This window comes from Pseudoalteromonas sp. NZS71 (assembly GCF_015864715.1).
Lineage (GTDB): Bacteria > Pseudomonadota > Gammaproteobacteria > Enterobacterales > Alteromonadaceae > Pseudoalteromonas > Pseudoalteromonas arctica.
In genome coordinates this window covers 1-57671 of record NZ_JADYWS010000019.1, presented here as the reverse complement: position 1 = coordinate 57671, position 57671 = coordinate 1, and the positions used below count along the sequence as shown (strand labels likewise).

General features: G+C 39.7%; 53 protein-coding genes and 3 rRNA genes (1 of these 56 running past the window's edge). 19 read left to right on the top strand and 37 right to left on the bottom strand.

Going from position 1 to position 57671, the window contains the following annotated elements; all coding sequences use genetic code 11:
• From I6E85_RS13580 to tkt, 4 genes are all read right to left on the bottom strand, one after another.
• On the bottom strand, positions 1-1054 hold the 5' portion of the coding sequence (locus I6E85_RS13580) for an NRAMP family divalent metal transporter (protein ID WP_197237027.1). It extends 116 nt beyond the left edge of the window; 1054 of the gene's 1170 nt are visible here — the first part of the coding sequence; the start codon lies at positions 1052-1054; its stop codon lies beyond the left edge, outside the window.
• Positions 1055-1522: 468 nt separating this feature from the next.
• Positions 1523-1879, bottom strand: coding sequence for a ribosome-associated translation inhibitor RaiA (gene raiA / locus I6E85_RS13575; RefSeq protein ID WP_007584763.1), 357 nt, complete (start codon positions 1877-1879; stop codon positions 1523-1525).
• A gap of 177 nt (positions 1880-2056) precedes the next feature.
• Positions 2057-2371, bottom strand: coding sequence for a pyrimidine/purine nucleoside phosphorylase (locus I6E85_RS13570; RefSeq protein ID WP_002958974.1), 315 nt, complete (start codon positions 2369-2371; stop codon positions 2057-2059).
• 184 nt (positions 2372-2555) lie between these two features.
• Positions 2556-4547: a transketolase gene (gene tkt / locus I6E85_RS13565; RefSeq protein WP_197237014.1), complete on the bottom strand. Its 1992-nt coding sequence runs from the start codon at positions 4545-4547 to the stop codon at positions 2556-2558.
• A 304-nt stretch (positions 4548-4851) separates the two neighbouring features.
• On the opposite strand from tkt, the gene metK reads away from it, so the two are divergent.
• From metK to serA, 5 genes are all read left to right on the top strand, one after another.
• Positions 4852-6003 (top strand): methionine adenosyltransferase, encoded by a 1152-nt coding sequence (gene metK, locus I6E85_RS13560; protein WP_101164183.1) that lies wholly within the window; start codon positions 4852-4854, stop codon positions 6001-6003.
• Between the two features lie 175 nt (positions 6004-6178).
• Positions 6179-6727: a hypothetical protein gene (locus I6E85_RS13555; protein WP_197237013.1), complete on the top strand. Its 549-nt coding sequence runs from the start codon at positions 6179-6181 to the stop codon at positions 6725-6727.
• An 18-nt stretch (positions 6728-6745) separates the two neighbouring features.
• The gene (locus I6E85_RS13550; protein ID WP_197237012.1) at positions 6746-7342 is read left to right on the top strand and encodes a 5-formyltetrahydrofolate cyclo-ligase; all 597 of its coding nucleotides are present in this window, start codon (positions 6746-6748) and stop codon (positions 7340-7342) included.
• 53 nt (positions 7343-7395) lie between these two features.
• A complete protein-coding gene (gene rpiA / locus I6E85_RS13545; protein ID WP_007584757.1) occupies positions 7396-8049 on the top strand; it encodes a ribose-5-phosphate isomerase RpiA in 654 nt (217 codons plus the stop codon).
• 9 nt (positions 8050-8058) lie between these two features.
• Positions 8059-9288, top strand: coding sequence for a phosphoglycerate dehydrogenase (gene serA / locus I6E85_RS13540; RefSeq protein WP_024594074.1), 1230 nt, complete (start codon positions 8059-8061; stop codon positions 9286-9288).
• A 53-nt stretch (positions 9289-9341) separates the two neighbouring features.
• Here the strand turns inward: serA and panP are convergent, their stop codons facing one another.
• A complete protein-coding gene (panP, locus tag I6E85_RS13535; protein ID WP_024594075.1) occupies positions 9342-10967 on the bottom strand; it encodes a pyridoxal-dependent aspartate 1-decarboxylase PanP in 1626 nt (541 codons plus the stop codon).
• Between the two features lie 264 nt (positions 10968-11231).
• Between panP and I6E85_RS13530 the strand changes: the two genes are divergently transcribed.
• On the top strand, positions 11232-13115 hold the full coding sequence (locus tag I6E85_RS13530; protein WP_197237011.1) for a GGDEF domain-containing protein: 1884 nt from the start codon (positions 11232-11234) through the stop codon (positions 13113-13115).
• 6 nt (positions 13116-13121) lie between these two features.
• Here the strand turns inward: I6E85_RS13530 and I6E85_RS13525 are convergent, their stop codons facing one another.
• From I6E85_RS13525 to mpl, 5 genes are read right to left on the bottom strand one after another with little or no spacing between them, the layout of a single operon-like run.
• Positions 13122-13793 carry a tRNA (guanosine(46)-N(7))-methyltransferase TrmB gene (locus tag I6E85_RS13525; RefSeq protein WP_007584750.1) on the bottom strand — a complete coding sequence of 224 codons (672 nt, stop codon included), beginning with the start codon at positions 13791-13793 and terminating at the stop codon, positions 13122-13124.
• Positions 13793-14560: an ABC transporter permease gene (locus I6E85_RS13520; RefSeq protein ID WP_007584748.1), complete on the bottom strand. Its 768-nt coding sequence runs from the start codon at positions 14558-14560 to the stop codon at positions 13793-13795. Before I6E85_RS13520 ends, I6E85_RS13525 begins: the two co-directional genes overlap by 1 nt.
• Positions 14561-15490: an ABC transporter ATP-binding protein gene (locus tag I6E85_RS13515; protein ID WP_007584747.1), complete on the bottom strand. Its 930-nt coding sequence runs from the start codon at positions 15488-15490 to the stop codon at positions 14561-14563.
• The gene (locus tag I6E85_RS13510) at positions 15490-16110 is read right to left on the bottom strand and encodes a flavin prenyltransferase UbiX (protein WP_007584746.1); all 621 of its coding nucleotides are present in this window, start codon (positions 16108-16110) and stop codon (positions 15490-15492) included. Before I6E85_RS13510 ends, I6E85_RS13515 begins: the two co-directional genes overlap by 1 nt.
• Position 16111: 1 nt before the next feature.
• A complete protein-coding gene (gene mpl, locus I6E85_RS13505) occupies positions 16112-17467 on the bottom strand; it encodes a UDP-N-acetylmuramate:L-alanyl-gamma-D-glutamyl-meso-diaminopimelate ligase (RefSeq protein WP_165722913.1) in 1356 nt (451 codons plus the stop codon).
• A gap of 251 nt (positions 17468-17718) precedes the next feature.
• On the opposite strand from mpl, the gene I6E85_RS13500 reads away from it, so the two are divergent.
• The gene (locus I6E85_RS13500; protein ID WP_007584744.1) at positions 17719-18507 is read left to right on the top strand and encodes a hypothetical protein; all 789 of its coding nucleotides are present in this window, start codon (positions 17719-17721) and stop codon (positions 18505-18507) included.
• Between the two features lie 64 nt (positions 18508-18571).
• On the opposite strand, the gene I6E85_RS13495 is transcribed toward I6E85_RS13500, so the two are convergent.
• From I6E85_RS13495 to folB, 3 genes are read right to left on the bottom strand one after another with little or no spacing between them, the layout of a single operon-like run.
• Positions 18572-19372, bottom strand: a complete 801-nt coding sequence (locus tag I6E85_RS13495) for an undecaprenyl-diphosphate phosphatase (protein WP_007584742.1) — start codon at positions 19370-19372, stop codon at positions 18572-18574.
• Complete coding sequence (folK, locus tag I6E85_RS13490; protein ID WP_101217705.1) at positions 19369-19857, bottom strand: 2-amino-4-hydroxy-6-hydroxymethyldihydropteridine diphosphokinase; 489 nt, start codon at positions 19855-19857, stop codon at positions 19369-19371. The genes I6E85_RS13495 and folK overlap by 4 nt, the downstream gene beginning before the upstream one ends.
• On the bottom strand, positions 19858-20217 hold the full coding sequence (gene folB, locus I6E85_RS13485) for a dihydroneopterin aldolase (RefSeq protein WP_007584738.1): 360 nt from the start codon (positions 20215-20217) through the stop codon (positions 19858-19860).
• Between the two features lie 230 nt (positions 20218-20447).
• Here folB and plsY point away from each other — a divergent pair, with 230 nt between their 5' ends.
• Positions 20448-21059, top strand: coding sequence for a glycerol-3-phosphate 1-O-acyltransferase PlsY (gene plsY / locus I6E85_RS13480; protein ID WP_007584736.1), 612 nt, complete (start codon positions 20448-20450; stop codon positions 21057-21059).
• A gap of 11 nt (positions 21060-21070) precedes the next feature.
• On the opposite strand, the gene tsaD is transcribed toward plsY, so the two are convergent.
• From tsaD to I6E85_RS13465, 3 genes are read right to left on the bottom strand one after another with little or no spacing between them, the layout of a single operon-like run.
• Positions 21071-22084: a tRNA (adenosine(37)-N6)-threonylcarbamoyltransferase complex transferase subunit TsaD gene (tsaD, locus tag I6E85_RS13475; RefSeq protein WP_007584734.1), complete on the bottom strand. Its 1014-nt coding sequence runs from the start codon at positions 22082-22084 to the stop codon at positions 21071-21073.
• A gap of 38 nt (positions 22085-22122) precedes the next feature.
• Positions 22123-22713: a YjaG family protein gene (locus I6E85_RS13470; protein WP_007584732.1), complete on the bottom strand. Its 591-nt coding sequence runs from the start codon at positions 22711-22713 to the stop codon at positions 22123-22125.
• Positions 22706-23059, bottom strand: coding sequence for a DUF2007 domain-containing protein (locus I6E85_RS13465; protein ID WP_007584731.1), 354 nt, complete (start codon positions 23057-23059; stop codon positions 22706-22708). The genes I6E85_RS13470 and I6E85_RS13465 overlap by 8 nt, the downstream gene beginning before the upstream one ends.
• Positions 23060-23134: 75 nt before the next feature.
• Here I6E85_RS13465 and I6E85_RS13460 point away from each other — a divergent pair, with 75 nt between their 5' ends.
• The 3 genes from I6E85_RS13460 to I6E85_RS13450 all read left to right on the top strand — a co-directional run bounded on the left by I6E85_RS13460 (position 23135) and on the right by I6E85_RS13450 (position 25532).
• Positions 23135-23557 (top strand): DUF2721 domain-containing protein, encoded by a 423-nt coding sequence (locus tag I6E85_RS13460; RefSeq protein WP_007584730.1) that lies wholly within the window; start codon positions 23135-23137, stop codon positions 23555-23557.
• A gap of 377 nt (positions 23558-23934) precedes the next feature.
• Positions 23935-24819, top strand: a complete 885-nt coding sequence (locus I6E85_RS13455; RefSeq protein ID WP_007584725.1) for a LysR substrate-binding domain-containing protein — start codon at positions 23935-23937, stop codon at positions 24817-24819.
• A 92-nt stretch (positions 24820-24911) separates the two neighbouring features.
• On the top strand, positions 24912-25532 hold the full coding sequence (locus I6E85_RS13450) for a 2OG-Fe(II) oxygenase (RefSeq protein WP_007584723.1): 621 nt from the start codon (positions 24912-24914) through the stop codon (positions 25530-25532).
• A gap of 37 nt (positions 25533-25569) precedes the next feature.
• On the opposite strand, the gene ubiA is transcribed toward I6E85_RS13450, so the two are convergent.
• Together ubiA and I6E85_RS13440 are read right to left on the bottom strand one after the other, a co-directional pair.
• Positions 25570-26448, bottom strand: coding sequence for a 4-hydroxybenzoate octaprenyltransferase (ubiA, locus tag I6E85_RS13445; RefSeq protein ID WP_007584721.1), 879 nt, complete (start codon positions 26446-26448; stop codon positions 25570-25572).
• Positions 26445-26984 carry a chorismate lyase gene (locus I6E85_RS13440; protein WP_101164177.1) on the bottom strand — a complete coding sequence of 180 codons (540 nt, stop codon included), beginning with the start codon at positions 26982-26984 and terminating at the stop codon, positions 26445-26447. Before I6E85_RS13440 ends, ubiA begins: the two co-directional genes overlap by 4 nt.
• A gap of 154 nt (positions 26985-27138) precedes the next feature.
• Here I6E85_RS13440 and I6E85_RS13435 point away from each other — a divergent pair, with 154 nt between their 5' ends.
• Positions 27139-27537: a flagellar basal body-associated protein FliL gene (locus I6E85_RS13435; protein ID WP_007584719.1), complete on the top strand. Its 399-nt coding sequence runs from the start codon at positions 27139-27141 to the stop codon at positions 27535-27537.
• Positions 27538-27540: 3 nt separating this feature from the next.
• On the opposite strand, the gene glpG is transcribed toward I6E85_RS13435, so the two are convergent.
• The 6 genes from glpG to I6E85_RS13405 form a co-directional block, all read right to left on the bottom strand.
• Positions 27541-28359 carry a rhomboid family intramembrane serine protease GlpG gene (glpG, locus tag I6E85_RS13430; RefSeq protein ID WP_024591461.1) on the bottom strand — a complete coding sequence of 273 codons (819 nt, stop codon included), beginning with the start codon at positions 28357-28359 and terminating at the stop codon, positions 27541-27543.
• Positions 28356-28673: a thiosulfate sulfurtransferase GlpE gene (gene glpE / locus I6E85_RS13425; RefSeq protein ID WP_007584717.1), complete on the bottom strand. Its 318-nt coding sequence runs from the start codon at positions 28671-28673 to the stop codon at positions 28356-28358. The genes glpG and glpE overlap by 4 nt, the downstream gene beginning before the upstream one ends.
• 68 nt (positions 28674-28741) lie before the next feature.
• Positions 28742-29767 (bottom strand): L-threonine 3-dehydrogenase, encoded by a 1026-nt coding sequence (gene tdh, locus I6E85_RS13420; RefSeq protein ID WP_007584716.1) that lies wholly within the window; start codon positions 29765-29767, stop codon positions 28742-28744.
• Positions 29768-29817: 50 nt separating this feature from the next.
• Positions 29818-31011, bottom strand: coding sequence for a glycine C-acetyltransferase (locus I6E85_RS13415; RefSeq protein ID WP_010554396.1), 1194 nt, complete (start codon positions 31009-31011; stop codon positions 29818-29820).
• Positions 31012-31180: 169 nt separating this feature from the next.
• Entirely contained in the window at positions 31181-31744 is a 564-nt protein-coding gene (gene gmhB / locus I6E85_RS13410; RefSeq protein ID WP_007584714.1) for a D-glycero-beta-D-manno-heptose 1,7-bisphosphate 7-phosphatase, read from the bottom strand.
• Positions 31744-32802, bottom strand: a complete 1059-nt coding sequence (locus I6E85_RS13405; RefSeq protein ID WP_007584713.1) for a glycosyltransferase family 9 protein — start codon at positions 32800-32802, stop codon at positions 31744-31746. Before I6E85_RS13405 ends, gmhB begins: the two co-directional genes overlap by 1 nt.
• A gap of 122 nt (positions 32803-32924) precedes the next feature.
• On the opposite strand from I6E85_RS13405, the gene I6E85_RS13400 reads away from it, so the two are divergent.
• Entirely contained in the window at positions 32925-33647 is a 723-nt protein-coding gene (locus tag I6E85_RS13400; RefSeq protein WP_197237010.1) for a 3-deoxy-D-manno-octulosonic acid kinase, read from the top strand.
• 21 nt (positions 33648-33668) lie between these two features.
• Here the strand turns inward: I6E85_RS13400 and I6E85_RS13395 are convergent, their stop codons facing one another.
• Both I6E85_RS13395 and I6E85_RS13390 read right to left on the bottom strand, forming a co-directional pair.
• Positions 33669-34754 (bottom strand): glycosyltransferase, encoded by a 1086-nt coding sequence (locus I6E85_RS13395; RefSeq protein ID WP_197237009.1) that lies wholly within the window; start codon positions 34752-34754, stop codon positions 33669-33671.
• Entirely contained in the window at positions 34754-35824 is a 1071-nt protein-coding gene (locus I6E85_RS13390; RefSeq protein WP_101217698.1) for a hypothetical protein, read from the bottom strand. Before I6E85_RS13390 ends, I6E85_RS13395 begins: the two co-directional genes overlap by 1 nt.
• 211 nt (positions 35825-36035) lie before the next feature.
• Here I6E85_RS13390 and I6E85_RS13385 point away from each other — a divergent pair, with 211 nt between their 5' ends.
• Positions 36036-37541, top strand: coding sequence for a capsule assembly Wzi family protein (locus tag I6E85_RS13385; RefSeq protein WP_197237026.1), 1506 nt, complete (start codon positions 36036-36038; stop codon positions 37539-37541).
• Positions 37542-37639: 98 nt separating this feature from the next.
• Here I6E85_RS13385 and hldE read toward each other — a convergent pair whose 3' ends face one another.
• Together hldE and I6E85_RS13375 are read right to left on the bottom strand one after the other, a co-directional pair.
• Positions 37640-39079, bottom strand: a complete 1440-nt coding sequence (gene hldE, locus I6E85_RS13380) for a bifunctional D-glycero-beta-D-manno-heptose-7-phosphate kinase/D-glycero-beta-D-manno-heptose 1-phosphate adenylyltransferase HldE (RefSeq protein WP_197237008.1) — start codon at positions 39077-39079, stop codon at positions 37640-37642.
• A complete protein-coding gene (locus tag I6E85_RS13375) occupies positions 39079-39669 on the bottom strand; it encodes an SIS domain-containing protein (RefSeq protein ID WP_002961065.1) in 591 nt (196 codons plus the stop codon). The genes hldE and I6E85_RS13375 overlap by 1 nt, the downstream gene beginning before the upstream one ends.
• Positions 39670-39851: 182 nt before the next feature.
• Here I6E85_RS13375 and waaA point away from each other — a divergent pair, with 182 nt between their 5' ends.
• Entirely contained in the window at positions 39852-41135 is a 1284-nt protein-coding gene (gene waaA / locus I6E85_RS13370; RefSeq protein ID WP_197237007.1) for a lipid IV(A) 3-deoxy-D-manno-octulosonic acid transferase, read from the top strand.
• A complete protein-coding gene (locus tag I6E85_RS13365) occupies positions 41132-41680 on the top strand; it encodes a DUF1415 domain-containing protein (RefSeq protein WP_002961067.1) in 549 nt (182 codons plus the stop codon). The genes waaA and I6E85_RS13365 overlap by 4 nt, the downstream gene beginning before the upstream one ends.
• Before the next feature lie 83 nt (positions 41681-41763).
• Here the strand turns inward: I6E85_RS13365 and I6E85_RS13360 are convergent, their stop codons facing one another.
• The 4 genes from I6E85_RS13360 to purL form a co-directional block, all read right to left on the bottom strand.
• Complete coding sequence (locus I6E85_RS13360; protein WP_007584701.1) at positions 41764-42093, bottom strand: YdbL family protein; 330 nt, start codon at positions 42091-42093, stop codon at positions 41764-41766.
• 11 nt (positions 42094-42104) lie between these two features.
• Positions 42105-42302 carry a YnbE family lipoprotein gene (locus tag I6E85_RS13355; protein ID WP_138584429.1) on the bottom strand — a complete coding sequence of 66 codons (198 nt, stop codon included), beginning with the start codon at positions 42300-42302 and terminating at the stop codon, positions 42105-42107.
• 2 nt (positions 42303-42304) lie between these two features.
• Positions 42305-44755: a YdbH domain-containing protein gene (locus I6E85_RS13350; protein ID WP_197237006.1), complete on the bottom strand. Its 2451-nt coding sequence runs from the start codon at positions 44753-44755 to the stop codon at positions 42305-42307.
• Between the two features lie 121 nt (positions 44756-44876).
• Positions 44877-48767, bottom strand: coding sequence for a phosphoribosylformylglycinamidine synthase (gene purL, locus I6E85_RS13345; protein ID WP_197237005.1), 3891 nt, complete (start codon positions 48765-48767; stop codon positions 44877-44879).
• 211 nt (positions 48768-48978) lie between these two features.
• On the opposite strand from purL, the gene mltF reads away from it, so the two are divergent.
• Positions 48979-50487: a membrane-bound lytic murein transglycosylase MltF gene (gene mltF / locus I6E85_RS13340; RefSeq protein ID WP_197237004.1), complete on the top strand. Its 1509-nt coding sequence runs from the start codon at positions 48979-48981 to the stop codon at positions 50485-50487.
• A gap of 163 nt (positions 50488-50650) precedes the next feature.
• On the top strand, positions 50651-50818 hold the full coding sequence (locus I6E85_RS13335; RefSeq protein ID WP_007584688.1) for a hypothetical protein: 168 nt from the start codon (positions 50651-50653) through the stop codon (positions 50816-50818).
• A 2-nt stretch (positions 50819-50820) separates the two neighbouring features.
• Here I6E85_RS13335 and tadA read toward each other — a convergent pair whose 3' ends face one another.
• Positions 50821-51336, bottom strand: coding sequence for a tRNA adenosine(34) deaminase TadA (gene tadA / locus I6E85_RS13330; RefSeq protein WP_033026952.1), 516 nt, complete (start codon positions 51334-51336; stop codon positions 50821-50823).
• Between the two features lie 178 nt (positions 51337-51514).
• Between tadA and I6E85_RS13325 the strand changes: the two genes are divergently transcribed.
• The gene (locus I6E85_RS13325; protein ID WP_010554383.1) at positions 51515-52819 is read left to right on the top strand and encodes an inosine/guanosine kinase; all 1305 of its coding nucleotides are present in this window, start codon (positions 51515-51517) and stop codon (positions 52817-52819) included.
• Positions 52820-52856: 37 nt separating this feature from the next.
• On the opposite strand, the gene glsB is transcribed toward I6E85_RS13325, so the two are convergent.
• From glsB to I6E85_RS13305, 4 genes are all read right to left on the bottom strand, one after another.
• Positions 52857-53780, bottom strand: a complete 924-nt coding sequence (gene glsB, locus I6E85_RS13320) for a glutaminase B (protein ID WP_101162826.1) — start codon at positions 53778-53780, stop codon at positions 52857-52859.
• Positions 53781-54319: 539 nt separating this feature from the next.
• A 5S ribosomal RNA gene (rrf, locus tag I6E85_RS13315) occupies positions 54320-54434 on the bottom strand.
• A 63-nt stretch (positions 54435-54497) separates the two neighbouring features.
• Positions 54498-54612: ribosomal RNA gene (gene rrf / locus I6E85_RS13310) — 5S ribosomal RNA — on the bottom strand.
• A gap of 147 nt (positions 54613-54759) precedes the next feature.
• Positions 54760-57650, bottom strand: a 23S ribosomal RNA gene (locus I6E85_RS13305).
• Positions 57651-57671: the final 21 nt, after the last annotated feature.

Sequence of the window (57671 nt, the reverse complement as noted above, 5' to 3'; positions counted from 1 at the left end):
CAAGGCTAAAGTTGAGCCATGCAAATACAGGCGTTGTAACAAATGAAAGTGTCATAGCAAACGTAAGCATGGGGCCAAGGGCTGATTTAAAAAATAAAATAACCGCCATACCGGCAAGTGCTTGTAGTATTAACCAAATATTTAGACTGTGTTTTGATTGCTTAAAGCCAAGTAGTTTATGAGATTCGTTAAGCGTACGGGCGTAGCCATCTAGCACGGTGAGTGTAGTGCCAAACATACATAAAAAGGCGATTGCTGATACAAGCGGCCTTGCCCACTCGCCTATTGTTAATGCGTACATATCAATAAGCTGCTTGGCAAACGCGACACCGCCAAGTTCTATACTACTGGTTTGCCCGTACTGCACTAATACACCTAAGCTAAAAAATACTAATGCTAAGCCAGCTGTAAGCCAGTAACCTACGTTAAAATCGAACAAGCCTTGGCTTTTAGTCACTGTTTGCTGCGCTTGTTTTTCTTTTAGCCATAAAGAACTTAATGCAGATATTTCGATAGGGGCTGGCATCCAGCCCATTAAAGCCACCATAAAGCTAAGCATGGCAAGTTCATACGGTGAAGGTCCCACATAATCAGCAGGTGCCATTGGGCCGTTATTAAATGCAATGGCAATCAAAGTAGCGAGCGTAAGCAGCCCCATAATGCCTTTGGCAACGTTATCTAGCGCTTTAAAGTGTCCAAGTAGCAATATAACTAAACATACACCCAGCAGCATCCAACAAAGCAAGGTTACTTCAATAACCACGGGTAAGGCGTAATGCAGTAAGCTTGCGGTAAGCAGTAATACGCCGGCGGTATTAACAACAGCGGCAACAATGTTTAAGCCAATAAAACTATAGAAGTAAAACGGACCTTTGCTTTTATAGCCCTCCACTAGGCTATTTTTAGTGGCGAGTGTGTATTCCATACCAAAGCGAAAAAACGGGTACTTTAAAACATTAACAACGAGGATAAGCCAAAATAATTGCCAGCCAAATATTGCTCCAGCTTGCGTAGACGCAACTAAGTGAGAACCGCCAATAGCGGCTGTTGCCATGAGTATTCCAGGTCCAAGCGCACCTAGTCGAGACTTCCATACTGCTTTTGTTGTGTGCATTAATTTCTCAAAATATGTGTGTTTTGTGTTCTTTTTATCAGGGTCTGTTGACCTTTCAGGATTGAAATTTATTCAACCTAGGGGCGATTTAATCGCAGCGCGAGGTTTGTAACCTAGTGGGCTAAGTAAAAATCGAGCAATAAAGAGTTAATCGTCCCTAGGCAGAACCCTTTGGGCAGCGTATGTTGGGCTTTTATGCTGCGTTATCGCCTATTTATGGGGAAGAACCACACTACATAGGCTCTGCCTTGCCTAAAAGCCCAACATACAGCTGTAAATTCAACCTCGAAAGATAAACAGACCCTAACCTTTATAATTAATAAACTGCAAGAACGCATAACTTACCTAAATTACAGGCAATAAAAAAGAGCCATACGGCTCTTTTTTACAATACTTTGTGACTGAGTTTTATTTAAGATCCATCTCTTGGATGATCTCGTGTGCGATTTCAGGTGTAGTGCTAACAGGCTTTTCGTGTAAGTTTGCTTTTATCTGCCCTTTTCGATGTTTTAGTGCTGCATCGAGTTTTTTAGCTGCACTTGCAATGGCAGGGTACATAACTTCGTTTTCCCCTTTTACCGATATGCGCGTGCCTTCATAATTAGTGCTAATTTCAGCTTGGATTTTATGATGTTCTTTAGACAAAATAATTTCGAGTGCAATAAGCGATGGGAAATGGCTCTCGATTTTTGAAAATTTTTCGTTGATGTGCTCTCTAATAGAGTCAGTAACTTCAACATGGTGACCAGAAAGATTAATTTTCATAGGGTATCCTTTTATTTGTTACCTCATAAATAGTATTGGGGGCTATTTAGATTAACACAAGGAAAAAAGAGAGATATTTGAGGTTTATTTGCAGTTTTTGGTGATTTAAATCATGCGTTGCGCAAAGTTTATGCAAAGCCCATAGTGCATGGGCTTTCAGACGTCTAGCTGTACTGATTAATCTGTGTACGAACAACAGTAGTCAGCAAAATCAGATACTTTTACTTTAAAGCTTACATTTGCATCAACATTAAACGATTCACCCGCGTTAAATGTTTTCCACTCACTTGCACCTGGTAATAAAATATCCCATTGGCCAGCTAAAAGCTCCATGCACTCTTTTTGGTTTGTATCAAAAACAAACTCACCTGGTTGCATAAAGCCTAACGTTTTCGCTTCGCCATCACCTAAAATAACGGTACGGCTCGACACTTTTCCGTCAAAATATACATTGGCTTTTTTTACTACACTCACGTTATCGAACTTTGGCATTTTTAGCTCCTGCTATTAATTTAAGATTTTTATTTATAAATTTTATCGCACTACCTTGCCTGATAGCTTACTTTCTTGCAAGGAAAGCTGCATTGATCAAGGTGAAGTTGCTTCATGTAAGGGCATAAAAAAACCCGCAACATGTGCGGGTTTTTCAATTACTTACTTTATTTAATCAAAGCGATTAAAAAAGCTCGTTTGCTTTGCTTACAATGTTTGCCACTGTAAAACCAAAGTGCTCAAACAGCTCGCCTGCAGGTGCTGACTCACCAAAGGTAGTCATACCTACTACTGCGCCGTTTAGGCCTACGTACTTGTACCAGTAGTCAGCAATACCTGCTTCTACTGCTACGCGGCGTGAAACAGATGCCGGTAATACGCTTTCTTTGTATGCTGCGCTTTGATCTTCAAAGGCATCAGTACATGGCATAGATACAACACGTACCTTTTTACCTTGGCTGCGTAGCTCAGTTGCTGAATCTTGTGCTAGTTGCACTTCAGAGCCCGTCGCAATAAAGATAATCTCTGGATTGCCGTCACAGCTAAGGATGTAACCACCCTTTTTAACGTCTGCTAATTGCTGTGCGTCACGTGCTTGTTGCTCAAGACCTTGGCGAGTAAAGATAAGCGATGTAGGGCCGTCTTTACGCTCAATAGCTTGTTGCCATGCAATTGCCGACTCAACTTGGTCACATGGACGCCAGTTGTATAAGTTAGGCGTTAAACGCATGCTTGCAATTTGCTCTACTGGTTGGTGAGTTGGGCCATCTTCACCTAGGCCGATTGAATCGTGCGTGTATACAAAAATGCTTGGTTGCTTCATTAATGCAGCCATACGTACAGCATTTTTTGCATATTCAACAAACATTAAGAACGTTGCACCGTAAGGAATAAAGCCTTTATGAAGCGCAATACCATTCATAATTGCCGACATACCAAACTCACGCACACCGTAATAAATGTAGTTACCGCTTGCATCATCGCGTGTTAAACCTTTAGAGCCATCCCAAATAGTTAAGTTTGAGCCAGCTAAATCGGCTGAGCCACCCATAAATTCTGGTAATAACGGACCAAACGCATTTAATGCATTTTGTGATGCTTTACGAGACGCTGGGTTTGCAGGGTTTGCTTGTAATTGCTCAATGTACGCTTGTGATTTTGCAGCCCAATCGCCAGGCAGTTCGTTATTAATACGACGCTTATATTCAGCTGCAAGCTCTGGGTATGCTTTTGCGTATGCTGCAAATTTTTCGTCCCAGCTTGATTCAAGCTGCTTGCCTTTTTCTTTGCCATCCCATTGCGCGTAAATATCATCAGGAATTTCGAACGCATCGCCAGTCCAACCTAAAAATTCGCGAGATGCTTTAATTTCGTCATCACCTAGTGGAGCACCGTGACAATCATGGCTACCTGATTTATTAGGTGAGCCGTAACCAATAATTGTTTTACAACAAATTAGTGAAGGTTTATCGGTAACGCTTTTTGCTTCTGCTATTGCAGCACTTACAGCATCACTGTCGTGGCCATCAACACCACTAATTACATGCCAACCGTATGCTTTAAAGCGAGCCGGTGTATCATCTGTAAACCAACCTTCTACTTCGCCATCGATTGAGATGCCGTTGTCATCCCAAAATGCAACAAGTTTACCCAGACCTAATGTGCCTGCAAGTGAACCTGCTTCATGAGAAATACCTTCCATAAGGCAGCCATCGCCCATAAATGCATAGGTAAAGTGATCAACAATATCGTGACCTTCACGGTTAAACTGTGCAGCAAGTGCTTTTTCAGCAATTGCCATACCTACGGCATTTGTGATCCCTTGACCTAATGGACCCGTAGTAGTTTCGATTCCTGGTGCATAGCCATATTCAGGGTGACCTGGTGTTTTAGAATGCATTTGACGGAAGTTTTTAATTTCGTCCAGTGGTAAGTCGTAACCACTTAGGTGCAATAGAGAATAGATAAGCATTGAACCGTGGCCGTTTGAAAGAATAAATCTGTCACGGTCAGCCCACTCTGGATTCGTTGGGTTATGTTTTAGATAATCGCGCCATAATACTTCTGCGATATCAGCCATGCCCATAGGGGCTCCAGGGTGACCAGATTTGGCCTTTTGTACTGCGTCCATTGACAAGACGCGAATAGCATTTGCAAGTTCTTTGCGAGATGGCATGAATTCTCCTACCTTTATGTGTATTTGCGCGGGTATTTATGTGTTTGTTTATGCACCCAAGTAACTTGGGTTCGTTTATACCGACCATTCTTACTTATTGTGGGGGCTGTGTGCAATTAAAAACCCTATAAAAGTGAGGCATTATGAATATTTTTTAAGACCAAAAAGTTATTAGTAATTTTATTTAGACGTCTAGGCGTAAAAACACTATGCAAGGTGTTTTGTTTTCGATAAAATACGCCCCTTAATTTTTTAGCGCTAATACCGACGTTTGTGAAGCGCAATATTTGTGAGCAGAATTACAATGGCAAAACATTTATTTACTTCTGAATCAGTTTCTGAAGGTCATCCGGATAAAATCGCCGATCAAATCTCTGATGCGGTACTTGATGCTATCCTAGAGCAAGACTCTCATGCCCGTGTTGCATGCGAAACTTACGTAAAAACCGGTATGGTTATGGTTGGTGGTGAAATCACTACTAGCGCATGGGTTGATATCGAAGAAATTACACGTAAAACAATTCGTGATATTGGCTACACAAATTCAGACATGGGCTTTGATGCCGATTCATGTGCAATTTTGAACACTATTGGTAAACAGTCTCCTGACATTAACCAAGGTGTTGACCGTACTAGCCCAGAAGAGCAAGGCGCTGGCGACCAAGGCTTAATGTTTGGTTACGCATGTAACGAAACAGAAGTACTAATGCCTGCTCCAATTACTTACTCACACCGTTTAGTACAGCGCCAAGCTGAGGTTCGTAAAAGCGGCGAGCTTAACTGGTTACGTCCAGATGCAAAATCTCAAGTTACTTTTGCATACGAAAATGGCAAACCTGTAGGTATTGATGCTGTAGTGCTTTCTACTCAGCACAGCGAAGACATTTCGCAAAAAGATTTAGTAGAAGCGGTGATGGAAACAATCATCAAGCCGGTACTTCCTGCAGAACTTATCACAAGTGCGACTAAGTTTTTCATTAACCCAACAGGTCGCTTTGTTATTGGCGGACCAATGGGTGACTGTGGTTTAACTGGTCGTAAAATCATTGTAGATACATACGGTGGTATGGCTCGTCACGGTGGTGGTGCTTTCTCTGGTAAAGATCCATCAAAAGTTGACCGTTCAGCAGCATACGCTGCACGTTACGTTGCTAAAAACATTGTTGCTGCTGGTCTTGCTGACAAGTGTGAGCTACAAGTTTCTTACGCAATTGGTGTTGCAGAGCCTACTTCTATCAGCGTTGAAACGTTTGGTACAAGCAAGCTAGAAGAAAGCCGTTTAATCGAGCTTATTCGTGAACATTTTGACCTGCGCCCTTACGGCTTAATTCAAATGCTTGATTTAGAGCGCCCTATCTACCTTCCTACAGCGGCTTACGGCCACTTTGGTCGTGACGAATTCCCTTGGGAACGTACAGATAAAGCAGACGCACTTCGCGCAGCTGCTGGCCTTTAAGCCAAAAGTGTTGTAGTAAATTAAAAACGGCCCTTTTAAGGGCCGTTTTTGCATCTAAAACTTATTCGCTATATTGTTTGTAGAGCGTCTACAAAATAACTATTAAATCGACCTCGAATTCTTTTGTACTTTAGGTATATACTCATTTCATTATAAAAGCTTTAGGGACAGTTAAATGGCCGATAACTTTCGCGTTATATTTGCAGGACTTGCCGATAACGTTGACATAAAAACAGCATGTACAAATTTAGCTGCAAAATTAAAAACGTCAGATGAAAAAGTAGCTCTTTTTTTTAAAGGTAAGCCACTGTTTGCACCAAGCGATAAAGACAAAGCGTTAAAACAGGCTAAGTTACTAGCAGGCTTAGGCATTAAAAGTAAGCTTCAAGCTGTTTCAAACATCATTCAAAATGACTCAAACCCTGCTGCAAATAACAACCAACGTGACGAACGTATTTTTGATGCACTCGATTACATCACTAGCAGCTTAATTCGCCTTGAAGAAAAGTTAGACGAGTTAGAGCAACGCCTTCCTGAAGCTCAATTAAAAGCGCCAGACGAAAGTATTGACGAATGGCAAGGTGACGATCTAATGCTAGATGATGATTTAGCGCCTCCTAAAAAACGCAGTAACTTACTTTTATATTCATTGATTGCAACTGCCACCATTTTGCTAGTCGTACTGGCTGTTTTTTTAATTTTTCCCGATTTATTCTCTTTTTAAGAATGGTTAATTAATTTAATGAGCAATAAACGCGCAAAAATAAGAGCAGAAATTCGTAACACTCGTAAAAACTTGTCAAATAATCAGCAAATAATTGCTGCGCAATCGCTAAAAATGAATTTTATTCAACATTTAATAAGCGAAAAAACAACGAATTCAAAGCATATTGCCATTTACTTAAGTAACGATGGGGAGCTAGACACTTCATTGTTAATTAAAGAATTATGGAGTTTAAACCATACCGTTTACCTACCTATAATACACCCATTCAATGGCGCTAATTTACTATTTCAGCGCTATGAGAAAAACTCACCCATGAGAGCAAATCGCTATGGTATCTTGGAGCCTAAGCTGAACTGCTCTCAAATATGCCCATTACCAGTGCTTGATTACCTCCTTATGCCATTAGTTGCATTTGATAAACAAGGTAATCGCCTAGGAATGGGAGGTGGGTTTTACGACCGGACATTGGCGCGTTTACACGAACAAAATTGGCAAAAACCACAACTAATTGGCCTTGCACATGAATGCCAAAAAGTTGAGGCCCTACCAATCGAGTCGTGGGACGTACCACTTAAAACCATTATCACCCCAGATAAAACATACTGTTGGTAACAATTAAATTTGATTACTAACCGCATACTTCTGACATACATGAGCACAAAGCAATGACACAAGACGAATTAAAAAAAGCAGCTGCTTGGGCAGCACTCGAGTTTGTAAAAGAAAACACTATTGTAGGTGTGGGTACAGGCTCTACTGTTAATCACTTTATTGATGCCCTTGGCTCAGTAAAGGACACTATTGTAGGCGCTGTATCAAGCTCAGAAGCCTCAACCGCGCGCCTACAAGCGTTAGGTATTGAAGTATTTGAGCTTAATAACGTTGCTGCTTTAGATGTATACGTTGACGGTGCTGACGAAATAAATGCTCAAAACGAAATGATTAAAGGTGGCGGTGCAGCCCTCACTCGCGAAAAAATAGTAGCCGCTGTAGCTAAACAATTTGTGTGCATTGTAGATGACACCAAATTAGTAAAAACATTAGGCGACTTCCCGCTTCCGGTAGAAGTTATTCCAATGGCGCGCAGCTACGTTGCACGAGAATTATTAAAGCTTGGTGGTGACCCTGTTTATCGCCAAGGCGTAGTTACCGATAACGGTAACGTTATATTAGATGTATTTAACTTAAAAATTACCAATGCTAAACAACTTGAAGCACAAATAAATTCAATTGTTGGCGTAGTTACCAACGGCCTATTTGCGATGCGTGGTGCTGATAAAGTGATTATCGGTACTAAAAATGGGCCACAAATTAAATAGGATGAGGTTATGAGTAAGGTATCGTTAGCAAAAGACAAAATTAAAATTCTCTTGCTTGAAGGTGTTCACCAAAGCGCTGTTGAAACGCTAAAACGTAACGGTTACAGCAATATCGACTACGTTAAAACATCCTTACCTGAGGACGAGTTAAAAGAGCGCATTAAAGATGTTCACTTTGTAGGACTTCGTTCTCGTACTCATATTAACCAAGCCGTATTAGACTCAGCTGACAAGCTAGTTGCTGTTGGGTGTTTTTGTATTGGTACAAACCAAGTTGATTTAGATGCAGCACGCGAACGCGGTATTGCTGTATTTAACGCACCATTTTCTAATACTCGTTCAGTTGCTGAACTTGTACTTGGTGAAATCCTACTTTTATTACGCGGTATTCCAGAGCGTAATGCAGCGGCTCATCGTGGTGGCTGGTTAAAAACAGCAAATGGTTCGTTTGAAGCACGTGGTAAAACATTAGGTATTATTGGCTACGGTCACATTGGTACTCAGCTAGGCATTATGGCTGAAAACATCGGTATGAACGTTGAATATTACGATATCGAAGATAAGTTATCACTCGGTAATGCAAAACAAGTTCACAACCTAACTCAGCTGTTACAACGCTCTGATATTATTAGCTTACACGTACCAGAAACACCGCAAACTAAAAATCTTATTGGTAGCGCAGAACTTGCTGTTATGAAGCAGGGATCTATTTTGATCAACGCTTCACGCGGAACTGTTGTTGATATTGATGCACTTGCAGAAGCACTAACAGAGAAAAAACTAAGTGGTGCAGCAATCGATGTGTTCCCTACTGAGCCAAAATCTAACGATGAAGAATTTGTATCGCCACTGCGCCAATTCGACAATGTTATTTTAACGCCGCACATTGGTGGTTCTACACAAGAAGCGCAAGAAAACATTGGTATTGAAGTAGCGGGTAAACTGGCTAAATACTCAGATAATGGCTCAACTATTACTGCCGTTAACTTCCCTGAAGTATCGCTGCCTGAGCTTGCTAATCGTAGCCGTTTATTACACGTGCACCACAACCGCCCTGGTGTACTAACGCAAATTAACCAAGCGTTTGCACAGCACGGTATTAACATTGCTGCGCAATACCTACAAACAGACGCATCTATTGGTTATGTAGTTATTGATGTAGATACAGATCAATCTGAAGTAGCACTTAAAGAACTAAGCGCTGTTGAGGGTACAATTAGAGCACGTATTTTACATTAATAAGTACTTTTGATATTAAGAAGGGTCCTTATGGACCCTTTTTTGTATTTAGATTACATATACTTTCTTAAGTATTTTTTGAATACAGGATCTGTTGCAGCCAACTCTTTTTGCTCAGCCAATATCTCTTTTAAAATAGCGCCTGATGTAAGCGGGTTTGCAAGTACCACTCTAAATACAACTGTAGGTTGATTGTCGTATTTAGAAGGCGTTAAACGAGTACGTGATACAAATGAGCGACCAGACTCTCGCTGACGTTTTTGCATACTGGCAGTAAAACGGTTCAGTGAAGCAAAAATATCTAACCGAGTTGCTGCATCAGCATCGGCTATTGCTTGTTTAATTTGCTTAGGTACATAACGATACGTTAATAAGCACAACTCAGGCTCCGAAATAAGCTCAAAGTCTTCATCAGCCTTAATTAAATCAGCAAAGTAATGTGCTTTTTTGATGCTTCGATCAATCAGCATTTCGTAACCTTTGCGACCAATAACACGTAAGCAAGCGTGTACTAACATTGCCATACCAGGTCGGCTGCCTTCAAGCGTGTGGCTACCTAAGTCTTTTGAACCTTTACGTAATATGTACTCAGCGTGATGCTCTATTGCATCAGTTGCAGCGGGATCTTTAAATAAAACTAAGCCCGCTCCCATTGGTACATACATTTGTTTATGTGCATCGATGGTAATTGAATCTGCTCGCTCAATCCCTTTTAATAAAGGGCGATGCGTGTTCGATAAAAGGGTTGCTCCTCCCCATGCAGCATCTACATGAAAATGGCAGTTAATGTCTTGTGCTAAGTCGGCCATTTCATCAAGTGGGTCAATATTACCGGTTTCGGTTGTACCCGCTACCCCAATAATCGCCATTACTTTAATGCCTTGCGATTCAAGCTCACGTGCTTTTTCGCGCATAGCTCCTACATCAACTTTATTATTTTCGCAGGTTTTAATACCAATTAAGTTATCGCGACCAATACCGAGTAAATCAACCGATTTACCTAGTGAGTAATGTCCGCGTTCTGATATTAATACTGCTAAACCTTTATAGCCGTAATGCAGCATACCGGCAATTAGGCCTTGTGCGCCGATACCTCTAAAATCGCCATCGGGTTTTAATAAGCGGTTTCGAGCAATCCAAAGCGCAGTAATATTAGCAACCGTTCCACCAGAGCAAAATGCACCTAGTGAGGTTTTAGCACTGTGCATCCATTTAGAATAAAATGAATCTTCTTGCCCATAAGCTAAATGATGCATCATTCCAAGCACTTGACGTTCAAGAGGCGTAAACGCTTTAGACGTTTCTATTTTTACTAGATTTTGATTTAGCCCTACCATCAATTTTGACAGCGGTAATAAAAAATGCGGCAAGGCAGAGGTCATGTGACCAATAAAGCTAGGCGCAGCTGTATGCACAGAATGTGCAACAAGTTGCTCCATTATGTCTTGGGCATAAGCAGATACAAACGTTGGATCCTCTGGGATCACTGCCGACTGAAAATCTTTTTCGATTTCATGTAATGGTTTTTCAATTGCCGCTATATTTTCGTTTAGAAAACCTGCTAAATTACTCGAAATTTCAAGCTCGATTTTGCTTAAAGTTGAGTCTGGCGCTTCAGGTACAGTAAATATACGCTTAAGGCTTTCTTTAGAGGCGACGGCACAACGCTTTTGATCCATCTCAATACCTAGTGTGTGTAGCTAAAACACGCGCTTACCCATCAAAAACACCTACTTATTAGGACATTTAGAGCAATCGTGTTTCTTTAAAAATTGCGCTAACTTTACTGCAATATAACTAAAATGTCTCGTTTAAACCTATAAAAGCAATCAAAGCGATGACAAAAAAATGATAATTTAATTAAAACTCTACCAAACCTAATTATTTATTGGGCATTTACTTATTTTGGGTATAATAAATTTGATAACAAAAAAGGGACACATATGCCAGAAGGAAGAGTCAAAGTTAGTTGGATAGTGGCAGGCTTTAGCTTGTTTTTAATAAGCTTGCTTACCTATGTTTACTACACATACCAAACCACGCGTGCTGAAATAATGCAGTCGGTTGATAATCGCTTACTTAATGCCGCCACCAGCGTTAAACATATTCTAGGTGAAAATTACTTAAGTGCGGTTAATCAAGGCGACAACATAAGTTTTTCTTACTATCAAAATAAGAGTAAACAGCTCTCTGAGTTTGCTCAAGCACTTGATATTGCTTATGTATATTCAATGATTTTAAAAGACGGAAAGGTTCTTTTTAGCTCATCAAGCTACACGCAAGACGATCAGAATAATGGCAAAGTAACTCAATTTTTAGATCTCTACCCTGAAGCTACCGATGCAAATATAAGTGCTTTTTACTCAACCGAGCCTGTATTTGAAATATCGAGCGATCAGTGGGGCCACTTTAAAACTATTTTTATTCCTTACGTTGACCCTATTAACGGCAATACCTATTTAACGGGTGCCGATATAACTATTTACAATTTAAACGAGAAACTTAAAGAAAGCGTATCGAAAGCTGCTGCAATGGCTAGCTTCTTCTTTTTTATCGCGATACTTGTTGCCGCCATATATATTTATTTACTAAAGCGCTCTTTAGCAACTGACTCAAGTACTGGTTTTTCAAATCATATTGCTCTTGAGTACTTTATTAAAAAAAGTAATGCTCATCACATGCAGTTAGCCGTTATTTGGGTTAATGAAATAGAAGATATAAACAGTTTCTACGGCACTGAAGTGGGTGATAAAGTAATGAAAAACTTACTTATTCACTTTAAACTCAGAAGCTCTGCGCATTGCCATATATACAGACTAGCAACCAACAAAATAGTATTACTCGCGCCTAAAGAAATGAGCAATGACGAATTTACCGATCTCGTAAAAACGTATAACTTTAATACCCCAGTGTTAACTGACCCTTTTATTTACATAACCCTATGTGCAGGTATTGCCAGTGGCAATAAATCGCTACTACTTGAAAACGCTCATATAGCGGCGCTGCAAGCCAAACAAGGCAGGCATAGCGTAGTTAACTACTCAAAAGCGCTACACGATGTAAAAACGCAATATCAATACAATGTTGAAATGGCTAAAGAAGTGCGTGAAGCGTTTGATAACAACCGTATAGTGCCTTACTTTCAACCCATTATTGATACAAATATCAACAAGGTCGTTCAATACGAATGTTTAGCTCGAATGGTAACGGCGCAAGGGGAAGTGTTGAAACCTGATGCATTTTTAAATGTTGTTACTCGCTCAAGAATGGACGGAATACTTACCCGTACTATATTTTCACAATGTGTTAGTCGCTTTAGAAAAACCGATATTTGCTGGAGTTTAAATATAACAGCACAAGATATGCTCGACCCTAATTTAAGTGAATTTATTGCGGACGAACTTAAGCGCTACCCGCATCCTGGTAATATCACACTAGAGCTTTTAGAAACCCAAGCTATTGCCAACTTTTCTGAGGTGAAAGCATTTATTGGAATGGTTAAAACGAAAGGCGTTAAGGTTATTATTGATGACTTTGGCAGTGGTTATTCAAATATATCAAACGTACTTAAGCTTGAAGTGGACGGTATTAAGCTAGATGGTGCACTAATAAAGCAAATAGTGCATGACAAAGACATCTATTTATTTATTGAACATATAGCCAGTTTTGCTAATCAACTTGGTTTGCAATTAATGGCAGAGTCGGTAGAAAATGCAACCATAGTAACCGCACTTAAAAAGGCGAATGTGACACTAATGCAAGGCAACTACTTTGCCCACCCAGTGTCACATGTTAGTACGGTTATAGAAGAAGAATTAGCACTTTAACTTACTTTAGCGAGGTAAGTTAATAACGAGTCGGTGGCTTTGCTGGCCACTGGCCCAGTATTTACGCTCAAAAGGCGTAATGGCATCGTCTGACTCATAAAGCGTTACATCGCAAGGGTTGCCTGTTAATTCAAGCGCCCGAGCAAACTCCTTAACGTAAATATCCCAATTGCTGCGCACTTCTAATTTTCCACCTAACTTAACGATAAATGGAAAAATAGCTGCGCCATGCCAGCGCCTACGAATATGCTTAGATTTAGGCCACGGGTTTGGATACAACAAATAATGGTGTGTAGGTTGCCAATTAGCAGCAACCGCTAAACGCCAAAAGTCGTTTAAGTCTGCTTGCACTAAAATGTACTGACCACTGTCGGTTTGCTTATATTCAACATCGTGCTTATCTAATCGGTGCGACGATTTATCAATACCAATTATAAGTGCATCAGGGTGGCGCTTAGCTAAGTTAGCTGAGCTTTCACCTACGCCACAACAAGAGTCTAAAATAAGCGGGCCACTAAAGGCTTGTACTTTAGCATTAACCTCGTCAAATGCGGCTTGGGTATGCGCTGCAATTGGCTTTTTAAATTCAGCATCTAAGTGCTTATTTACTATTTCATCAAGCTTTTCGTGAATACCCGCTTGATTAGATACAATACTACGTGAATTTGCATCACTCATTAGTGTCTTAGCCCCACACCTTTTTTGATCAATGTAAGCGCTAATGTAAATAACGCTGTTATAAATACTAAAATAACCCCAAGAGCCACGCTCAAATCAACATCCGACACACCTAAAAAGCCATAACGAAATGCGTTAACCATATAAATTATAGGGTTGATTTGTGATACATTCTGCCAAAATTCAGGCAGCAACGTAATTGAATAAAATACACCGCCTAAGTAAGTTAGTGGCGTTAGTATGAAGGTGGGGATAATGCTTATATCGTCAAAGCTGTTTGCGTAAATTGCATTTATTAAACCACCTAAAGCAAACACAGCTGAGGTTAAAATAACCGTCGCCATAATTACAAAAATATTATGAATTTGAATATCAACAAATAATAACGATACACAGGTAACTATAAAGCCCACCATAATACCGCGCGTCATACCGCCACCCATATAACCTAGAACAATGATGTAGTTAGGTACAGGTGCAACTAAAAGCTCTTCAATGCTTTTTTGAAACTTTGTTGAGTAAAAACTAGAGGCTACGTTGGAATAGGAATTAGTAATGACCGACATCATTATAAGGCCAGGTACAATAAACTCCATATAACTAAAGCCGCCCATGTCGCCTATGCGTGAACCAATTAAGTTACCAAAAATAACAAAATATAAGCTCATCGTAATTGCTGGCGGTACTAAAGTTTGCACCCAAATACGTAAAAAACGAATACACTCTTTGATCCACAAACTCTTTAAGGCTACGCCATATTTAAACATTTATTCGCCCCGCCCTTGCTCTAGTAATCCAACAAATAACTCTTCTAATCTGTTTGCTTTATTTCGCATACTCAATACAGTATTACCTTGAGTTGTTAATGCACTAAAAACCGCATTTAAGCCTTGAGACTTAGCGACTTCCACTTCAACAGTGTGATCGTCCGTCATGGTAAATTTATAACCTTCAAGCGTGACAGGGTTTGCTGGCATTTTTAAATCTAAAATAAAGGTTTCTTTATCAAGCTTTGCAAGCAGTGCTTTAATGGTCGTGTTTTCAACAATTCGGCCATTATCGATTATGGCGATGTTTTTACACAGTAACTCTGCTTCTTCAAGGTAATGCGTAGTTAAAATAATAGTAACGCCTTGCTCATTTATTTGGCGTAAAAAATCCCACATTGAACGACGAAGTTCTATGTCTACCCCCGCTGTTGGCTCATCAAGTATTAGCAACTTAGGTTCGTGCATAAGGGCACGCGCAATCATTAATCGGCGTTTCATACCGCCTGAAAGCGTACGTGCTTGTTTGTCTTTTTTCTCAAGTAAGCCAAGCTGCGCTAAGTACTTATCAGCACGTTTATGGGCTTCGCCACGTGGCACACCATAATAACCGGCTTGGTTAACAAGTATTTGGCTAAGTGTTTCAAACTGACTAAAGTTAAACTCTTGCGGCACTAAGCCTAAATGCGCTTTTGCAGCTTCTAAATCAGTATCAATATTACAACCGAATACTTCTACCTTGCCTTTTGTTTTATTAACAAGTGACGAAATAACACCAATAGTGGTTGATTTACCTGCTCCGTTTGGACCAAGTAAAGCGAAAAAGTCGCCCTCTTTAACTTGTAAATCAACGCCTTTAATAGCCTCAACACCATTTTTATAAACCTTGGTAAGGCCTTCTATATTTAAAGCAATATTTTGCTTATTCATTACTTACCCTCACCATAACCCCAACGTTTTGTTAGGTTATGTTCAATATTTAAATGATCTAAAATTCTCGCCACCATAAAATCAACTAAGTCTTCAATACTTTGTGGCTTATGATAAAAGCCAGGCGCTGCTGGCATTATGGTCACCCCTAAACGAGATAACTTAAGCATGTTTTCTAAATGAATTTCGTTAAACGGTGTTTCGCGCGGCACTAAAATTAACTGTCCGCGTTCTTTAATTACCACATCAGCGGCGCGCTCTAATAAGTTATCTGACGCCCCTACTGCAATTGCAGAAACCGACCCAGCACTGCATGGACATACCACCATTTTTTTAGGTGCAGCAGAGCCCGAAGCCACAGGGCTAAACCAGTTATCTTTACCGTATACTTTTAACTGCCCAGATTTAGCATTAAACAGCGTACTTAACTGCTCAGTGGCTTTATCTTCATTACCAGAGAGCTTAATATTTGATTCTGTATCAAGCACCACTCGCGCTGCACTTGAGATAAGTACGTAAACTTGAAATTGCTGTTCAAGCAATACTTCAAGTAACCTTAAACCATAAGGCGCACCTGATGCACCGCTAAAAGCGAGCGTAATTCTATCTTTAAATTGCACACTATTCTCCGCTGTATTTATCAGCTAAACCATCAACAAGGTGTTGATGAAGGCCATTAAAACCGCCATTGCTCATAATTAAAATATGTTGATTAGGCTCAATATTTTCAAGCACCGTATCAATAATTGTTTGTGTGCTGCTAAAGCACTGCATACCCGCTTTATCTGCTTGCTCTTTTAGCGACCAATTTAGATTCTCTGGTTCAAAAAGTAGTACGTCGTCAGCATCACGCAGTGAATCTAATAATGTATATTGATGCACACCCATTTTCATTGTGTTTGAGCGCGGCTCTAAAATAGCGATAATTTTTTCATCGCCTACTTTTGCGCGCAGTCCTGCAAGCGTAGTTTTAATTGCTGTTGGGTGATGCGCAAAATCGTCATACACTTTAATATTATTTATATCAGCCTTGAGCTCCATACGCCTTTTAGGGCTAATAAATTCTCCTAAGGCATCAATACTATGATCAACAGCTATACCCACATGGCGCGCTGCTGCGATAGTCATAATTGCATTTTTAACGTTATGCTCGCCTATTGCTTGCCAGCAAACAGTGCCCTGCTTTTCGTTATTTAAAAGTACATTAAACTCACTACCATCGGCTTTTATTAATTCATAGCCCCAGTCATCACCGAGCGTTTCGCTTTCGCTCCAAAGCCCTTGTGCTATTACGTCATTAAGCGCTACGTCTTGCTTAGGCCAAATTACCTTGCCGCTTTGAGGTAATGTACGCATTAAGTGATGAAATTGTTTTTTTATTGCGTTTAAATCTTCGAAAATATCAGCGTGATCGAATTCAAGATTATTTAATATAAGTGTACGCGGAAGGTAATGGACAAACTTACTGCGCTTATCAAAAAAAGCTGTGTCGTATTCATCGGCTTCAATAACAAAAAATGGCGTTTCACCTACTTTGGCCGATACACCAAAATTTTGGACTATGCCGCCAATTAAAAACCCTGGTTTTAAACCTGCGTACTCTAAAACCCACGCAAGCATACTTGCTGTGGTTGTTTTACCATGTGTACCGGCTACAGCAAGTACCCACGAGTTTTGTAATAGGTTATGTTTAAGCCATTCAGGGCCAGATGTATAAGGCAGGCCTTTATCAAGCACATATTCAACACACGGGTTACCACGGCTCATTGCATTACCGATAACTACCATATCTGGTTTTGGCTCTAATTGAGATACGTCGTAGCCTTGAGTCAGTTCAATGCCAAGCTCTTCAAGTTGCGTACTCATTGGTGGGTAAACGTTTTGATCAGAACCCGTTACTTTATGACCTAATGATTTAGCAATGGCTGCAATGCCACCCATAAACGTGCCACAAATGCCCAAAATATGTATATGCATATACTTTCCTTAAATCGTATGCTCACTTTACAGCTATGCAAAGTTTAATGGCTCTATAATGCCAAAATTCGTGCTTAGTTACTATGTACGTCTGCACAATTCACTCGTGCCAAAAACACGTTAATTAGTTTTTTAAACGCTAAAAATCAAAAAATAGGCACGTTCACCTACCCTGTATTGCTTTTAATCAATTATTATCAATGTTATAAACCAGCTTGCTGTATAACTTTAAAACTTAAAAAGGACTTAATATGAAAAAACTATTCTTTATAGCCTGTATTTTACTTAGTCAAAAAAGCTTTGCTTTGGAATTTGCTAAGTACCCAATAGAATTAAGTTCGGGCGAAGGCGTTAATGTTGTTATTGCCCCAACAACAGATAAAAAACAAGCTTTAGTTAAAGTAACAGGCATAAACCATGATATTGATGGGATTGTATTTTTAACCGATTTAAAACCTCATGGTAGTAATAAAGCTTACAAATATACTTACGATGGTACACAAAGAAGTTTAGTAAGTGTTGAGGAAGGCTACCGCTGTTGCTCTTACAATCTTTATATTCCAGACACTCGTGATGGAATTTACTTATCAAAAAAAGAAGAGTCAAACCCTGCCATTGTTGAAGACTTAAAAGCGCAATACGATCAACAATTAAATAAAGGTACTCAAGCTAAACTAGCGAAGTTTAATCGTGAAAAGCATTTAGGGTATCAACAAAAAAATATAGCTGCCGCTAATAGCGAAATAGATAAGCAATGCGGATTAAAAATAAATACCAATGTTGATTGGGAAAGCATTGATGATGAAAACCTAAAAGAATATCCAGTGGGTTCATTTTGTGCACAAGTTGCAAACGAAATGGCATACATGTGCGAAAAAGACCAAAGTTTTAAAAACGACATAGCTCAGTTCAATGCTATCGAATGTAAATTTACTAATGAGCTAAAACTACGTAAAAATGGTAATACACTTATATTTAAAACAGCGCCAAAAGCCGCTAACCAACGCCGATTTATTGAAGCTTATTTATTAAATTTATAAGCTGAGTTTAAAACTAAAAAAAGCACCTAAAGGTGCTTTTTTTGGTTTTACTAATTAAGTTTGTTTATAGCGTTAAAAATACAATCAAACCGACACCGAGTAATAAACGATATATTACAAATGGCAACATACCCATTCGCTCTATTACTTTTAAAAACATAAATATACATGCATAAGCCGATAAAAACGATAGCACCACACCAAGTAATAATGTATTCCAATCAACTACATGGTCACCCAGTGCAAGCTCTGCAATATAATAAAGCCCCATCATAGAAATAATCGGAATCGCTAGTAAAAACGAAAAACGCGCTGCGCTTTGCTTATTCATACCCAACATTAAACCAGCGGTCATCGTGATACCTGATCGAGAAGTACCCGGGATCATTGCAACAGCTTGTGCGAAACCAATGATAAGTGCCGTTTTCCAATTGAGCTGATAAATAGTTTTAATTTGTTTCCCTTTTGCATCCGCGTACCAAAGCAATAAACCAAATACAATCGTGGTAGTAGCAATTACCCAAGCGCTTCGCAAATATAACTCAATAAAGTCTTTTAAAAGTAAACCTAAAATAGCGGCAGGCACTGTACCTAGTATAATCCACCAGCCTAATTTACTGTCATCGGTAGTGCCTTGCTTACCAAAAGATTTAAACCATGCGCTTAGTATATCTACTACTTCTTTACGAAAATAAATAACAACGGCTATTAAAGTACCAACATGTACTGCTACGTCAAACGCAAGCCCTTGATCTTCCCAGCCTAAAATTTGCGATGGGAGAATTAAATGCGCAGAACTCGATATTGGTAAAAACTCAGTAAATCCCTGTATGAGGGCTAAAATAATTATTTCGATAATACTCATAGGTTAGAAAACTCCACCTTCCATAGCTTTTGTTGAGGGTTATTATATTCATTCCATAACTGCGCAATCGTTTGCTTAGCTACAGGATGATAAAAATCTGGGGCAACCTCACTCAGAGGTTGTAATACAAATGCATTTTTAGTTATTTCATCACGTGGTAATTGCGCTGGGGAATCGCAAGTTACATCATCATAAAACAGTAAATCTAAATCGAGCGTTCGTGGACTAAATTTTTTATCGTTCGCTGTACGCCCATTATCACGCTCTATTTTTTTTAATAAAGCGCATACATCAGCAAGCGACATATCAGTTGTAGCACCAACTACTGAATTATAAAAATTATTGCCAGCAAACCCAACTGCTTCACTTTCAAAAACAGACGAGTGCACAATGTGCTCAAAGTGCTGCTTAAGTGCAATTAATGCACATTGTATATAATGCGCTTTATTTATATTTGACCCTAGGCTGATATAAATTTGAGCCATTTAGTCAGTTGCCTTAACACGTGTAATTTCAACACCCACAGTTTGTGCTTGTGCTACTGCTGCAGGTTTACTTACTCTTATAGTAACTTGTGGCGTATTAAACTCGCTTAAAATAATCTCAGCCAACTGCTCAACCAAAGTCTCTAGCAACTCAACAGGTTTTGCAGTGCAGTGCTTAATAACGCGTTCGCTTACTTTTGAATAATCCAGTGCTAAATTAATATCGTCATTTTCGGCTGCAGGCTTAATATCACTAAGCATTTCAATATCAAAATAAAGGCTCTGTTTACTTTCTTTTTCAAAGTCGTACACTCCAATAATAGTGTCGACGTGCAATTGAGATATAAAAACCTTATCCATTGATACTCCAAATAACAACAAACGACTAAGCAACTATACAAAGCATCAATAAAATTAATACTGTATATGGTTTAGCCAGTGTTTAAATATGTGAAAATAACTTCTACAATAGCAAAATAACCAAACTAGCTATTAAATAGCCTGTTAATAATTTTCACGATAAATTTTGCTGCCAATAATAGCTTAAAAGTACTATCAATTGGTATAGCAATTAAAAAATAAGGAAGCGTGTGTTAGCCACTTTAATGTTTGTTTTAGCTTATTTACTTGGGTCGATTTCGTCGGCTATTTTAGTGTCGCGGTTGTTCAAACTCCCTGACCCTCGTAATAGCGGTTCTAACAACCCAGGGGCTACAAATGTTTATAGATTAGGCGGAGCATTTCCGGCTTGCTTGGTTTTAGTGTTTGATATTTTAAAAGGCACTATTCCAGTATGGGGAGCTTATTTTTTAGAAGTTGAACCTTTAGAGCTTGGTTTAGTCGCTGTAGCAGCTTGCTTAGGCCATATGTACCCACTATTTTTTAGCTTCAAAGGCGGTAAAGCCGTAGCAACGGCATTTGGCTCATTATTACCTATTGGCTTATCATTGGCGGGTTTACTTGTTTGTACATGGCTGGTTATAGTGGCAATAACACGCTATTCATCACTTGCGGCGCTTGTAGCTGTATCTTTAGCGCCCTTATATACATGGCTAATAAAACCACTTTATACTCTTCCAGTTACTTTTATCACGCTGTTAATTATATTTCGTCACCGTACTAATATTATTCGATTATTTAGTGGGGAAGAACCAAAAGTAGGCGCTAAAAAAGCACCCACTGATGAAAACAAAAATATCTAAAATATGAGTCATTAAATCGGCTCAAGGCTATCTATAGGCCAACGAGGTTTTGTTTTCATATCAAGCGTGGCAAATTGCCCTGCTTTTAAACGTTGCATTCCTGCATAAGCAATCATTGCACCGTTGTCGGTACAAAATTCAGTACGCGGATAAAAAACTTCGCCTTTCATACCTTTCATTACGCGTTCAAGCTGCAGTCGAAGCTGGGTATTTGCACTTACGCCACCGGCGATTACTAAACGCTTAATACCTGTTTGTTTAAGCGCTCGCTTGCACTTAATAACCAGCGTATCAATAACCGCTGTTTGAAATGCATGCGCTATATCAGCTTTAGTTTGATCGTCATCGTCATTTTCACGAATAGTGATTGATGCTGCAGTTTTTAAACCACTAAAACTAAAATCAAGACCTGGTTTGTCGGTCATCGGGCGAGGAAAAATAAAGCGCTTCGCAACGCCTTGTTCGGCCATTTTGGCTAAGCGCGGACCTCCAGGGTAGTCAAGACCAAGTAACTTAGCCGTTTTATCAAAGGCTTCGCCTGCGGCATCATCAACTGACTCACCTAGTACTTCGTATTGTCCAATACCCGCTACTTTAACCATCATGGTATGACCGCCCGATACAAGCAATGCAATAAACGGAAACTCAGGAATATTTTCTTCAAGCATCGGAGCAAGTAAATGCCCTTCCATATGATGAACAGCAACAGCTGGAATATCCCAACCGTATGCTAATGAACGACCAATAGAAGTACCTACCAACAATGCTCCAACTAAACCTGGGCCTGCAGTATAAGCAATACCGTCTAAATCTTCTGGGCCGCAACCCGCTTGTGCAAAAGCTGCGTCTATAAGTGGTAGCGTTTTACGAACATGATCGCGCGATGCAAGTTCCGGTACTACACCGCCATAATCAGCGTGTACTTTTACCTGGCTGTATAATTGATGAGCTAACAAGCCTTTTTCGTCATCGTATATTGCAATACCTGTTTCATCACATGACGATTCAATGCCTAAAATTCGCACTGTACTTCTCCTGCCTTTAAAATTTCACTTCGCTGTTTTTATAACGTAAGGCCAATATTTGTTTGGCCATCTTCTAGGGCAAACTTTTTAAGTGCCTTCACGCTATCAGAGGTAATACGCCCCATATTTTCTACAAAATCAATTAGCTCACCTAATACTTCAATTTCGTATTGCATTAATGGATGCTCTCTAACTGCTGTGTTATCTGCAACCTCACCTTCAACCGTCATTTGATATTCAATAAAGCGAGCCACTGTTGCTTGAGATATTTTACTGACACTAATGAACTCTTGCTCATCTTGCGCCATTAAACCATGCATTAAGCTAAGTAAAGACGTTGCAGCATCAATAGCAGGGTAAGTACCAAACATATCAAAATCAGCAAGTTCAGGAACATTCGGTTCTATTTTTTCAACTTGTTTTTCGAGATCTATTTTACTTTTAGGCAGTAATATTTTTTCCCAACAAACATTAAGCGAATTACGAAGTAAGGTTTCATCACCAAACCCCGTTGCTTCGCTAAATAAACCGTAATTTGGCAGCATTCGCTCTATTAAAGCACTTGCTAAAACAGCTTTTTGTAAATAGTTAAGCTCTCTAATACGCTGAAAATTATTTGCTTTAGTCATTCTTTAACGTCTCACACGACCAACAAAAATCAAATGTTGATCCATTATGCTCATTACAGTTAGGGCATACCCAATCTGGAGCGGATTGTTTTACTTGTTGATAGTTTAACAATATTTGGCGCGCATGGCGCTCTTTTATCGCATAAACCTGCACACTAACTTGTGCTTGATCAAATGGAATTTCTCCCAATGCGCCTTGGAGCATCTCACCTTTTATTTTGCATTCAATGCCACTGGTTTGTATTAAACCTTTAATAATATTAGCTTCAAGGGTATTTTCGGCTTTATAAATTGTAACCCATTGAAAAGAGCTATCAGTTGAATTTTTATTATTAATATTTTGCAATATTCACCTCATTTATTTTGTGTTAACAATATCCTACGCTAAATTATTAGCATGCTGCACTTTTAAGGAATAAACATGACACTTACAACCCCGGGCTTACTTTTTCCGGCCATATCGCTGCTATTATTAGCCTATACAAACCGATTTTTAGTTTTAGCGCAATTAATTAGGGAGTTAAATGCGCGCGAAGGTGAATCTATCCGACCTGTTGTAGTCGCTCAAATCACTAACTTACGTAAACGAATAAACTTAATAAGAACAATGCAGGTATACGGCGTAGCCTCTTTTTTACTGTGTACATTTTCGATGTTTGCTTTATTTATTGAATTTAATACCACAGGGATTATTTTATTTGGCATTAGCTTAGCTTGCTTAAGTTTATCGTTATTAACGTCTTTATTCGAAATACATATTTCCTGTGATGCGATTGAAATAGAACTACAAAGCATTGAAAATAAACCATTAAGCAGCCGAATAAATAGAAATTTTGTAAAATAAACTCTTATAGATAAAACACCCTATTATTTGTCATAATCATGTTATATGTGCGCCCTATTTTGGGGCGTACTTTTTTATTAATTAGAACAATTAAATTCCAATCTCCTAACTAACCCACTGAGTTAAAATAACTTTGCCTAGATAGTAAATTGCAAAAATATAGACAAAACACAATAAACAACTAGTTATCAATTAAAAAAGTAATACTATTTGGTCGCTTTCCTCTTTAATTAATACTAAAAGGGGGGTATCCTGCTGGAAACACGTATGAACTTGCAACCGTATTTCAATATATAATTTTACTAAACTTTAGAATAAAAATTAATATATTTGATATCCGTGGTATCTGCGACTTACTTATAAAAAGGGACTATAAAGTGAGATTTGAACAATTAGAGCAATTTGTAGCACTTGGTGTATTACGTCACTTTAGACAAGCAGCTGAACAAACCCAAATTAGTACTTCAGCGCTAACGCGCAGCATTCAAACACTTGAAAATGAAATGGGATATGAGTTAGTAAAACGCTCAACTCGTTCTGTTAAATTAACGCCTGAAGGCGAACTTTTCCTTGAATATGCTAAAACGACTCTATCGGAACTTGAGCTAACGAAAAAACGGATTTTTCAATCAGTAAACGGTAATGCTAATGAAAAACTTGTTATTGGCTATACCAATAAGGCAAGCAGCATAGTACCTATTTCTTGTGGACAGTTTTTAGCTCAATATCCTCATATAAAAATTGAAATGCAGTTACAAGATCAACAAGAGCTAACACGCAGACTCCAACAAGGTGAAATAGACATAAGTGTATACTCTCAAGCTATTAATAGTATTGGCAGTGACATTCACTTACCTGATCAGCTTGTATTATTTGTTTCAAAAAATCACCCTCTTGCACATAAAAACGATATAAGTAAGCAAAATCTTGATAGCTACCCTATGTTTGGCTGCTTCTCTCAATCTAAACAAGTGCAAACTATGCTTAATGAAGCAATTGATTCTTTAAATAAATCATCAAGTATTAAAGTGGGTAGCATTGAGCAAGTAATGGCTGGTGTAGTTAAATCAGATCACTTTGCTATTGCAAGCATTGAGCATGCAAACACAATCGCAGAGAACTCTGAACTCGTGCAACTAAAAACAAATAAAGATTTAAATCACGAACAACTCGTTGTACAAACAAGCCAACAAACGTCTATTACCGAACATGTAGAACACTTGTTGTCGCTTATAAAAAAGGCGGGAGCTGCATTTAACTAACCCTTCTTTTTGAAAAAGTGCGGCACAATAAACAGTAGCTTTAAATCGCTTTTCGGCTACACTGTCGCACCTTTTTTAAACAGCTGATGTGAATGAACACACTTTTTGGTCCTGATGTCTATTTAGATGATATAGAACGCCAAGGATACACCGTAATTCATAACGCGCTTATTGCCGATTTAGTTAACGATTTAGTTGCAGATTGTCACCGTATAAACCCCCACTTTAGCCTTGCCGGTATTGGTCGATTAAATAACTTACAAATAGATAAAACTATTCGCACTGACAAAACCTATTGGTTTGACGGCAGCTCTCAAGCACAGCTTACGTATCAAGCAATAATGCAAAGTATAAAAACCACGTTAAATCGTAGCTTTTTTATGGGGCTATTTGACTACGAATGCCATTATGCAAAATATACACAGGGTGATTTTTACAAAAAACACTTAGATGCATTTAAAGGTCGATCTAATCGTGTATTTACAACGGTGCTTTATTTAAATACGCCAGAGCAAGGTGGCGAACTTGTTATATATAAACCTAAAAGTAAAGAAGTAGAAATAACCATTAAACCAACTGCTGGCACATTGGTTATGTTTGAAAGCGAACGTTTTGCTCATGAAGTGCTTCCTGCAGTTGACGAACGCTATTCTATTGCTGGATGGTTTAGAAAAAATGCCTCTATTAGCGGCATTATTGATCCACCCCGATAGCTCTAAATAGAGAATTTTAACAGCCTTTATTAAGGCTTTAAAATGCTATTGGGTATGAAAGTAATAACCCTATAAAGATAGCCAAGCCCACATAATGATTATTTAAAAATGCTTTAAAGCAGGCATCTCTTTCACGTTTATGAATAAGCGTTTGTTGATATGCCAATAAACCAGCTGCTACACTCAAACCAACGCCAAACGCGACACTTAAATGATTACTTATACCAATAAACGCAACCAGCGCTATAAATACAGCATTAAGTAAAAAGATTATGTGGCGGTCGAATTTACCAAATAAAATAGCGGTTGATTTTACCCCTATTTTTAAATCGTCATCTCTATCAACCATCGCATACATAGTGTCATAAGCGACTGTCCAGCAAATGTTGGCTATAAATAATAACCATGCCTGCTGCGGTAATGCATTTATTGAAGCCATATAGGCCATTGGAATAGACCAACCAAATGCAGCCCCTAAAACAACTTGTGGTAATTGTGTATAGCGTTTCATAAAAGGGTAGCAAAAGGCTAAAGCCAAAGCACCAAAAGAAAGCAAAATAGTATTAACGCTAAGCATTAATACTAAAATAAACGCAATAACTATGAGTAGTAAAAATAGGCTAAGTGCCTCACCACTACTAACCCGCCCTGAAGCTAGCGGCCGCTGAGCTGTGCGTTTTACAGAGCCGTCTATTTTCCTATCTGCAAAATCATTAATTACACACCCTGCACTTCGCATAACAACAACGCCCAGCGTAAATATAATAAAGTTAAGTAAGCTCGGCATCCCACTATTAGCAAGCCATAAAGCCCAGTATGTTGGCCAAAGTAATAACAAGGTACCAATGGGCTTATCTATACGCATTAGCTGTATATAGTAAGAAATATGTTTTGGCTTTAAAGCGGCTAATTTCATGAGTATAAATATGCTCCTGGTAAAAACACTTCACACACTAAAAATTTATATTCTTTGAGTGAAAATACACTTCGACGCCCTAGTAAGTTTTTTTCGGGTAGGTTTAATTTTGCAACTAATAGCTGAACGGGGTGCTTGGCATCAAAATAAGCAATTTCTATATCCGTTCGTTTTAGTGCTGGGTCTTGAAAAATCACATCACCAAGAGGTCGTTCACCCATATTGTGCAAAGGATTGATCGAATCATTTTTAGGAAGCCAGCTCTGTGCGTATACCACAGGTTTGTTATCGCACAATAAGAGTACTTCTCTATTAATAGCTGTTTTAGCGCTACAGTTTAGTAATAACTTTTGCTCTAGACTTAAAGTAAATAACTGCTCGCTTAATACTCTTACACTAAAAATTTGTGATTTACTTTTTAATTTAGCAGTTAAAGAATTAGGTTCAAAAAGCCATTCTTGCTCTAGAGGAGATAAGTCACTTACATATGAAGTGGACTGCCAATTAGCAGATATAGACAGAGGATAAGTAATCACAATAGCTCAACAAAATAAAAAACAACGAGATGATACCATTGCCAAAGCTTTTGAAAAAGTGATGTTTTATAACCATAAATAATAGCTTGGCGCTGTTTATTACCCACTATTAAGTATAAACTATTTGTAACAAGTTTTAAGAAACGCTTTAAATATGAAAAAAATAGTATACGCAGGTCTTTTTACGTTCTTTGTCAGTGTCATAAGCTTTACAGCTCGTGCTGAATCTACAGTTGGTTATTTTGGTTTTGAGCCCGATATAATCACCAACTACATTGGCGCATCAAGTAAAAAAATGGGCTATGTACGTGTAACTATTGATTTAATGCTTAATGACACTTCAGATATTGCAGTAGTAGAGCACCACACGCCATTACTACGTGATGCCCTAGTAGAGATTTTATCTAAAGAGCCAGAAGAAAAAATAAAATCCCTTACTGGCCGTGAAGAAATACGCGCAAAGTGCGCCGAAAAACTAAAAAGCCTCTTAAAAGAAGAAACAGGACAAGAGATCATCCGTGAAGTCTTGTTCACTAAATATTTATATCATTAGTATTTAACGTTTTGCGTTAAATACTTTGGCGGTGTAGGCAAAAGCCATACCGCTAACTAATCCACCTAAGTGCGCCCAATTAGCCATACCTACAAACAATACATCTGCAAACCCAAGCACTAACCAAATCAACATAAAACCAACAATAGCCGTACTAACCAGTGCAGGTTTGTTCGGATTTAAAAAGCTATGAATCCAACAAAAACCAAGTAACCCATATACTACGCCACTCAAACCGCCAAAGTTGGGACCAACCATTAGGTATTGCGCCCAATTACTAATAAGCGCAGTCACTAAAAACAAACCTATTAAGCTGAGTTTTCCGCATTGCTTTTCGATATTGTCGCCAAGCGACATCCACCAAATTAAATTAAACACAATATGGATCGCGCTAAAATGCACAAGCGCGGGAGTTAGCCAGCTTAGTGGTTGTGATGGATTAAATTGCAGAACTGTATAAATTTCATCAAATCCACCCAATAAAAAAGCGACATAAATAACAATACTCAATATGCTAACAGTTTGGTTAAGCCAGCTAAGCGCTTTAAACCGCGCCATAAGATTAAGTGATTGCCCTTGATATTTAAGCGGCGATTGTGTGCTGCCTACATCCCAAGATGCTTGCTGGTATTTTTCATGATTAGGGTTTTGTGTAAACTCAACCCATAAAGGCTGAACTTGATGAAAGTCCTCCTCAGTCACGCTAATAATGACATTACTGCCATCTGCTGAGTGTATCTTTGCATCTAGGCCTTGGCTTTTTAAATAATCTATAAAGCCTTGTGCGGCGCGTGGGTTATTTAAACTGCCAAGCTCTATCATCGTTCTACTTTCTCGCTATAAGACGCTTCCCAAGCAGTAAAACCGCCATCCATGCTGTATACGTCTTCAAAACCTTGCTCAACTAAATAACTAGCTGCGCCCTGAGAGCTCATACCGTGGTAACACACAATAATAATTGGCTGATCGAATTCTTTTTCCATCATAAATTGTGCAATATTACCGTTAGAAAGTGCTTCTGAGCCTGGAATACGACCAGCTTGATACGAATTAGGATCTCGAATATCTGCAATTACAACGTCTTCTTTATCTAGAAGTTCTAACGTTTGCGCTATAGAAATGTGTTTAAATGCCATTGAAGTCTCTTTAATTAATAGTATAAAAAAGGCGGCTAAAGCCGCCCTTCTTGTAATTTAGTTAGGAACTAATCCCAGTTTAAAATTACTTTACCTGACTGACCTGAAATCATCATATCAAAGCCAGCTTGGAAGTCATCCACAGAATACTGATGTGTAATAATTGGGTTCAAATCAAGACCAGATTGAATCAAGCTTGCCATTTTGTACCACGTTTCGAACATTTCGCGACCGTAAATACCTTTAATCACTAAACCTTTAAAAATAACTTGGTTCCAATCAACCGCCATATCAGATGGTGGAATACCTAGCATGGCAATTTTACCGCCGTGGTTCATGTTATTAAGCATTGAATTAAAAGCGCTTGGCACACCTGACATCTCAAGACCAATATCAAAGCCCTCTGTCATACCTAAGTCTTTTATTACATCTTCAAGCTTTTCGCTTGCCACGTTTACAGCACGTGATGCACCCATTTTGCGGGCTAAATCTAGGCGGTATTCATTCACGTCGGTAATAACGACGTGGCGAGCACCAACGTGTTTTGCAACCGCTGCTGCCATAATACCAATTGGGCCTGCACCAGTAATAAGTACATCTTCGCCAACTAAGTCAAACGATAATGCGGTATGAACTGCATTGCCAAACGGGTCAAAAATAGAAGCCAGTTCGTCAGAAATGTTATCTGGAATTTTAAATGCATTAAATGCAGGAATAACTAAATACTCTGCAAATGCACCTTCACGGTTTACACCTACACCCGTTGTATTACGGCATAAATGTACACGCCCAGCACGACAATTTCGACAATGCCCACACGTAATATGACCTTCACCCGATACGCGGTCACCTACTTTAAAGCCACGAACTTCCTGGCCCATATCAACGACTTCACCAACATATTCGTGACCAACAACCATTGGAGTAGGAATAGTTTTGCTTGCCCATTCATCCCATTTGTAAATATGTACGTCGGTACCACAAATAGCTGTTTTACGAATTTTAATCAGTAAGTCGTTATGACCGACTTCTGGCTTTGGCGCATCTGTCATCCAAATGCCCGGTTCTGCTTTTAATTTAGATAATGCTTTCATAATTCACACTCAACTAAAAAACCGAAGCAAGGCTTCGGTTTAAAATAAAATTAAATAACGCCCATTTCTTTACCAATACGGGTAAATGCATCAATAGCAATATCGAGTTGCTCAATGCTATGCGCCGCTGAAATTTGTGTACGAATACGCGCTTGCCCTTTTGGTACTACTGGGAATGAAAAACCGGTGACGTAAATACCTTCAACAAGTAACTTATCAGCCATTAACGAGGCTACTTTGGCATCTCCCAGCATTACTGGAATAATTGCATGATCTTTACCTGCACACGTAAAACCAACAGCTTCCATTTGCTCACGGAAATATTTAGCATTTGACCAAAGTTTAGCGCGAAGCTCGCCGCCATTTTCTAGCATTTCAAGTACTTTAATTGATGCAGTAACAATTGAAGGTGCTAATGAGTTTGAGAATAAGTATGGGCGTGAGCGCTGACGTAACCATTCAACAATTTCTTTTTTACCTGATGTATAACCACCTGATGCACCGCCTAGCGCTTTACCTAATGTACCGGTAATAATATCTACACGGTCTAATACATTACAGTACTCTGGTGTACCTTTACCGTTTTCGCCAACAAAGCCAACAGCATGAGAGTCATCAACCATTACAAGTGCATCGTATTTATCAGCTAGGTCGCACACAGCTTCTAAATTACAAATAACGCCGTCCATAGAAAACACGCCATCGGTAGCAATTAGTTTAGTTTTAGCGCCTGCTTCATCTGCTGCAATAAGTTGCTTTTCAAGATCAGCCATGTCGTTATTTGCATAACGAAAACGCTTGGCTTTACACAAACGTACACCATCAATAATTGATGCATGGTTTAATGAATCAGAAATAATAGCGTCTTCTGCGCCTAAAATAGTTTCAAACAAACCGGTGTTTGCATCAAAACATGAAGAATATAGAATGGTGTCTTCTGTTTCCAAAAACTCACTGATTTTTTTCTCTAGTGTTTTATGAATATCTTGCGTACCACAAATAAAACGAACAGACGCAACACCAAAACCATGATTATTTAAACCGTTTTGCGCAGCTTCAATTAGCTCTGGGCTATTAGCTAAACCTAAGTAGTTATTAGCACAAAAGTTGATTACTTTACCTGACGCAACTTCGATTTGAGCTTGCTGCTGAGATTTAATAATACGTTCGCTTTTATACAAACCTTCGGTTTTTACGTCTTCAATTTGCTGTTGTAGCTGGCTAAAAAAAGCAGATGCTCTCATCTGTGTTCTCCATTTATTTGAACGGGTAAACAACCACATTTAAGCGACTGTTTATTATGGGGGGTATTGTAAAAGTTTAATGGGGAAAATGCACGATTTGCAGTTCGTCGCAAACGCCTTAAACTGGAAGGAATTCCTGCCAGTTTACAGGCTAATCTGTTTAGTCTATTTATGTCTTTAAAAGTGCAGGTAAACTGTTTATAGAATCGATAATTAAATCAGCCTCTTGCTTGGCACTTTCATCAAAGCTTTGACCTGAACGCACTAAAACGCGGGTAGTGATCCCTGCTTTTTTCGCAGCCTGCATATCACTGAGTTTATCGCCCACCATTATACTGCAAGCAGGGTCGATGTTATGCTCTTGTATGCCTTGCAATAACATCCCTGGCGCAGGCTTTCTGCAACTGCACTCTTTCAAATATTCAGGGTGCGCTTTTTTAGGGTGATGAGGGCAAAAGTACACATCGGCAACTTCAATACTGTGATCGCTAAATTGAGCTTTCATCCATTGCGTTAGTGCTAAAAAATCAGTTTCGGTGTAATAACCTCGGCCAATTCCAGATTGATTAGTGACGATTATGATTTTATAGCCCGCATCATAAAATGCTTTACAAGTACTAAAAACACCTTCAATAAATTCAAATTTATCGCTTTGATACACATAACCATGGTCAACATTTACTACGCCATCTCGGTCTAAAAAAAGTGCTTTATTTTTTTTTTGTGCATTCATTACAAAGACTCTTTTTGTACAACATGATCAAACATCGCTTTTACGTTATCAACTGTAATTTGGCTCATTAAATCATCGCCTTTTACGCGCGTACCCCACGGCACTTGCTCAGCTGTTTTACCAGTTTGCTTAAGCAAATTTTGATGATAAACCTCTACCACGTAGTCTTGGTATAAGTAAGGACCTGTGCGTGCTGGGTTTGAATGTGCGTATAAACCAATAACCGGCGTACCAACCGTTACCGCCATATGTGCAGGACCCGTATCGGGCGCAAGCACTAAGCTGCCACGCTTTAACACGCACAACAACTCTTTGAGTTTCGTTTTACCCACTAAATTTAAAATAGGTGTTTTACTATACTCAACAATACTATTTGCTAGGTTAATTTCAAGTTCTGTTGGCCCCCCCGTCAATACCACCTTAAAGCCTTGCTCATTTGCATAATCAGCCAATGCTGCATAACAATCAGCGAGCCAATTGCGCTGTGCTTTACTTGCTGCTGGCGATATTACTAACAGTTTATTAGTTAGGTACTCTGGTGTTAGTAGTTCATCAGCAACCGCTTGGTCTTGCTCTGTATATGGCATGTCCCAACTCGGTTTATAATCAGCTACACCAATGGCTTTTGCAAAACCTTTAAAGCCTTCAAGCACATGCGCCTGAGCTTCTGGGGCTATTCGTTTATTAATAAACAAGCTGTGCAATTCTTTTGAACGCGCCCAATCAAACCCTATTTTTACTTTTGCAGGAATACAACGCGCTACAAACCCAGCCCTTAATGCAACTTGCATATTAAGTAGTACATCAAACTGTTGATCTTTAAAGCGTTGCTTTAAGCTTTTAAGTGCTGCTTTACCTTGTTTTTTATCAAATACCACCAGCTCAACACCCGGTAAGTCGGCAAGTAACATCGCTTCTATTTTACCAATAACCCAGGTGATTTTTGCATTTGGGTGTGCTTTTTGAATGGCTTGTACAGCACTCACACCATGACATACGTCACCAATGGCTGAGAGTCTTAATATACAAATAGATGAATAGTTAGGAGCTTGAGTCACACATTCCCTTAGGTATTAAATACAAAAGCCGATCTTAAATTATAATCACGCTATTGCAAGCACTTATCCTCAGCTTTAAAACGCGCTAATATAGGCACATTATTTAGCAATTACGCAGAGCTATGTTTAAACAACACGTGCAAGGCAATCACACTGTATTAAGCCACCCTAAATACACGAGCCAAATTACCCTCGATTGGTTTGATGCAAATTATTGGCAACAACAAAATAAAATTGTGGGCGCTAAAAAAGGTCGAGCAACTGCGTGGTTTTTTAAGCAAGACGAATTAACAGCCGTACTTAGGCATTATTGGCGCGGTGGCTTAGTAGGTAAATTGCTAAGCGATCAATATTTATACCCAGGACTTGAACAAACCCGTGTGTATAAAGAGTTTAGCTTAATGAGTAAACTTATAGAGCTTGGTTTAAACGTACCAACCCCTATTGCAGCTAAAGTAACCCGCAGCGGATTAATTTATCGTGGTGATATTATTACCGAGGCTGTTAAAGGCGCTAAAAGTGTACTCGACATATTAATTGAACGCCCATTGACCGAAGATGAGTTAGAGGGCATAGCTAAAACAATCGCGCTATTTCATTCAAAAGGTGTGTATCACGCCGATTTAAACATTAATAACATTTTGTTTGATGATACTGGTGATGTGTATATTATCGACTTTGATAGAGGTGAAATAAAAACACCTAATGTGCAGTGGCAACAAAGTAATATGGCACGTCTTGAGCGCTCATTTTTAAAAGAACAAGGTCGAAACGAGTCATTTAATTGGCAAGCGACTGACTGGCAAACTCTGCATAGCAACTACCTCAAAGCACTCGCTAACTAAGTTAACCTAATATAAGTTAACTTAGTTAGCCAATGCTAAATACTGCAGAGCAACCTGCTCTGCCTGTACTTGTTTTAGAATATCTGCGTTTTCTACATTTGGCTTATCTGCTAGCACCTGCTTAACGGCATTGGCTAATGCCTCACTTTGCTGAACGGGTACTAAATATTTACTTAGCTCGCCTGTTAATATCTCGCTTGGTCCAAATGTACAATTAGTACTAACTACCGGAGTACCCACCGCTAAAGCCTCAATTAATACCGTTGGAAGTCCTTCAAAATCAGAACCCAACACTAAAGCTTTGGCATGCTTAATCCAGTTGTACGGGTTTTGTTGAAATCCTGGCACTACTAACTGTTTTTCTATGCCGTATTCCTGTGCAAGCTTTAGCGCTTTAGCCGGTTTATTACATAAAAGTACTAACTTGTATTTTTTATCAAGCTTTGCAAATGCTGCAAATAATATATCGTGGCGTTTTTGTTTGGCGAGTCTTCCTACATGAATTAAGTAGGGCTCATTTGGGATATTGTTATTTTGCTCATTTGCTTGCTGTCTTATTTTTTCAAAATCGAACGGGTTGTAAATAGTCGCAATTGCACTTGGGTTAATTAAATCCCCTTGTATTATTTCTTTTTCAACACCCTTTGATACGCAAATAAGTGATTTACCATTTAAATTTTGCTTACTTTTTTTAAGATATAAGTATGAAAATGGACCTAACTTTTTTTGACGTGCAAGTTCTGCATTAACTGAGTTGTGAATAACAAAATGAACATTTTTGATATTACTACGCGCGAGCAAGTTATTACTTCTATCAAGATTAGAAAGCACTAAATCAATATTGCCCAGCTCGCTTTGTTTTTTTTCAAACCAAGTTTGTAGTGTTAAAATGCTATTTTTACGCTGCCAAAATCGATCTACTTTTGATGCCCTATGTGCGAATAAACTCTCCACGTTAAGTACTTCAGGGATATTATATTCAATGGAGTTAGCAAGAGACAAAATAGTGATTCTGTGCTGTAACTTGGCCATTTCCTCAGCAAGAGTAAGCATTACTTTTTCAGCACCACCACCCACTAGGGAATCAATTACAATCACTATATTCATTAGCGATCCCCTATAAGCATATTTTTTATGCCATTAGTGATCACATCGAAGCTATGTGTATTATCAAGTTGACTATATTTAGCAACGAATTCATTATAGAAAGGCTCGCTAATAACCTGAGCTATTTTCGTAGTTATTTCATCAATATCAAGATTTGCTTTTATGACAACACCTGCATTAACACAATGATCCAAACGTGTATTTTGATCTTTTGAGATAGCACATGCCACAACGGGGGTTTGAACTGCAATTGCTTGCAGTAAAGTATCTCCACCGCTAAGTAATGCGATTTTAGCTTGGCTCATTAATGCCAAAAAATCAGTACTTTGCAGACTTGCTAAACAAGTAACCTCATCACTCTCAGGAATGGCTTTCTTATAATTGGGACCAAACACAACAACTGCTTTTAAACCAGTGTGCTTAGTAATTTTAAGCGCGGCTTTAAAGTAAACATCAGCGCAATTAAGGTTATTTAATACATGTCCGCCTGAGCCAGCATTTACAATAAAATAGCCTTCCGATACTAAGTTATAGCGATTTAAAACATCACGTTTTTGCGCGCAAGAGGCAAATGTAACAAAAGGACCTACATTTCGAGGATGTGCCAAGGGAAACATGTCTAACTTCGTACTTTCAGCCCATGTAAGTGGCTCAATACAATAATCAGGCTGTACAACCCAATGTGTATCAATTAAATTAATTCTGTTAAGTTTTAAGCCTTTAGCACGTTTTTTTGCATGCTGAGAAATGAATATAACTTTAGCGCCTACCTTTTTAGCCGCCTTCATATGCCCTGCACGTCCTGCACAATCAAAAACAACGACATCAGGTTTAAATTGCTCTATAAAGTCGCAAACAAAATCAAGCTCTTTAGTCGCTGAGTGTTCGAGTAGTGTGGCTTCAAAAGGACAATCTCTTGCGTAGCTTGTATGCTTATTTAATATAAAGTGAATATCGAGAGAATCTGCAAGTTCTGCCTTTAAACTTTGAGCCAACAACAACGAGCGCATATATTCACCAATGCCTTCTGGTGATGATACTGGAATAAATAAAAGTCGTTTGTTGCTCATTGCATTCTCAATGTCCTATTTGAGCTCCAGTATATCAATCAGATACTTATTACGATAGACAGGTTGCATTTTAATATATTAAATTAACTCTATAAATTTGATTATTTACTGCAATAGCAGACTTAGATTGATAAACTTAGCCGCAATCTTAATCACAAGGATCTGAACTTTGCGAAACAGAATTTTTCTACTTTCTACTCTTTTTTGCGCTATGAGCGCATCAGTTAATGCTGAGCCATGGGTAAAACCCGATGATTATGGTCTAAGAGCTGATATTCAACAATTAGCTGATGCCGGTGTTATTTTAGCTCCTGTAACTACCTATCCGCTTATGTGGAAAAGTTTTATAAGCGATGTGGAAAGTATGCCGCTGGAGCAATTATCTCCAAGCTTACAAGATGCTTTACTTCGCGTTAAACATCGATATAAATCAGAAAATAATAGCTCACATAGTCTTCAATTATCAGCTTTTGCAGCCACAGATCCAATCATAGCAACAAGCTTTGGTGCAACAAATACTCAAGAAACAGAGCTTTCTGCAGCTTACGCTTATTTAGGCGATAACTTTGCAGCTAAAGTAGCTGTAAATTATAGAAAAGACGGTAAAAAATGTTTAGTTGATGGAAAAACGACTGACGATATAGTTACCAACGAGCAAGCTTTAACCGATTGTAACGATACCTCACTTGATAATAGTTACTTAGCTTACCGTTTAGGTAACTGGATTTTTAGAGCCGGTGCTGTTGAACAATTTTGGGGACCTGGTGTTGATAACAGCTTAATTATGTCAGGTAATGCGAAACCTTTACCTGCACTAAGTGTTACCAGAGAAAAAAGTACTGCTTTTGAGACACCATGGCTGAGCTGGATTGGTCAATGGAGCTTTACTGCACAAATGGCTAAACTTGAGTCTACGCGTGTTATACCTAATGCTTTACTGTGGAGTACACGTGTTAATTTTCGCCCTATTCAACAGCTAGAAATTGCACTTAGCTGGTCTGCACAATGGGCAGGTGACGGACAACCGGGCTCTGCGGGTGATTTTATTGATGTCATAACAGGGCAAACTGCATGTATCGATGGCAATGAGAGTTGTGATAGCCAGTTAGAGTCGAAAATAGGTAATCAATTGGCTGGTATTGATATTCGTTGGTCAGATACCTTATTTGATCAACCATATGCGGTTTATGCCAGTACTATAGGTGAAGATGCTAGCTCACAGTTTAAACCCGCTGATAGAGCATACTTATTTGGTGTGCAAACAACACAGCGCATTTATGCTCAAAACATATTAGTAAATGTTGAATATATAGATACTGGTGTTTCATGCCAAGCTGAATCAATAGTTGAAAATTGTTACTATGAGCATGATACTTATAAGTCTGGCTATCGCTACCATGGACGCACTATTGGTTCGACGTATGATAATGATGCGCAATCAGTTGTCCTAACACTACTTGGTCAGCTTTCTAATGGTGATGATTGGCAGTTGAAATTACGCAGTGTTGATTACAATAGTGACAATAGCGATTGGTACCCTAGCAATCCAGATTTAGGTAACAGCATAACTAAAACAGCCTACAACAGTAAACAATTAGAACTTCGTTACAGAATGCTTTCTATGGGAGGACGCGTCACTTTAGGTGCTTTTGCGTCTAACAACGACGGTGCTGAAAACGATACTTCTGCGTTTGCTAAGTACGAATATAACTTTTAATACGTTACTTTTAATAAAGTAACGTATTAAAAGTAAGAAAGGGATGAAAACAGTGTTTTCATCCCTTTTTTGTATTTTTTAGCAAACTAAATCAGTAATTACTGTTTAATTTTACTAATTACTTTTGATGTTGAGCATCCATCTAAAAATTCAAGCACTTCAACTTTTCCGCCATGGCGAAGTACATGCTCAGCACCCGCTATTTGCTCTACGGTGTAGTCGCCACCCTTAACTAAAATATCAGGGCTTATCTGCTCGATTAATTTAGCGGGAGTATCGTTTTCATCTAAGCTGCCAAACGGAATAACCCAATCAACTGATGAAAGTGCGCTAAGTACCATTGCACGCTCATCTAGTGGGTTAATAGGACGTTCTGCCCCTTTCAAGCGCGTAATAGATTCATCGTTATTTAATCCAACAACGAGTCTATCGCCTCGTGCTTTAGCTTGTGCTAAATAACGCACATGCCCAGCATGTAAAATATCAAAGCAGCCATTAGTAAATACAATTGTTTCGCCGTTTTGTTTTGCAAATTCAATATGCTGAAGTACATCATCAAATGGTGTTTGGTAATGCTCACCATTAGTATGTAAATACTGACCAAGCTTACGACTTAACTCTTCTGGCGAAACTGTAGCTGCACCAAATTTACTAACCGCTATACCTGCCGCTAAGTTAGCAATTTCGACAGCATCTTTAGGTTCCATGCCCGCACCAAGCATAACGGCTAATGTAGCTATAACCGTATCACCAGCCCCAGTCACATCACTTACTTCAAGTTCTTGTGCTGCAAAATCAAACTTTTCATCTGCATTAATTAACGACATACCTTGCTCAGAACGCGTAAGCAACATGGCTTTAATGCCATTTTTGCTAATTAAATCACGTGCACTTGCAGCTAAAGCTTCTTCTGAATCGGTTTGACCACCCGCTAACTTAAACTCATGTAAATTAGGCGTAATGTAATCAGCACCTTCATATAAATGTAAATCTGGCGATTTAGGGTCGATTAAAACCGTTTTTCCGGCGCCCTTAGCAAGGCTTACCATCTCTTTAATTAAGCTTAAAGATCCTTTGCTGTAATCAGAAAACACAATAAAGTCGTATTCATCAAGTACCAACTCTAAGCGGTTTAATAAAAGTTGGCTATGTTGCTCGGTAAATGTTTCTTCTAAATCAAGACGAACTAGTTGTTGGTGACGACTAATAACGCGCATTTTAGAAATAGTCGGTAAATCACATACACTGACTAATTGTGAGCTTATTTTTTCACCTTTTAGAATAGTCTCTAAAATCTGCCCGCTTTCGTCTTCACCAATTAAGCCCAGTAAGCCGACTTTTGCATCTAACCGCGCTATATTTTTTGCAACGTTAGCTGCACCGCCCGCTTTGTCTTCAAATTTACTTACTTTAACAACAGGTACTGGCGCTTCTGGCGAAATACGTCCTGTGTCGCCATACCAATAACGGTCTAGCATTACGTCGCCAACAACTAATATACGTGCTGCCGATAAATTTTTTAATAACGATAAATCCATTACTGCTGCTCCGCAACAACCATATCCATGGCTTCACATAACCAGTGACCTATAAACATGTGAGCTTCTTGAATACGTGCTGTTTCATCATTTTTTATAATGATAGGTAACTTAGCAATATCTTTTACTTTACCGCCATCACGCCCAGTTAATGCCACTGTAAAAGCACCTAGTTTATTTGCGGCTTCTAACGCTAAATTAATATTATTACTAGTACCTGATGTGGTTAAACCAATCACTAAGTCTTCTGGTTTACATAGCGCTTGAACTTGACGTTCAAACACCGTATCAAAGTGATAATCGTTGCTGTGTGCTGTTAAAATTGATGTGTCGGTGGTCAATGCCATAGAGGCAAGCGGACCACGCTCTAATTTATAACGCACTACAAATTCTGCTGCTAAATGCTGTGCATCGGCTGCACTACCGCCGTTACCAAACCAAACAATCTTGCCACCAGCTTGTAATGCACTATGGCATGCTTCTAACAATTGCATAGATTCTTGATGATAAGCCTCCATCGTTTCAAATAATGCCTGATGACGGTTTAATGTTTCAACGTAGCTAGTTGCCACTGAATCGATAATTGACATGAAAAAATTCCTCTTGGAACTGAAATGGCAGGAAAAATTAAATTCATTATTCCATAATTTTATTTAATTGTGTGTATTTTATCGGGTTATAACTGAACCCAGACCATATTTTATAACGAGTCTGTTTAGAAAACGGCTATTTCACGGTAAACTAACGCCACTTCCCTTTAAGAAAGATCAGTATGGCACGCATTTTTTACTCATTCGCATTAATTATTATTAGCCCACTGATTGTATTTTATCTCTATATTTTACGAGGTAAAAAAAACCAAGGCTATCGTGCACACTTTAAAGAGCGCTTTGGATTTGTCAGTAAGTCTTTATTTACGGTTAAAACTAAACCTTTAGTTTTTCATTGTGCTTCTGTTGGTGAGGTACTTGCCGCAACGCCACTTATTAAAGCTTTGCAAAAAGTGCATCCAAATTTAAATATACTTATAACCTGTAATACTCCAACAGGCAGAGAGCAAATACTTAGCCAGTTTAAAAATACTGTAGCGTGTAGCTATTTACCAATCGATTTCCCGTTTGCAACGGCTCGATTTTTAAAGCGTATAAAGCCACAAGCATTATGTATTTTAGAAACCGAGCTATGGCCAAATTTAATGGCGATAAGCCACAAAAAAAACATACCAGTACTTGTCATCAATGCAAGACTCTCTGAAAAGTCACAGCAGGGCTATCAAAAGGTCGCTAAATTAACGCATATTATTATGCGCTCAATTACGGTACTTGCGAGTCACAATAAAACAGATGCTAAACGCTTTATTGAACTTGGTCTCGAAGCTTCAAAAAGCCATGTAACAGGCTCAATAAAATTTGATATAACACCAAGTGAAGAGCAACTAGCTAAAGTACTCAACCTTAAACAGCTTTATAGTAGTAATGAACGCTTTGTGTGGGTGGCAGGCTCAACACATCCTGTTGAGCATGAGCTGGTACTTTTAGCCCATCAAGAGTTACTAAAAAAGCAACCGAACGCATTACTTATAATTGCCCCGCGCCATCCAGAGCAATTTGACAAAGTGGCAGAATTTTTAACGCAAAGCCCACTTAGCTTTAGCCGTCGTAGCCAAAATAACTATAATAATGAGCAAATACTCCTTGCTGATACGCTTGGTGAATTACAGTGTTTATATGGCGCTGCAAATGTGAGCTTTATTGGTGGCAGCTTAATTCGCAGAGGTGGGCATAACCCACTGGAATCAGCAGCGTTTTCGGTAGGTGTAATAACAGGTCCACACACATACAATTTTGACCATGTTTATCCCGAGCTAACAAAGCTCAAAGGTGCTGTAGTGGTTGATAGTAACGACGAACTCGCAAAGCAGCTTATAACGTTTAGCCAAAACACAAAAGCGTGCCAAACCTTAGGTATTAAAGCTGCGCAATGCGTAACTAAAAACCAAGGTGCTATACAAAAAACACTTAACATTATTAATCAATATTTAGAGCCAAAACCGTGACCAACATAGCTATAAGCCAAACCCGTGAATGGGTGTCATCTGTTATTGTTAAATATAACTTTTGCCCATTTGCACGTAAAGAAGTAGAAAATAACTGTATTCATTACATAGTAAGCTCTGCAACGAGCATGGATGATGCTGTAATGGATATGCTTGAGCAATGTGTTGAGCTTGACCGTGAACCAGAGCGAGAAACAACCCTTATCATGTTTGACAATGGCTTTAGTGACTTTGAAGACTTTTTAGACTTGGTCGATTTAGCTAATGCACTTTTAGTCGCGCAAGGCTTTGAAGGTAAGTATCAAATCGCTAATTTTCATCCTGACTACGTATTTGCCGACAGTGATGAAACCGATGCTGCAAACTACACAAATAGAGCGCCCTTTCCTACTTTGCATTTAATCCGCGAAGCAAGCATGAGCGAAGCACTTGATAGTTATAACGAGCCTGAATCTATTCCAGAGCATAATATAAACCTAGCAAGGCGTAAGGGTATTGATTTTTGGCAGCAGTTACTTGAAGGCTGTAAAAAACCGAGCGCTTAAATGCTCGGTTTTATTTTGGTTTGTAAAAACTTTGTACAAAACTTTGTGCAAAACTTTTTACAAAACAAGGCAATAACTAACGCTTATTTTTTAACCCAGTTACCATTTACTTCAACGTAATGACCACTTTGGGTTTTTTCAATTGTTTTAGCGGCAGCAAGTGCTTCTACTTGTGAAAGTGACAAGTTATTCTTTTTAGCCAGCTTTAAGTACTGCGCTTTACGCTTTGCATTTATGTCATCAACAACTGCTTTTGCTTCTGCGTTTTGTACAACGAGCCCTAAATAACCAGAGCTATCTTCACCTACAAAACCTTGGTTTTTAGCATCATCAAGGCTAATAGCCCACGCAGAGAACGACATACATACTGCACTAACTAAGGTAATAATATTTAATTTTTTCTTCGTATTCATGTTTTAGCTCCTTAAAATAACTCACTGTCGTCACTAAACAAACTGTCGAGTTCTTTATCTACTTTTACGCGAATTTCGTGATCGACCTTCACATTTAAATTTATAGTAATGGGCTCTTTAGCAGACACCTCAACACGGTGCGTGCAAGCACTTAGTGCACTAATAGCACTCAGCGCGAGCAGTACTTTTATCAATAACGACTGTCTCATTATTAGTTTCCTTTTTGTGAGTATTGTTGCTCAACTTTTTGTGTAATTTCGTCACTTAAACGTAGTGCGCGTAAAAGTGTAAATACGTTTTCTTCGTGGTTATAATTAAAGTTAACCTGCTGCTGCTCTGCTTTATTATAGCCTTGCAAATTAACCCCTAGTTTTAACCAACCATCATTTTTTAGTGCCACACTGCTATTAAGTTTTTGAATATCTAAATTAGTTAATAGCCCTAACACAGGTTGTAACTCTTGCTGTTGCTGCATTACTGAATCAAACGCGGCATTATTGGTAATTTTTAAATTACCTGTTCCTTGGCTAAATAAGCTACCGTCAATTATTTCAATTTTTCCACTATCAAAGTGAACTGGTAAAGACCCCGCCAAGCGCCCCGTTAATACAATGCCCGACTTATCGTCGAGTGTAACGAGTTTACTTGCATCAATGTTTTCAAACTTAACATTAGCAACTTGGTTTGGCTTCCCTATTGTGTAGCTATCTAATGAAAACTCGCCACCAAACACACTTCCTTTTACATCATTTATAAGCGCGGTATTGTTATTAACTTGCCATTGACCTTCAATCGCTTTAACTACAGCACCTGCTCTAAATTCATTTAAATTAAAGGTAGTTGGTTTTACATTAAGCTTACCTGAATTATATTCCCCGCTAAATACACTGTTTAAGTCACTCGCAAGGTAATCGTTATACAGTGCACTTGTATGACTAATCCCCATATTGAACGATGCACTTTGTAAGTTTACATCGCCACTAATATAGCCATTAAGTTCGCCCTCTGTTAACTGTGCAAGTGGCTCAAATTGACTAATAAACGCATTTAACGACAGCGCACTTTGTTCAGGAATAATGACTTCAAACGGATGATCTTGCGATGATATATGATGATTTATAACTAACTCAACATCGTTTATAAATGCGTGATGCGTGGCTTTTAGTGCACGGCTTTGCAAGCCCGTAGACTCTATTTTTATATTATTAAGTTTTATGTCGAGGCTATTAACAGCCTTTATATTCGTTTTTGCTGTTAGATCAGCAAATAACTCACCTACGCCTAAATTAGCATTTGCTGTTAATGTGTTACTTATATCTGTGACTTTAAATTCTTTATATTCTGCGCTTTTTAATTGCTGCGTTAACACTACCTCTGCGTTTAACTGTTTATCCATTTTTGCAGTTAAATCACCTTGATATTGCACTGCACTCATATCAAACGCATCTACACTATTAAGCGTTAATTTAGCATTTATAAGCCCAATTGGTTTTGAGTCTATAAACTCACTTATATTAAAGTGACCACTGAGGCTAAGCCCATTCGCTGTTGCAGGGACAAACTCAGGCAAACTTTCAAGTATAACGGCGTAATCGCCTTTAATCACAGCGCCAGATAACTGAGCATTAACGCTAATATTATTTATATCGGGTGTATTTATTTGAGCTGATAAATTTGTCTGTAAGTACTCAAGTGGAGATGTAATATTTAGTGTTGTATCTGTTATTAAAATATCAAATTGCTTATCGCCCACGCTTACCAAATTAATTACAGGTACACTCAACTTACTAGCCTCTAAGCTAATTGATTGAGGGAGTTTAAGTTGCCAATTTAAAGGAACTTGTTTGCTAATAAAGCCTGCATATTCACTCGGTGGTATTAACTCAGTACAGCTTGGTGTTAAATTAATTTTGTTATTAAGCAAATCGGTATTAAACATTAACGCTTGGCTATTTAAATTAAAATGAGTCGTCAATTTACCAGTGGTTAATACGTTAACTTTGCACTGCTCATAAGTGTGAGCAAGCTGGGAACTAATATCACCATTTAACTCAAGTTCTATACCATCAAAGCTAAACGCTTGCTGAGTATTAAAGTTAAAATCTGCGATTAATGTATTTTTAGTGTTTATAACCTGCTTTAAAAGTGTGTCATTAATTTCAAACTGACCACTTACTTTATTAGCAGTCAAAATTGCACTCGCGTTTATATCACCCGTAACATTAAATTTATTTAGCTCGGGTTCTAATATACTTATTTTAAGTGACTTATTGAGCTCGTCACTTTTTACTACAAGCTGTTTAATGCTGATTAATGGGCGATTTAAGGGAAGTGCTAAATCGAGATTTTTAGCAAGTTGATTAGCATTATCACTTTTAGGGAGTGAATTAACTGCTAGCACTGCATTTTTAATATCTATACGCTTTGTATTTGCAGTAATACCAGTAAGTTGTAATTGTTGATTTTGATAATTTACACACACTTTATCAGCATGAATATTTAGTTCAGACGTGATTGAAAAATCAAGGCAGTTTAATGTGACACCCGCTTTTTCGAGCTCAGGCGCTATAACCCACTGTAATAAAGGTAAACGAAATACATAACCAAGCAGTAAGGTACTTAGCAATACAGCCCCAACAATTAAACCAACTCGCTTAAACATACTATCCTTAAATGCTTTGTGCTTTTAGCTAAAACTATACTAATCAAAAAAGGCTGCACAATGCAGCCTTTTTTATTTTACAGTAAGATTATGAATCTAACTTGTATAAACGCAAATGTAATTAACCTACGTTTTTACGTGCGTTACGGAACATACGCATCCACGGGCTATCCTCGACCCACTCATCAGGATGCCAAGAGTTGGCAACGCTTCTGAATACACGTTCTGGATGCGGCATCATTACAGTGGCGCGACCATCAGTTGACGTAATACCTGTAATACCTTCTGGAGATCCATTAGGGTTAGCTGGGTACTGCGTTGTAGGGTTACCGTAGTTATCTACAAACTTAACCGCTACAGTGCCACTATTAAGCGCCGCTTTAGTGGCTGCATCGTTTGCAAACTCAGCATGACCTTCACCATGAGAAACTGCTATAGGCATACGCGAGCCAGCCATTCCGTTAAAGAACACAGACGGATTCTCTTGTATTTCTACTAAACTAAAGCGTGCTTCAAAACGCTCTGATTTATTAGTTACAAAGCGCGGCCAATGTTCAGTGCCAGGGATCAACTCTTTTAATGTTGATAACATTTGGCAACCGTTACATACACCTAAGCTAAAGGTATCTTCACGGTGGAAGAAGTTTTGGAACTGATCGCGTGCCATGTCGTTAAACAAAATAGACTTAGCCCAACCTTCACCCGCACCAAGTACGTCACCGTATGAGAAACCACCACATGCCACTAAACCTTTAAATTGCTCTAGCGTTAAACGACCTTCTAAAATGTCGCTCATGTGTACATCAATGGCAGCAAAACCAGCACGATTAAACGCTGCAGCCATTTCTAAATGAGAGTTAACACCCTGCTCACGTAAAATAGCCATTTGTGGTTTAGCACCGGTTGCAATGTATGGCGCCGCTATATCTTCGTTTAAATCAAAGTTAAGTTTTACGTTTAAGCCTGGATCTTTTGCATCAAATTTAGCATCAAACTCTTGCTTAGCACATTCAGGGTTATCACGGCGTGCTTGCATTTGATACGTTGTTTCAGCCCAAATAGTACGAAGCTCAGTACGCGTATGATTAAGTACCGTATTTTCGCCACGGTTAAATATAATCGCATCGTCACTGTTAAGCGTGCCAATGTTGTGGCTAATTGCTGCTATACCATGTTGTTCAAACACCGCATTTACTGCATCTAAATCAGCATTTGCTACTTGGATTACGGCACCTAGCTCTTCGTTATAAAGTGCTTCAATGTCTGAACCTGTTAAGTCAGCTAAATCAACCGTTACACCGGTATGACCCGTAAACGCCATTTCAGCAACAGTGGTAAATAAACCACCGTCTGAGCGGTCATGATAAGCAAGTAACTTACTATCAGCCACAAGTGCTTGCATTGCGTTATAAAAGCCTTTTAATAACTCAGGGCTATCAACATCAGGTGTTACATCACCCAATTGCTTATAAACTTGCGCAAGGCTTGATGCGCCCATGCGGTTTTTACCCGCACCTAAATCAACTAATATAAGCGATGTATCGCCTTTATCTGTGCGCAGTTGTGGCGTTACTGTTTTACGTACGTCGTCAACACGCCCAAACGCAGTTATAACCAGTGAAAGCGGCGATATTACTGACTTCTCTTGTGAGTCACCTTCATCTTTCCATGTCGTTTTCATTGACATAGAATCTTTACCCACTGGAATCGTTAAACCAAGCGCAGGACAAAGCTCTTCCCCTACGGCTTTAACCGCTTCGTATAAACCAGCATCTTCACCTGGGTGACCCGCTGCTGCCATCCAGTTTGCCGATAACTTAATGTTTTCAAGGCTACCGATGTTTGCACAGGCAATATTAGTTAACGACTCAGCTACCGCTAAACGAGCAGATGCACCGTAATTAAGTAATGCTGCAGGAGTACGCTCACCGAGTGACATAGCTTCACCGTGGTAAGTATCATACGTTGCCGCAGTTACTGCACAGTTAGCAACAGGTACTTGCCAAGGACCGACCATTTGATCGCGCGCTACTAAACCCGTAACTGAGCGATCGCCGATTGTTATTAGGAATGTTTTTTCTGCAATGGCTGGTAAACGCATTAAGCGCTGCGCTGCATCTGCTGCATTTATTAATGTAGTATCAAGCGCTTTACCAACAACGTGCTTTGACGTTACATCGCGGTGCATTTTAGGTGCTTTACCTAATAATACGTCCAGCGGTAAATCAACAGGGTTATTTTCAAAATGGCTGTCTGACACTGTTAAGTGAGGTTCAGCGGTTGCTTCACCAATAACAGCGTACTGGGCACGTTCACGCTTACAAATTGCTTCAAAGCGGTCAAAATCCTCTACGCCAACAGCAAGTACATAACGTTCTTGTGATTCATTACACCAAATTTCGTGTGGTGCCATGCCTGGCTCATCGTTAGGAATGCTACGTAATTGGAACTTACCACCACGTCCGCCATCGTTAACAAGCTCAGGGAACGCATTTGATAAACCGCCAGCACCTACATCGTGGATGAATGCAATTGGGTTTTCGTCACCTAGCTGCCAACATTTATCGATAACTTCTTGGCAACGACGTTCCATTTCTGGGTTTTCGCGTTGTACTGAAGCAAAATCTAAATCTTCATTTGATTGACCTGAGGCCATGCTTGATGCAGCACCACCGCCTAAACCAATGTTCATTGCAGGTCCACCTAGCGCAATTAATTTTGCGCCAACAGGAATATCACCTTTTTGAACATGATCAGAGCGAATATTACCTAAACCACCGGCAAGCATAATTGGTTTATGATAACCACGTACTTCTTCGCCATTATGGCTTGTTACTTTTTCTTCGTAAGTACGGAAGTAGCCTAATAAGTTAGGACGACCAAACTCATTATTAAATGCCGCGCCACCTAGTGGACCCTCTGTCATTATATCAAGCGCGTTAACAATACGACTCGGCTTACCAAAATCGCTTTCCCATGGTTGCTCGTAACCTGGAATACGTAAATTTGATACAGTAAAGCCAACTAAACCTGCTTTTGGCTTAGAGCCACGACCAGTTGCGCCTTCATCGCGAATTTCACCACCAGAGCCTGTAGCCGCACCAGAGAATGGCGCGATAGCTGTTGGGTGGTTATGCGTTTCAACTTTCATTAGTATTTCAATGTCTTCTTGATGATACGCATATTCACCTTGCGCATTTGGGAAGAAGCGACCCGCTTTTGAGCCTTTCATTACTGCCGCGTTATCTTTATACGCCGACAATACATTTTCAGGATTTAACTCAAACGTATTTTTAATCATTTTAAACAGCGATTTTGGCTGCTCTTTTCCATCGATTGTCCAGTCAGCATTAAATATTTTATGGCGACAATGCTCTGAGTTTGCTTGTGCAAACATAAACAATTCGATGTCGTTAGGGTTACGTCCTAACTTTATAAAGTTTTCTACCAAGTAATCTATTTCGTCATCAGCAAGGGCAAAACCTTGCTCAACATTGGCTATTGCTAATGCTTCGCGTCCGCCACCTAAAATATCAACAGACGACATTTGGCGCGGTGCATCACTACGAAACAGTTGTGCAGCATCTTCAAACTCACTATGCGTGGCTTCGGTCATACGGTCGTGCAATAACGCAATTACTTGTGCAAGTTGTTCTGCGTTTAAGTCACCTTCAACATAATAAGCAATACCGCGTTCAACACGGTGAACCTGTTTTAAACCACAGTTATGGGCAATATCGGTTGCTTTAGATGCCCAAGGTGAAATGGTACCTGGGCGAGGTGTAACAAGTACAAGTTTGCCAGCTGGGGTATGCTCAGCAATAGTTGGACCGTAAGTTAATAGTTTTTCAAGCTTGGTTTGCTCGGAGCTACTCAACGGCGATGTTAAATCGGCAAAGTGAGCATACTCGGCGTATACGTTAGTGACTGGAAGTTGCGATTGTTGGCAACGCGCTAAAATTTTATTAACTCTGAACTCTGACAGTGCTGGTGCACCACGAAGGATCAACATAGGTAATTTCATCCGGGGTTAGGGATTGAACGATATTTTAGGCACGCATTATAGTCCAATTAGCATTCAGATTTAACTCAAAATTACGCTTTTCATAAAATTAACTTTTTAGCTTTATTTATAGCCTCTTTTGGTTAATAAAATAAAAGGTAAAGTGACGCGATGGCTTAGTTTTGCTATAACGGTGACTGGCGAGCTTAAGGGGCACTCAATGTTCAAAGAAAAACTAATAATAATCATTACTTTAGTTATGCTGTTATGTGCATGCGATATGCAAGAGCAGCTAACTCAACTCGCCCAAATAAAAGAACACAATAAAATACGTGTGGGTACCCTTGCCAGTGCTAGTAATTATTATCAAGCCGTTCAAGGTGAGCAAGGCTTTGAATATGAGTTATCTCAAGCCTTCGCTGAATATTTAGGTGTAGAGCTTGAAATAGTCCCTTTCTTTAACTTATCTGATATGTTTGAACGCCTTGAAAGCGGTGATTTAGACTTAATAGCGTCAGGACTTACCTATAATAAAACCCGTGCAGAGCAATACCGCTATGGGCCAACTTACAGAACAATCAGCCAAAAGTTAGTTTATAAACAAGGGCGCGTTCGTCCTCGAGAGTTTGACGATTTAGATGGCAACTTTACTGTTATAGCTAAAAGTAGCCACTCGCTTACTCTACAAAAAATGAAGAAGAACAATCCAGATCTCACTTGGATAGAAAGCGAAGAGTTTGATGAAGAAGAACTACTTCAAGCAGTTATTGATGGCGAGATAGATTACACACTCGCTGATACGCACACGCTATCGCTGTTTCGCCGTTATCACCCAAATTTAAGCATTGGTTTTTCAGTTAGCCATAATGACCCGATTGCATGGATACTTAATAAATCTAAAGACGACTCTTTATATGCGTTGTTGGTGCCATTTTTTGGTGACGTTAAGCAAAGTAACCAGCTCTATGTACTTGAAGAAAAATACTTTGGTCACGTACGCCAATTTAACTATGTAAATACCCTTGCTTATATCGAAGCAATTAAAGAAACCTTACCAACATACCAGCCATGGTTTGAACAATATGCAGGTAGCCTTGACTGGCGGTTATTAGCGGCACTAAGCTATCAAGAATCTATGTGGAATCCTCGCGCTAAATCACCAACAGGTGTGCGCGGCATCATGATGCTAACTCGCAGTACAGCCAAACAAGTAGGTGTTACTAACCGGTTAGAACCAGAGCAAAACATTCGTGGTGGCGCTAAATACTTAAGCAAGCTTATTAAACGTATTCCTGACCGTATCCCGCAACCCGACCGCACATGGCTTGCTTTGGCCGGATACAATGTAGGTTGGGGGCACGTTAACGACGCACGTATAATTACCGAACAGCAAGGCGCAAGTCCTGACAAATGGGCTGATGTAAAAAAACGCCTACCGCTATTAATTAAAAAGCGCTATTACCGTAAAACTCGCTACGGTTATGCCCGAGGCGATGTAGCTGTTAAATATGTCGATAATATTCGTCGCTATTACGATGCACTTGTTTGGCTAGATGAAAATGATGCTATTGCTGCAGAGCCTGAGCCAGAACCAATTACAGAGTTGAGCACTGATACTGAGCTAAAGCTAAACGAAAAAAGTGAAGTGAAAAGTAAGGCCGATGAAGCTCAAACAGAAAAACAACAACCTATAATCGAACCCGAACAGTCGAGTGAAAACAATGGCTAAGATTAATATAAGTACCCGTTTATTGAGTATGTCAGTAAGCAAAATTTAAGTAAATTAAATATCTGTTTACTTGTCACCAAATGATCACTAATGTGTGTTAATTGTATATCATTATTTTATAAGATATACCCGTGCCTTTCTCACTCTTGCATTAGGAGAAAACATGCTAAAACGTAGACGCACACAAAGATTAAAACGCAATGTCATTTATTCAACGGCCACACGTCGTCGTGTTATGTTGCGAAAACTACACAAAAAAATCATCTGGCGTCGCCGAATGTTTGCTATGCAGCAAATGGCTGAATCAGAAATAGAGCCAATCGCTAGTTAACTTTAGTTAGGCTTATTTATTTGTTCATCACGAGCAGCTTTCTTAGCTGCTTTAATTTGCGCTCTTCTACGTTTAAAAAAATTCGAAATAGTATCACCGCACTGCTGTGCCAAAACACCACCACACACCTCAACTTGATGATTTAACTTAGGCTCTTGTAATAAATTCATAATTGAACCCGCAGACCCTGTTTTAGCATCGACTGCTCCAAATACTAAACGCTTTATTCTGCTATGCACTAACAATCCCGCACACATAGAACAAGGCTCTAACGTTACGTATAGGGTGCAATCAATTAAGCGGTAATTGTTAAGGACTTTTCCAGCTTCTCGCACTGCAATCATTTCGGCATGGGCAGATGGGTCATTATCCGTTATTGAGCGGTTATACCCAACTGAAACTAGCTGGTTATCTTTGACTACAATTGCTCCAACCGGAATTTCATCAAGCAGCTCTGCTTGCTTTGCATACAAAAGCGCTTGTTCCATCCAGTAGGAATCATCAAATGGTTCGTTCATTATTTCTACTTAAATAACCTTTTATGCTGTAATTATACCTAGTTAGCACTCTAAAGTGCGCCATTCATTACTTTATTGCAAAAATAAAACAATATTTACCCGTTTGTAATGGCTCACTCGTGCTGATTTACGCTATAATCTCACGCTTTTTTTATTTAGCTCACAACACGGGTAGCAAATGAAATTTCCTGGACGCCGCAGGCATAAACATTATTTTCCAGTGGAAGCCAAAGATCCACTTACCAATCAACTTAACGCAACAGAGCGATTACAACGTAGTTATATTACGGGTATCGATCAGATCGTTGTTGATATAGAGGCAAAAGTTGATCAAGCTTTCCTTGACGAATTTCAACTACGTAGAGGGATGTCGCAAGTTATTGATAGCGATACAACAAACGCCTTATACGATCGTTTAAAATTAAACAATATGGTTGATTTTGAGTTTGCCGGTGGAACCATTGGTAACACTATGCACAACTACTCTGTACTTGCAGATGATCGCTCAGTTTTATTAGGCGTAATGAGCGAAAATATAAAAATAGGTAGCTACGCTTATCGTTTTTTATGTAATACCTCAAGCCGTGTAGACTTAAACTACCTTCAACCAGTTGATGGGCCTGTAGGCCGTTGTTTTACATTAATTGATGAAACCGGTGAGCGTACTTTTGCAATAAGTGCAGGCCTAATGAATCACTTACGTCCTGAATCTATCGATAAAGACCTTATTGAGAATTCATCAGCGTTAGTGATTAGTGCCTATCTTATGCGTACTCAAGGTAGCGAAACAATGACTGAAGCCACTATGCAAGCGGTAAAATACGCTAATGATGCAGGTGTGCCAGTTGTGCTTACACTCGGTACTAAGTTCTTAATTGAACAAGACCCTACTTGGTGGGCAAACTTTGTTGAAAAGCATGTTGATATTCTTGCTATGAACGAAGAAGAAGGTTTAGCTATTACAGGTTTTGAAGATCCTCTTCTAGCTGCTGATAAAGCACTTGATTGGGTAGACTTAGTTATTTGTACCGCTGGCGAAAAAGGCTTATTTATGGCCGGCTACGTAGACGAAAGCTTAAAGCGTGAAACCGAATACCCGTTACTACCAGGCGCCATACCTGATTTTAACCGTTACGAATTCTCACGAGCTATGCGTAAAGATGAGTGTGATGAACCTATCAGAGCATATAGTCATACGGCCCCATTTATGGGTGGACCTGATTCAATCAAAAACACCAATGGTGCAGGTGATTGCGCACTTGCGGCTGTGCTTCATGATTTGTCAGCGAATGTTTACCATAAGCTTAATGTGGCAAACTCAGCTAAACATCAGCAACAAGCTATTACTTACTCGTCACTATCGCAAATTAGTAAATATGCTAACCGAGCGAGCTATGAAGTATTAGTTCAGCACTCTCCGCGTTTATCTCGTGGTTTACCTGAACGTGAAGATTGTTTAGAACAAGTTTATTGGGAACAATAAATAACGGTGGGAGCAATTATTGCTCCCTATCGATTTCCTAAAAAATAGAAATATCGAGCTTTTTAGATAGCAGTTCTAATGCTGCTATTCCTGCAACGGAGTTACCAAACGAATTAAGCCCCGGAGAATAAACAGCCACTGTAAACTTATTTGGTAGTACAGCTAAAATAGTACCTGATACTCCCGACTTACCAGGCATACCCACTCTGTAACCAAAATCACCCGCAGCATCATATAAACCACTCGTGAATAAAAGCGAATTAAGCTGTTTATTCTGACGACTACTTAAAACACGATTGCCCGATCGATTATCAACACCTTTATTAGCTAAAAAATTATAAGCTTTTGCTAATTCAATACAGTTGAGCTCAATAGAACAAAAATTAAAGTAAGCCCACAAAACATCATCTACTTCGTTTTCAAAATTACCAAACGATTTCATCAAATGCGCCATCGCAGCATTTCGGTGCCTGAACTCATACTCTGAATTAGCGACTTTTTTATCAATTACTATGCCTCTATTACCAGCTAATAACCTGAAGGTTTCGAGCATAGAATGCATTGGCGCAGATAAGCGGCTGTATAACGCATCACACGTTACAATTGCGCCTGCATTGATGAATGGGTTACGAGGTATTCCCTTTTCAAACTCAAGCTGTGTAAGCGAGTTAAAGGCTGTACCTGAGGGTTCCTTTCCGACTCTATGCCAAAGTTCATCACCATAACGCTGTAGTGCCATAGTAAGTGTCATAACTTTAGAAACTGATTGAATAGTGAAGCGTTGAGAACAATCCCCCGCACATACAGTTTCACCATCAGTTGTATAAATAGCGATAGAAAATTGTTCCGGATCAACCTCGGCAAGCGCCGGTATATAATCAGCTACTTTCCCTTGTGATAATAAAGGACGTACTTCATATGCGATTTCATCAAGCACCTTTTGGTAATCAGCTGTAGGCAATCTAGACCTCTATATCGTCATTCATAAAAATTGGATTTTAACACGCGCTATTAAGTGCACCTAGTTTTGTTGTCGAATTTAACGGTGAGATTTTACTAAATTTAAATAGAAAAAAACGTCACATTACTGTATCTGGTTTCTCTTAATTAAATCCTGGTAATGTCATGGTGCCCACTGCGGTGGAGAGTCACAGTGCAAATGCTACGAACTCATTGTCGAGCGGAGATTTTTATGATTTTAGCGTCGGGAGTCGCTACGCTCGCCCGACCTACGTAATAGGTGTTAATGTGAGTGGGTGTTAATTGCGCGTATTTCACTTTTCTGCAGACATAAAAAAGCCCGAATCTTAAATTCGGGCGCTCTACAATGTGAAGTCGGTGCGCTACGCAGTAGGATGTCGTAGTGCCCACAGCGGTAGAGAGTCACATAGCAAATACTACACTATTATTAATCGTATCGTCTCTTAGTATGCAGAGTTTTACTAATTTCAAAAAGCAAAAAACCCGTTACATTGCTGTAACGGGTTTCTCTTAATTAAATCCTGGTAATGTCCTACTTTCACATAGCAAATGCTACACTATCATCGGCGCTGTTTCGTTTCACTACTGAGTTCGGCATGGAATCAGGTGGGTCCAAAACGCTATTGTCACCAAGAAAATTCTTTTCAATTTTCTTATTTTTAATTATTAAGATTAAAGTCCTTCGACTGAATTTGAAGCCTGGTAATGTCCTACTTTCACATAGCAAATGCTACACTATCATCGGCGCTGTTTCGTTTCACTACTGAGTTCGGCATGGGATCAGGTGGGTCCAAAACGCTATTGTCACCAAGCAAATTTGGGCGTTAATCCGTATCGCTACGCACTAACTGAATTTGGAAAATATCTGATAATATTTTTTAAGTCTTTCTTCAAGTAATATCTACTTTAGTCATATTAACTTCTGTCTAAACTGTCGCATAAAACGCGTTTGGCGTTGTATGGTTAAGCCTCACGGGTAATTAGTACAAGTTAGCTTAATGGCTCACACCACTTCCACATCTTGCCTATCAACGTTGTAGTCTTCAACGGCCCTTCAGAGACTTTAAAAGTCTAGTGAGAACTCATCTCGAGGCCTGCTTCGCGCTTAGATGCTTTCAGCGCTTATCAGTTCCGAACGTAGCTACCGGGCAATGCCATTGGCATGACAACCCGAACACCAGCGGTTCGTTCACTCCGGTCCTCTCGTACTAGGAGCAACCCCTCTCAATTCTCAAACGCCCACGGCAGATAGGGACCGAACTGTCTCACGACGTTCTAAACCCAGCTCGCGTACCACTTTAAATGGCGAACAGCCATACCCTTGGGACCGACTTCAGCCCCAGGATGTGATGAGCCGACATCGAGGTGCCAAACACCGCCGTCGATATGAACTCTTGGGCGGTATCAGCCTGTTATCCCCGGAGTACCTTTTATCCGTTGAGCGATGGCCCTTCCATTCAGAACCACCGGATCACTATGACCTACTTTCGTACCTGCTCGACGTGTCTGTCTCGCAGTTAAGCTGGCTTCTACCATTACACTAACCGTACGATGTCCGACCGTACTTAGCCAACCTTCGTGCTCCTCCGTTACTCTTTAGGAGGAGACCGCCCCAGTCAAACTACCCACCAGGCACTGTCCGTAACCCCGATTCAGGGGCCAACGTTAGAACATCAAAACTACAAGGGTGGTATTTCAAGGTTGACTCCACAACAACTAGCGTCGCTGCTTCAAAGTCTCCCACCTATCCTACACATGTAGGTTCAATGTTCAGTGCCAAGCTGTAGTAAAGGTTCACGGGGTCTTTCCGTCTAGCCGCGGGTACACAGCATCTTCACTGCGATTTCAATTTCACTGAGTCTCGGGTGGAGACAGCGTGGCCATGGTTACACCATTCGTGCAGGTCGGAACTTACCCGACAAGGAATTTCGCTACCTTAGGACCGTTATAGTTACGGCCGCCGTTTACCGGGGCTTCGATCAAGAGCTTCTCCCTAAGGATAACCCCATCAATTAACCTTCCGGCACCGGGCAGGTGTCACACCGTATACGTCATCTTGCGATTTTGCACAGTGCTGTGTTTTTAATAAACAGTCCCAGCCACCTGGTCACTGCGGCTCCCGTCCGCTTAGAGAGCAAGTCTCATCACAGATAGGAGCGTACCTTCTCCCGAAGTTACGGTACGATTTTGCCTAGTTCCTTCACCCGAGTTCTCTCAAGCGCCTTAGTATTCTCTACCTGACCACCTGTGTCGGTTTGGGGTACGATTCCATATAATCTGAAGCTTAGAGGCTTTTCCTGGAAGTATGGCATCAGCAACTTCATCACCGTAGTGACTCGTCTCGTGTCTCAGGTTTAGTGTTTGTCCGGATTTACCTAAACAAACGCCCTACTCACTTTCACATAGACTACCAACGCTATGCTTGCTTAGCCTGCTCCGTCCCCCCATCGCAATTATATCGAGTACAGAAATATTAATCTGTTTCCCATCGACTACGCCTTTCGGCCTCGCCTTAGGGGTCGACTTACCCTACCCTGATTAACATGGGATAGGAACCCTTGGTCTTCCGGCGTGGGAGTTTTTCACTCCCATTATCGTTACTCATGTCAGCATTCGCACTTCTGATACCTCCAGCATACCTCCCGGTACACCTTCAACGGCTTACAGAACGCTCCCCTACCACTCAGAATAAATTCTGAATCCGCAGCTTCGGTGCATAGTTTAGCCCCGTTACATCTTCCGCGCAGACCGACTCGACCAGTGAGCTATTACGCTTTCTTTAAAGGATGGCTGCTTCTAAGCCAACCTCCTGGCTGTCTGGGCCTTTCCACATCGTTTCCCACTTAACTATGACTTTGGGACCTTAGCTGGCGGTCTGGGTTGTTTCCCTCTTCACGACGGACGTTAGCACCCGCCGTGTGTCTCCCGGATATTACTTTACGGTATTCGGAGTTTGCAAAGGGTTGGTAAGTCGGGATGACCCCCTAGCCTTAACAGTGCTCTACCCCCGTAAGTATTCGTCCGAGGCTCTACCTAAATAGATTTCGGGGAGAACCAGCTATCTCCCGGTTTGATTAGCCTTTCACTCCTAGCCACAGGTCATCCCCTAACTTTTCAACGTTAGTGGGTTCGGTCCTCCAGTTGATGTTACTCAACCTTCAACCTGCCCATGGCTAGATCACCGGGTTTCGGGTCTATACCTTGCAACTATTCGCCCAGTTAAGACTCGGTTTCCCTACGGCTACCCTATTCGGTTAACCTCGCTACAAAATATAAGTCGCTGACCCATTATACAAAAGGTACGCAGTCACCCAACAAGTGGGCTCCTACTGCTTGTACGTACACGGTTTCAGGTTCTATTTCACTCCCCTCACAGGGGTTCTTTTCGCCTTTCCCTCACGGTACTGGTTCACTATCGGTCAGTTGGGAGTATTTAGCCTTAGATGATGGTCCACCTATATTCAGTCAAAGTTTCACGTGCTCCGACCTACTCGATTTCACTTAAAATGTCTTTTCATGTACGGGACTATCACCCTGTATCGTGGCGCTTTCCAGCAGCCTTCCATTAACACATAATAAGCTTAAGGGCTGTTCCGATTTCGCTCGCCGCTACTTTCGGAATCTCGGTTGATTTCTTTTCCTACGGGTACTTAGATGTTTCAGTTCTCCGCGTTCGCCTCGTTAACCTATGTATTCAGTTAACGATACCTGCAAGCAGGTGGGTTTCCCCATTCGGAAATCTTAGTCTCAGGCGCTTTTTACTAGCTTGACTAAGCTTATCGCAAGTTAATACGTCCTTCATCGCCTCCAACTGCCAAGGCATCCACCGTGTACGCTTAGTCACTTAACCATACAACCCAAACGGGTCTTT

Bases quoted from the DNA above. Each gene is read 5' to 3' on its own strand.
- raiA (WP_007584763.1), bottom strand. From the start codon at position 1,879: ATGAAAATTAATCTTTCTGGTCACCATGTTGAAGTTACTGACTCTATT.
- I6E85_RS13570 (WP_002958974.1), bottom strand. From the start codon at position 2,371: ATGCCAAAGTTCGATAACGTGAGTGTAGTAAAAAAAGCCAATGTATAT.
- tkt (WP_197237014.1), bottom strand. From the start codon at position 4,547: ATGCCATCTCGCAAAGAACTTGCAAATGCTATTCGCGTCTTGTCAATG.
- metK (WP_101164183.1), top strand. From the start codon at position 4,852: ATGGCAAAACATTTATTTACTTCTGAATCAGTTTCTGAAGGTCATCCG.
- I6E85_RS13555 (WP_197237013.1), top strand. From the start codon at position 6,179: ATGGCCGATAACTTTCGCGTTATATTTGCAGGACTTGCCGATAACGTT.
- I6E85_RS13550 (WP_197237012.1), top strand. From the start codon at position 6,746: ATGAGCAATAAACGCGCAAAAATAAGAGCAGAAATTCGTAACACTCGT.
- rpiA (WP_007584757.1), top strand. From the start codon at position 7,396: ATGACACAAGACGAATTAAAAAAAGCAGCTGCTTGGGCAGCACTCGAG.
- serA (WP_024594074.1), top strand. From the start codon at position 8,059: ATGAGTAAGGTATCGTTAGCAAAAGACAAAATTAAAATTCTCTTGCTT.
- panP (WP_024594075.1), bottom strand. From the start codon at position 10,967: ATGGATCAAAAGCGTTGTGCCGTCGCCTCTAAAGAAAGCCTTAAGCGT.
- I6E85_RS13530 (WP_197237011.1), top strand. From the start codon at position 11,232: ATGCCAGAAGGAAGAGTCAAAGTTAGTTGGATAGTGGCAGGCTTTAGC.
- I6E85_RS13525 (WP_007584750.1), bottom strand. From the start codon at position 13,793: ATGAGTGATGCAAATTCACGTAGTATTGTATCTAATCAAGCGGGTATT.
- I6E85_RS13520 (WP_007584748.1), bottom strand. From the start codon at position 14,560: ATGTTTAAATATGGCGTAGCCTTAAAGAGTTTGTGGATCAAAGAGTGT.
- I6E85_RS13515 (WP_007584747.1), bottom strand. From the start codon at position 15,490: ATGAATAAGCAAAATATTGCTTTAAATATAGAAGGCCTTACCAAGGTT.
- mpl (WP_165722913.1), bottom strand. From the start codon at position 17,467: ATGCATATACATATTTTGGGCATTTGTGGCACGTTTATGGGTGGCATT.
- I6E85_RS13500 (WP_007584744.1), top strand. From the start codon at position 17,719: ATGAAAAAACTATTCTTTATAGCCTGTATTTTACTTAGTCAAAAAAGC.
- I6E85_RS13495 (WP_007584742.1), bottom strand. From the start codon at position 19,372: ATGAGTATTATCGAAATAATTATTTTAGCCCTCATACAGGGATTTACT.
- folK (WP_101217705.1), bottom strand. From the start codon at position 19,857: ATGGCTCAAATTTATATCAGCCTAGGGTCAAATATAAATAAAGCGCAT.
- folB (WP_007584738.1), bottom strand. From the start codon at position 20,217: ATGGATAAGGTTTTTATATCTCAATTGCACGTCGACACTATTATTGGA.
- I6E85_RS13470 (WP_007584732.1), bottom strand. From the start codon at position 22,713: ATGACTAAAGCAAATAATTTTCAGCGTATTAGAGAGCTTAACTATTTA.
- I6E85_RS13460 (WP_007584730.1), top strand. From the start codon at position 23,135: ATGACACTTACAACCCCGGGCTTACTTTTTCCGGCCATATCGCTGCTA.
- I6E85_RS13450 (WP_007584723.1), top strand. From the start codon at position 24,912: ATGAACACACTTTTTGGTCCTGATGTCTATTTAGATGATATAGAACGC.
- ubiA (WP_007584721.1), bottom strand. From the start codon at position 26,448: ATGAAATTAGCCGCTTTAAAGCCAAAACATATTTCTTACTATATACAG.
- I6E85_RS13435 (WP_007584719.1), top strand. From the start codon at position 27,139: ATGAAAAAAATAGTATACGCAGGTCTTTTTACGTTCTTTGTCAGTGTC.
- glpG (WP_024591461.1), bottom strand. From the start codon at position 28,359: ATGATAGAGCTTGGCAGTTTAAATAACCCACGCGCCGCACAAGGCTTT.
- glpE (WP_007584717.1), bottom strand. From the start codon at position 28,673: ATGGCATTTAAACACATTTCTATAGCGCAAACGTTAGAACTTCTAGAT.
- tdh (WP_007584716.1), bottom strand. From the start codon at position 29,767: ATGAAAGCATTATCTAAATTAAAAGCAGAACCGGGCATTTGGATGACA.
- I6E85_RS13415 (WP_010554396.1), bottom strand. From the start codon at position 31,011: ATGAGAGCATCTGCTTTTTTTAGCCAGCTACAACAGCAAATTGAAGAC.
- gmhB (WP_007584714.1), bottom strand. From the start codon at position 31,744: ATGAATGCACAAAAAAAAAATAAAGCACTTTTTTTAGACCGAGATGGC.
- I6E85_RS13400 (WP_197237010.1), top strand. From the start codon at position 32,925: ATGTTTAAACAACACGTGCAAGGCAATCACACTGTATTAAGCCACCCT.
- I6E85_RS13395 (WP_197237009.1), bottom strand. From the start codon at position 34,754: ATGAATATAGTGATTGTAATTGATTCCCTAGTGGGTGGTGGTGCTGAA.
- I6E85_RS13390 (WP_101217698.1), bottom strand. From the start codon at position 35,824: ATGAGCAACAAACGACTTTTATTTATTCCAGTATCATCACCAGAAGGC.
- I6E85_RS13385 (WP_197237026.1), top strand. From the start codon at position 36,036: ATGAGCGCATCAGTTAATGCTGAGCCATGGGTAAAACCCGATGATTAT.
- hldE (WP_197237008.1), bottom strand. From the start codon at position 39,079: ATGGATTTATCGTTATTAAAAAATTTATCGGCAGCACGTATATTAGTT.
- I6E85_RS13375 (WP_002961065.1), bottom strand. From the start codon at position 39,669: ATGTCAATTATCGATTCAGTGGCAACTAGCTACGTTGAAACATTAAAC.
- waaA (WP_197237007.1), top strand. From the start codon at position 39,852: ATGGCACGCATTTTTTACTCATTCGCATTAATTATTATTAGCCCACTG.
- I6E85_RS13360 (WP_007584701.1), bottom strand. From the start codon at position 42,093: ATGAATACGAAGAAAAAATTAAATATTATTACCTTAGTTAGTGCAGTA.
- I6E85_RS13355 (WP_138584429.1), bottom strand. From the start codon at position 42,302: ATGAGACAGTCGTTATTGATAAAAGTACTGCTCGCGCTGAGTGCTATT.
- I6E85_RS13350 (WP_197237006.1), bottom strand. From the start codon at position 44,755: ATGTTTAAGCGAGTTGGTTTAATTGTTGGGGCTGTATTGCTAAGTACC.
- purL (WP_197237005.1), bottom strand. From the start codon at position 48,767: ATGTTGATCCTTCGTGGTGCACCAGCACTGTCAGAGTTCAGAGTTAAT.
- mltF (WP_197237004.1), top strand. From the start codon at position 48,979: ATGTTCAAAGAAAAACTAATAATAATCATTACTTTAGTTATGCTGTTA.
- I6E85_RS13335 (WP_007584688.1), top strand. From the start codon at position 50,651: ATGCTAAAACGTAGACGCACACAAAGATTAAAACGCAATGTCATTTAT.
- tadA (WP_033026952.1), bottom strand. From the start codon at position 51,336: ATGAACGAACCATTTGATGATTCCTACTGGATGGAACAAGCGCTTTTG.
- I6E85_RS13325 (WP_010554383.1), top strand. From the start codon at position 51,515: ATGAAATTTCCTGGACGCCGCAGGCATAAACATTATTTTCCAGTGGAA.